Annotated in this window: 51 protein-coding genes and 1 riboswitch (2 of these 52 running past the window's edge); of the genes, 38 read left to right on the top strand and 13 right to left on the bottom strand. The window is 49.2% G+C overall.

Going from position 1 to position 57,671, the window contains the following annotated elements; translation table 11 throughout:
• Nucleotides 1–230: the final stretch of a 5'-3' exonuclease gene (locus AC1VOR_RS05570; RefSeq protein ID WP_089153480.1), read on the top strand. 628 nt of this gene lie to the left of the window's left edge; the window shows 230 of its 858 coding nt (coding positions 629–858); its start codon lies off the left edge, out of view; it ends in the stop codon at nucleotides 228–230.
• Between the two features lie 4 nt (nucleotides 231–234).
• Here the strand turns inward: AC1VOR_RS05570 and AC1VOR_RS05565 are convergent, their stop codons facing one another.
• Entirely contained in the window at nucleotides 235–537 is a 303-nt protein-coding gene (locus AC1VOR_RS05565) for a DUF3055 domain-containing protein (protein WP_059051678.1), read from the bottom strand.
• 319 nt (nucleotides 538–856) lie between these two features.
• Between AC1VOR_RS05565 and AC1VOR_RS05560 the strand changes: the two genes are divergently transcribed.
• The gene (locus tag AC1VOR_RS05560; RefSeq protein WP_482616301.1) at nucleotides 857–1,861 is read left to right on the top strand and encodes an HRDC domain-containing protein; all 1,005 of its coding nucleotides are present in this window, start codon (nucleotides 857–859) and stop codon (nucleotides 1,859–1,861) included.
• 65 nt (nucleotides 1,862–1,926) lie between these two features.
• On the opposite strand, the gene corA is transcribed toward AC1VOR_RS05560, so the two are convergent.
• Nucleotides 1,927–2,862: a magnesium/cobalt transporter CorA gene (gene corA, locus AC1VOR_RS05555; RefSeq protein WP_059051682.1), complete on the bottom strand. Its 936-nt coding sequence runs from the start codon at nucleotides 2,860–2,862 to the stop codon at nucleotides 1,927–1,929.
• A gap of 454 nt (nucleotides 2,863–3,316) precedes the next feature.
• A riboswitch (SAM riboswitch) is annotated at nucleotides 3,317–3,447 on the top strand.
• Nucleotides 3,448–3,571: 124 nt separating this feature from the next.
• Here corA and metA point away from each other — a divergent pair.
• The 18 genes from metA to glnA all read left to right on the top strand — a co-directional run bounded on the left by metA (nucleotide 3,572) and on the right by glnA (nucleotide 24,217).
• Complete coding sequence (gene metA, locus AC1VOR_RS05550; RefSeq protein WP_059051684.1) at nucleotides 3,572–4,507, top strand: homoserine O-acetyltransferase MetA; 936 nt, start codon at nucleotides 3,572–3,574, stop codon at nucleotides 4,505–4,507.
• Between the two features lie 17 nt (nucleotides 4,508–4,524).
• A complete protein-coding gene (locus tag AC1VOR_RS05545) occupies nucleotides 4,525–5,712 on the top strand; it encodes an aminotransferase class I/II-fold pyridoxal phosphate-dependent enzyme (protein WP_059051686.1) in 1,188 nt (395 codons plus the stop codon).
• A complete protein-coding gene (locus AC1VOR_RS05540; RefSeq protein ID WP_482616299.1) occupies nucleotides 5,712–6,881 on the top strand; it encodes a trans-sulfuration enzyme family protein in 1,170 nt (389 codons plus the stop codon). Before AC1VOR_RS05545 ends, AC1VOR_RS05540 begins: the two co-directional genes overlap by 1 nt.
• A gap of 145 nt (nucleotides 6,882–7,026) precedes the next feature.
• Nucleotides 7,027–8,163 carry a cyclic dehypoxanthinyl futalosine synthase gene (gene mqnC / locus AC1VOR_RS05535; RefSeq protein ID WP_059051690.1) on the top strand — a complete coding sequence of 379 codons (1,137 nt, stop codon included), beginning with the start codon at nucleotides 7,027–7,029 and terminating at the stop codon, nucleotides 8,161–8,163.
• Between the two features lie 115 nt (nucleotides 8,164–8,278).
• Nucleotides 8,279–9,211, top strand: coding sequence for a putative sporulation protein YtxC (locus AC1VOR_RS05530; protein ID WP_482616298.1), 933 nt, complete (start codon nucleotides 8,279–8,281; stop codon nucleotides 9,209–9,211).
• Nucleotides 9,212–9,593: 382 nt separating this feature from the next.
• Nucleotides 9,594–11,531 (top strand): threonine--tRNA ligase, encoded by a 1,938-nt coding sequence (gene thrS, locus AC1VOR_RS05525; RefSeq protein WP_482616297.1) that lies wholly within the window; start codon nucleotides 9,594–9,596, stop codon nucleotides 11,529–11,531.
• A gap of 72 nt (nucleotides 11,532–11,603) precedes the next feature.
• Nucleotides 11,604–12,257: a 3D domain-containing protein gene (locus AC1VOR_RS05520; RefSeq protein WP_482616296.1), complete on the top strand. Its 654-nt coding sequence runs from the start codon at nucleotides 11,604–11,606 to the stop codon at nucleotides 12,255–12,257.
• Between the two features lie 133 nt (nucleotides 12,258–12,390).
• The gene (locus tag AC1VOR_RS05515; protein ID WP_187377795.1) at nucleotides 12,391–12,540 is read left to right on the top strand and encodes a hypothetical protein; all 150 of its coding nucleotides are present in this window, start codon (nucleotides 12,391–12,393) and stop codon (nucleotides 12,538–12,540) included.
• A 166-nt stretch (nucleotides 12,541–12,706) separates the two neighbouring features.
• Nucleotides 12,707–13,645: a cell wall-active antibiotics response protein LiaF gene (gene liaF, locus AC1VOR_RS05510; RefSeq protein ID WP_482616295.1), complete on the top strand. Its 939-nt coding sequence runs from the start codon at nucleotides 12,707–12,709 to the stop codon at nucleotides 13,643–13,645.
• 3 nt (nucleotides 13,646–13,648) lie between these two features.
• The gene (locus AC1VOR_RS05505; protein WP_482616293.1) at nucleotides 13,649–14,701 is read left to right on the top strand and encodes a histidine kinase; all 1,053 of its coding nucleotides are present in this window, start codon (nucleotides 13,649–13,651) and stop codon (nucleotides 14,699–14,701) included.
• A complete protein-coding gene (locus AC1VOR_RS05500) occupies nucleotides 14,688–15,341 on the top strand; it encodes a response regulator (protein WP_059051700.1) in 654 nt (217 codons plus the stop codon). Before AC1VOR_RS05505 ends, AC1VOR_RS05500 begins: the two co-directional genes overlap by 14 nt.
• Nucleotides 15,342–15,483: 142 nt before the next feature.
• Nucleotides 15,484–17,127 (top strand): S1C family serine protease, encoded by a 1,644-nt coding sequence (locus AC1VOR_RS05495; RefSeq protein WP_482616291.1) that lies wholly within the window; start codon nucleotides 15,484–15,486, stop codon nucleotides 17,125–17,127.
• A 147-nt stretch (nucleotides 17,128–17,274) separates the two neighbouring features.
• A complete protein-coding gene (locus AC1VOR_RS05490; protein ID WP_059051704.1) occupies nucleotides 17,275–17,964 on the top strand; it encodes a response regulator transcription factor in 690 nt (229 codons plus the stop codon).
• Between the two features lies 1 nt (nucleotide 17,965).
• Nucleotides 17,966–19,423: a sensor histidine kinase gene (locus AC1VOR_RS05485; RefSeq protein WP_482616288.1), complete on the top strand. Its 1,458-nt coding sequence runs from the start codon at nucleotides 17,966–17,968 to the stop codon at nucleotides 19,421–19,423.
• A 64-nt stretch (nucleotides 19,424–19,487) separates the two neighbouring features.
• Entirely contained in the window at nucleotides 19,488–20,447 is a 960-nt protein-coding gene (locus AC1VOR_RS05480; RefSeq protein WP_059051837.1) for a 4-hydroxy-3-methylbut-2-enyl diphosphate reductase, read from the top strand.
• A gap of 108 nt (nucleotides 20,448–20,555) precedes the next feature.
• Nucleotides 20,556–21,278, top strand: a complete 723-nt coding sequence (locus tag AC1VOR_RS05475; protein WP_482616286.1) for a CAP domain-containing protein — start codon at nucleotides 20,556–20,558, stop codon at nucleotides 21,276–21,278.
• A 209-nt stretch (nucleotides 21,279–21,487) separates the two neighbouring features.
• A complete protein-coding gene (gene aroF, locus AC1VOR_RS05470; RefSeq protein ID WP_482616285.1) occupies nucleotides 21,488–22,531 on the top strand; it encodes a 3-deoxy-7-phosphoheptulonate synthase in 1,044 nt (347 codons plus the stop codon).
• Between the two features lie 261 nt (nucleotides 22,532–22,792).
• Complete coding sequence (glnA, locus tag AC1VOR_RS05465) at nucleotides 22,793–24,217, top strand: type I glutamate--ammonia ligase (RefSeq protein ID WP_482616284.1); 1,425 nt, start codon at nucleotides 22,793–22,795, stop codon at nucleotides 24,215–24,217.
• A 99-nt stretch (nucleotides 24,218–24,316) separates the two neighbouring features.
• Here the strand turns inward: glnA and AC1VOR_RS05460 are convergent, their stop codons facing one another.
• On the bottom strand, nucleotides 24,317–25,330 hold the full coding sequence (locus tag AC1VOR_RS05460; RefSeq protein ID WP_482616282.1) for a LacI family DNA-binding transcriptional regulator: 1,014 nt from the start codon (nucleotides 25,328–25,330) through the stop codon (nucleotides 24,317–24,319).
• 394 nt (nucleotides 25,331–25,724) lie between these two features.
• Between AC1VOR_RS05460 and AC1VOR_RS05455 the strand changes: the two genes are divergently transcribed.
• From AC1VOR_RS05455 to AC1VOR_RS05390, 14 genes are all read left to right on the top strand, one after another.
• Nucleotides 25,725–27,086, top strand: a complete 1,362-nt coding sequence (locus AC1VOR_RS05455) for an ABC transporter substrate-binding protein (RefSeq protein ID WP_059051839.1) — start codon at nucleotides 25,725–25,727, stop codon at nucleotides 27,084–27,086.
• Between the two features lie 89 nt (nucleotides 27,087–27,175).
• Nucleotides 27,176–28,069: a carbohydrate ABC transporter permease gene (locus AC1VOR_RS05450; protein WP_482616280.1), complete on the top strand. Its 894-nt coding sequence runs from the start codon at nucleotides 27,176–27,178 to the stop codon at nucleotides 28,067–28,069.
• Nucleotide 28,070: 1 nt separating this feature from the next.
• A complete protein-coding gene (locus AC1VOR_RS05445; RefSeq protein WP_482616278.1) occupies nucleotides 28,071–28,907 on the top strand; it encodes a carbohydrate ABC transporter permease in 837 nt (278 codons plus the stop codon).
• 35 nt (nucleotides 28,908–28,942) lie between these two features.
• A complete protein-coding gene (locus tag AC1VOR_RS05440; protein ID WP_482616276.1) occupies nucleotides 28,943–31,669 on the top strand; it encodes a GH36-type glycosyl hydrolase domain-containing protein in 2,727 nt (908 codons plus the stop codon).
• Between the two features lie 22 nt (nucleotides 31,670–31,691).
• Nucleotides 31,692–32,582 (top strand): hypothetical protein, encoded by an 891-nt coding sequence (locus tag AC1VOR_RS05435; RefSeq protein WP_482616274.1) that lies wholly within the window; start codon nucleotides 31,692–31,694, stop codon nucleotides 32,580–32,582.
• A gap of 217 nt (nucleotides 32,583–32,799) precedes the next feature.
• The gene (locus AC1VOR_RS05430; protein WP_482616273.1) at nucleotides 32,800–33,819 is read left to right on the top strand and encodes an ABC transporter substrate-binding protein; all 1,020 of its coding nucleotides are present in this window, start codon (nucleotides 32,800–32,802) and stop codon (nucleotides 33,817–33,819) included.
• Nucleotides 33,820–34,035: 216 nt separating this feature from the next.
• Entirely contained in the window at nucleotides 34,036–35,784 is a 1,749-nt protein-coding gene (locus tag AC1VOR_RS05425) for a sensor histidine kinase (RefSeq protein WP_482616271.1), read from the top strand.
• Nucleotides 35,781–37,451, top strand: a complete 1,671-nt coding sequence (locus tag AC1VOR_RS05420) for a response regulator (RefSeq protein WP_482616269.1) — start codon at nucleotides 35,781–35,783, stop codon at nucleotides 37,449–37,451. The genes AC1VOR_RS05425 and AC1VOR_RS05420 overlap by 4 nt, the downstream gene beginning before the upstream one ends.
• A 107-nt stretch (nucleotides 37,452–37,558) precedes the next feature.
• Nucleotides 37,559–38,869, top strand: a complete 1,311-nt coding sequence (locus AC1VOR_RS05415; RefSeq protein WP_482616268.1) for an ABC transporter substrate-binding protein — start codon at nucleotides 37,559–37,561, stop codon at nucleotides 38,867–38,869.
• 39 nt (nucleotides 38,870–38,908) lie between these two features.
• Nucleotides 38,909–39,787: a carbohydrate ABC transporter permease gene (locus AC1VOR_RS05410; RefSeq protein ID WP_482616266.1), complete on the top strand. Its 879-nt coding sequence runs from the start codon at nucleotides 38,909–38,911 to the stop codon at nucleotides 39,785–39,787.
• Nucleotides 39,788–40,615: a carbohydrate ABC transporter permease gene (locus AC1VOR_RS05405; protein ID WP_059051731.1), complete on the top strand. Its 828-nt coding sequence runs from the start codon at nucleotides 39,788–39,790 to the stop codon at nucleotides 40,613–40,615. It begins immediately after the preceding gene.
• A 223-nt stretch (nucleotides 40,616–40,838) separates the two neighbouring features.
• On the top strand, nucleotides 40,839–41,927 hold the full coding sequence (gene serC, locus AC1VOR_RS05400) for a 3-phosphoserine/phosphohydroxythreonine transaminase (protein ID WP_482616264.1): 1,089 nt from the start codon (nucleotides 40,839–40,841) through the stop codon (nucleotides 41,925–41,927).
• Nucleotides 41,928–42,089: 162 nt separating this feature from the next.
• Entirely contained in the window at nucleotides 42,090–42,554 is a 465-nt protein-coding gene (trmL, locus tag AC1VOR_RS05395) for a tRNA (uridine(34)/cytosine(34)/5-carboxymethylaminomethyluridine(34)-2'-O)-methyltransferase TrmL (protein WP_482616263.1), read from the top strand.
• Nucleotides 42,555–42,697: 143 nt separating this feature from the next.
• Nucleotides 42,698–42,943, top strand: coding sequence for an AbrB/MazE/SpoVT family DNA-binding domain-containing protein (locus tag AC1VOR_RS05390; protein ID WP_482616262.1), 246 nt, complete (start codon nucleotides 42,698–42,700; stop codon nucleotides 42,941–42,943).
• Between the two features lie 339 nt (nucleotides 42,944–43,282).
• On the opposite strand, the gene AC1VOR_RS05385 is transcribed toward AC1VOR_RS05390, so the two are convergent.
• On the bottom strand, nucleotides 43,283–44,350 hold the full coding sequence (locus AC1VOR_RS05385; protein WP_482616261.1) for a phosphodiester glycosidase family protein: 1,068 nt from the start codon (nucleotides 44,348–44,350) through the stop codon (nucleotides 43,283–43,285).
• Nucleotides 44,347–44,757 (bottom strand): hypothetical protein, encoded by a 411-nt coding sequence (locus AC1VOR_RS05380; protein ID WP_482616260.1) that lies wholly within the window; start codon nucleotides 44,755–44,757, stop codon nucleotides 44,347–44,349. The genes AC1VOR_RS05385 and AC1VOR_RS05380 overlap by 4 nt, the downstream gene beginning before the upstream one ends.
• Before the next feature lie 185 nt (nucleotides 44,758–44,942).
• Here AC1VOR_RS05380 and AC1VOR_RS05375 point away from each other — a divergent pair, with 185 nt between their 5' ends.
• Nucleotides 44,943–46,229: an aminotransferase class I/II-fold pyridoxal phosphate-dependent enzyme gene (locus tag AC1VOR_RS05375; RefSeq protein ID WP_482616259.1), complete on the top strand. Its 1,287-nt coding sequence runs from the start codon at nucleotides 44,943–44,945 to the stop codon at nucleotides 46,227–46,229.
• A 102-nt stretch (nucleotides 46,230–46,331) separates the two neighbouring features.
• On the opposite strand, the gene AC1VOR_RS05370 is transcribed toward AC1VOR_RS05375, so the two are convergent.
• The gene (locus AC1VOR_RS05370; RefSeq protein ID WP_482616420.1) at nucleotides 46,332–47,129 is read right to left on the bottom strand and encodes a DUF2161 family putative PD-(D/E)XK-type phosphodiesterase; all 798 of its coding nucleotides are present in this window, start codon (nucleotides 47,127–47,129) and stop codon (nucleotides 46,332–46,334) included.
• A 228-nt stretch (nucleotides 47,130–47,357) separates the two neighbouring features.
• Between AC1VOR_RS05370 and AC1VOR_RS05365 the strand changes: the two genes are divergently transcribed.
• Nucleotides 47,358–49,253, top strand: coding sequence for a PrkA family serine protein kinase (locus AC1VOR_RS05365; RefSeq protein ID WP_482616257.1), 1,896 nt, complete (start codon nucleotides 47,358–47,360; stop codon nucleotides 49,251–49,253).
• Nucleotides 49,254–49,418: 165 nt separating this feature from the next.
• Here AC1VOR_RS05365 and AC1VOR_RS05360 read toward each other — a convergent pair whose 3' ends face one another.
• The 6 genes from AC1VOR_RS05360 to AC1VOR_RS05335 all read right to left on the bottom strand — a co-directional run bounded on the left by AC1VOR_RS05360 (nucleotide 49,419) and on the right by AC1VOR_RS05335 (nucleotide 56,020).
• On the bottom strand, nucleotides 49,419–50,774 hold the full coding sequence (locus tag AC1VOR_RS05360; protein WP_482616256.1) for a helix-turn-helix domain-containing protein: 1,356 nt from the start codon (nucleotides 50,772–50,774) through the stop codon (nucleotides 49,419–49,421).
• A 136-nt stretch (nucleotides 50,775–50,910) separates the two neighbouring features.
• Nucleotides 50,911–52,305: a SpoVR family protein gene (locus AC1VOR_RS05355; RefSeq protein WP_482616419.1), complete on the bottom strand. Its 1,395-nt coding sequence runs from the start codon at nucleotides 52,303–52,305 to the stop codon at nucleotides 50,911–50,913.
• 41 nt (nucleotides 52,306–52,346) lie between these two features.
• Complete coding sequence (gene yhbH / locus AC1VOR_RS05350) at nucleotides 52,347–53,504, bottom strand: sporulation protein YhbH (RefSeq protein WP_482616255.1); 1,158 nt, start codon at nucleotides 53,502–53,504, stop codon at nucleotides 52,347–52,349.
• 205 nt (nucleotides 53,505–53,709) lie between these two features.
• Nucleotides 53,710–54,561 (bottom strand): DegV family protein, encoded by an 852-nt coding sequence (locus AC1VOR_RS05345; RefSeq protein WP_482616254.1) that lies wholly within the window; start codon nucleotides 54,559–54,561, stop codon nucleotides 53,710–53,712.
• 42 nt (nucleotides 54,562–54,603) lie between these two features.
• The gene (locus AC1VOR_RS05340; RefSeq protein ID WP_482616252.1) at nucleotides 54,604–55,461 is read right to left on the bottom strand and encodes a DegV family protein; all 858 of its coding nucleotides are present in this window, start codon (nucleotides 55,459–55,461) and stop codon (nucleotides 54,604–54,606) included.
• A gap of 142 nt (nucleotides 55,462–55,603) precedes the next feature.
• Nucleotides 55,604–56,020 carry a hypothetical protein gene (locus AC1VOR_RS05335; RefSeq protein WP_482616251.1) on the bottom strand — a complete coding sequence of 139 codons (417 nt, stop codon included), beginning with the start codon at nucleotides 56,018–56,020 and terminating at the stop codon, nucleotides 55,604–55,606.
• Nucleotides 56,021–56,191: 171 nt separating this feature from the next.
• Between AC1VOR_RS05335 and AC1VOR_RS05330 the strand changes: the two genes are divergently transcribed.
• Complete coding sequence (locus tag AC1VOR_RS05330) at nucleotides 56,192–56,578, top strand: DUF423 domain-containing protein (protein ID WP_482616250.1); 387 nt, start codon at nucleotides 56,192–56,194, stop codon at nucleotides 56,576–56,578.
• A gap of 117 nt (nucleotides 56,579–56,695) precedes the next feature.
• Here AC1VOR_RS05330 and AC1VOR_RS05325 read toward each other — a convergent pair whose 3' ends face one another.
• Nucleotides 56,696–57,238: a hypothetical protein gene (locus tag AC1VOR_RS05325; protein ID WP_482616249.1), complete on the bottom strand. Its 543-nt coding sequence runs from the start codon at nucleotides 57,236–57,238 to the stop codon at nucleotides 56,696–56,698.
• Nucleotides 57,239–57,623: 385 nt separating this feature from the next.
• Between AC1VOR_RS05325 and AC1VOR_RS05320 the strand changes: the two genes are divergently transcribed.
• Nucleotides 57,624–57,671, top strand: partial view of a Dps family protein gene (locus AC1VOR_RS05320; protein ID WP_482616247.1) — the 5' end (the start) only. The gene runs 426 nt beyond the window's last position; only the first 48 of its 474 coding nucleotides appear in the window; the start codon lies at nucleotides 57,624–57,626; the stop codon falls past the right edge of the window.

Raw genomic sequence — 57,671 nt, 5'->3', positions numbered from 1 at the left:
TTGAAGGCATCTTGGCCAGCCTGGAGCAGTTATCCAAATCGATCCGAACCAAAATTGAGACCGATTTGGATATGCTGCATTTATCCCGGCAATTGGCAACGATCCGTTGCGACGTAGAATTGAACTGTGAGGCTGGTGTCTGCCGCTTTGAGCTCAATCCTTCGCTGGTCATATCGAAATTTGAGGAGCTGGAAATGGCGAGCGTTAGTTCATGGCTTGGTGTTGTCTAGGCCATTAATCCGTAAAGTAGGGATCGCCGAGGACTTGATAGAGAAAGGTGCGAAGCTCACCAGCTTCCTCTTCGTTTAAGCTAAAGAGATGTTCGAGATAACCCTCTTCATCCAGATCATCGGTACCAAGAATAGCGGTTCGGCCATTCTGCATGTCGGCTACCAGCTTCTTGCCGTAGAAACGGCTGGTTGTAGTAACGGCCAAGTCAAACCGTTTTAACGAACCGCCGATGAAGGTAACGAATCGGGTTGAGGTACTCTCCGTGCTATCGGATAGGAAATCAAGTTCTTGACGTGGCGCATTCATCGGTTAAGCCTCCTTAGGTATGAGTGCGAGTTGAACACCCTCTATTTGAGGAAATGTTTGTCACTATTATACCGAAAAAAATAGAGATAGGTAGCATCAATAATTGTGCATTGACAGTCAAATAGAATGTGGTATTATTAGGGATATTAGGTTACGTCTGGAGGAAGCACCTCTGTTGCGCTTAGCGCACAGAGGTGCTTTTTTGCGTTTTTCTTGAGCAGACAAATGCCTATATAAGTTATTCTTGTCTGCTTTTTTGCAGATTTATTATTTTAACTTATATAGCTTCCGTAACCGAACATTTAAGGAGGCGGGATGGATGCGAATTGTATTTCTGAACAGCTTGGAGAAGAAGGCTGACGGGGTAGTGAAGAAAGGAGCCCAGGTTTGGATCGGGGAAGAAGAGGGGGTATGGCAGATGGGCTGGAACGAGTTGACGGCTGATGGACAGCAGGAGGAGCTGTGGTATGAGGGAGCCTCCTGGTCGGAGATGCTCTACATTTATCGTCACCGCCTGGCAGCCAGAATGGCGGAGGGGTTTCACCCCGTTGTAGAAGGAATCTGGAGTGAAGGACAAGCTCTCAGTAGACGTGGCTTAGCGGCGCAGAAGCTATTTTGTTATAGCGAAATTCATGAGAATGCCCCGGTGTATGACAAACTGGCAGCTTGGCGGAGAAAGAAAGCCTCCGCGGAACATAAAGCTCCCTATCTGATCGGCAGCAATCGATTGTTGCGGATGATCAGTGTGTTCCTGCCTCAGACGGAAGAGGAACTATTGCAACTGCCTGGTGTCGGACAGAACAAGGCGAGTGAATATGGTGCCGAGGTGCTGGATATCACCCGAGGAGAGCCGCAAGTAAAGGCCTTTCCTTTGGATTGGGTAGACGCGGAACTGGACGCCGAGGTGTTCCGTTCCTGGATGTACAAGCAGAAGGAGAACAAATACCGCGAGGAGATGGAGAAGTACAGTGTTCGCCGGGCTGTGCTGGAGGCATTGGCCGCCAATCTTAAGTTAGCAGACATTTGCCAAAGAACGGGGCTGGAACGCCGGGAGGCCATTGAACTGCTAGAGGATTTGGGCAAGGAGGGCTACAGTACCGAGCAGCTAGTTGGATTGGAGCTTGCAGAGATGCCTGAAGAAGAACAGCAAGCGGTCTGGCAAGCATACGAAGAACTGGGCGATGCTCTGTTGAAGCCGGTGCTACACAAGGTGTATGGTGAGCATACTGCCGATGGCGGAGGAGTTGATACGCTGTATGAGCGTTTGCGGCTCATTCGCATCCGCTACCGCAATCATCAGGAAAGCGTTCGTCAGGCAGGCTAAGGTACCACATGAATAAAGGCCAACGATAGGGCAAGTGTAATTGCCCCCGTTAGCCTTTATCAGCTTTATATCCAATCCCTTTTTCGGAAGATGAAGAACATGCCGAAGCCAAGTACAGCCATAATGCCCAGGACAATGAAATATCCGTAAGGGGAATGCAGCTCAGGCATGTTATCGAAGTTCATTCCGTAAATACCGGTAATCAGCGTAAGCGGAATGAAGATCGTCGTAATCGCCGTAAAAACACGCATGATCTCGTTGGCTCGATTGGCGATGGCGGCTTGATAAGCTTCACGTAAGTTGCCTACCAGTTCTCGAAATGTATCAAAGTTCTCCGATATTTTAACCGCATTTTCATGTATATCGCTAAAATACTTCTGCAATTGGTCATCAATAAGCCGCAAATCTTTCTTGTTGAGTATATTGATGACTTCCTTTTGAGGGCCGAGCACTTTCTTTAACCACAAAATTTCGCTTCGTAGCCCGATGATTTCGTTAAGATGAGAGCGCTTGGTGTGCATCAGAATATCCTCTTCGAGCTTCTCAATCTTGACTTCGATCCGGTCACCAACCGTGAAGTAATTATCGACGACTAAGTCGACTAACAGGTATAAAAAGCGGTCCGGTTCGCTAACCTCTTGCTCCCAGAGAATTGGTTTTACCGCCCGCAATTCGTTAATTTTTTGTTTAGTAACCGTAATAATATAGTGCCGCCCCAAGAAAATACTCAAAGCGCGCAGGAAAATTTCCTCGTCATCGTAGCGAATGCTGTTAACCACGATAAAGTAATGGTTATCATAAGTTTCAATCTTGGGACGCTGCTCCTCTTCGGTCAGGCAATCCTCTACAGCCAAATCATGCAAGGAGAATAATGGCTGTAACAATGCCAGATCACTTGCATCCGCATCAATCCAGTAGAAGCCTTCCTCCGGTGCGGTAGTCGTTAACTCCACATTCTCAACCGTAGTGAATACGCCGGCTTTGACATGACGGATTTTCATAAACTTTCACTCCCTTTCCCCCAGACACTTGTGGCCAGGGTTTGCTCTGCTTAGAGCATAGGAAAGAGAAGGCTGGTTACCTCGTAACGTCAAAAAAGGCGTTTATGCAAACACCGGGAAACGAAAGTGCCGCAAGCGTTCCGCGGGCACCCAGCGGTTCGGTTTCCTATGCAATTGTAATACCTGGGTAGTCCTCTGCGGACTCGGGTCGCCTTCCATCCTCGGTTTCACCTCACTATTGCCAGTTTTGTTCGCGTTAAGCGTTGGCCTTAAGCCTAATCGGGCTCTCAAGGCACTTGTCTAGTATAACGCCTGCCAATGCCATGTTTCAACCTAAAACATATATTGTGATTTTTCTCCCAGGTTCTTGACGGAATGCCCTCTGATACATTAAAGTGATGACAGGGAGTAGGCATTAGAGCCGCATTTCCTTAAGCCAATTAAATATAGCGAAATCTTATCAAGAGCAGGTGGAGGGACTAGCCCGATGATACCCGGCAACCGGCGATGTAACCCATCGCAGCGGTGCTAATTCTTGCAGAGCGAGCAAGCTATAATGGCTTGTCCGTTTCTGAGAGATGAGAGAGGCGCATACCGGATACGTAATGACCTTTCTCCCCCGTGAGAGAGGTCATTTCTTGTACTACTATGCCCCTTCGTTCAAACGATATGATTTGACGCTACAACAAGAAGGAGTTGATCTTAAACCATGCCGATCAAAGTACCGGATCACTTGCCGGCCAAGGAAGTGCTGACGAGCGAAAATATTTTCGTCATGGACGAGAGCCGCGCCTATCAGCAAGATATTCGTCCTCTGCGCATCGCGATTCTGAATTTGATGCCAACCAAGGAGACGACAGAGTCTCAAATTTTGCGTTTGCTCGGTAATACACCGCTTCAAGTGGAAATCGTATTGCTGCATCCTGGTTCACATACTTCAAAGAACACCCCGGCAGAACATTTGGAAATGTTCTACAAGACCTTTGAGGAAATCAAGAATCTCCGGTTCGACGGAATGATTGTGACAGGGGCTCCGGTGGAACAACTGGAATTTGAAGAGGTCAATTATTGGTCGGAATTGCAGGAGATCTTCGAGTGGACCAAAACACATGTGACTTCCACCATGCATATTTGTTGGGCGGCGCAAGCCGGCTTGTATCACCATTACGGGGTACGGAAGATACCACTGGAGAAGAAGTGCTTTGGCGTGTTCTCCCATGCGGTTACCGATCCCCATGTGAAGCTGCTGCGCGGGTTTGATGAAGCGTTTCAGGTTCCGCATTCCCGTCATACCGATGTATTGCGTTCTGATATTGAACGTCAGCCGGAGCTCAAGATATTGGCAGAATCCGAGGAGGCAGGCATTTATCTGGTGGCTGGTCAGGATGGCAAGCAAATCTTCGTGACTGGACATTCGGAATATGATCCCCATTCTCTGAAATGGGAATACGACCGGGACGTCGCCAAAGGGATGGAGATTGAATTGCCGGTGAACTATTATCCAAACGATGATCCTTCCAAGGCGCCCAGGTCTACCTGGCGTGCCCATGCCAACCTTTTGTTTTCCAATTGGCTAAACTACTATGTGTATCAAGAAACGCCATATGACATCGATCAGTTGGCGGACTTTGTATATCAAATTTAAGGCAGGAGTGATTACAGGTGGGGGAGCAACGAAAAGAGTGGCGCATTGAGAGTATATTGGCACAAATCGGTTCATTGGAAGAGCCGGTGACGGGTGCCGTTAACTATCCTATTTATCAAGCAACGGCATTCCGCCATCCTCGGCTGGGTCAAAGCACGGGGTTCGATTATGCCCGCACGAAGAGTCCAACCCGCGCCGTATTGGAGGAAGCGGCCGCAGCTTTGGAGTCCGGTGATGCCGGGTTTGCCTGTAGCTCCGGGATGGCTGCCTTGCAGACGGTCTTTATGCTGTTTGCCCAAGGGGACCATCTCATCGTGTCTTTGGACTTGTATGGAGGGACTTATCGTTTGCTGGAACGGATTATGTCCAAATATGGCGTGACGTCTTCTTATGTGGATACCAATGACCTCACAGCACTAGAAAGCGTTCGTCAACCTAATACCAAAGCAGTAATTATTGAATCACCGACAAATCCGCTGATGATGATTACGGACATTGAAGCCGTAGCTGATTGGGCTCGTAGCCACAATCTGCTGACGATTGTGGATAACACGCTGTTGACTCCTTATTTCCAGCGGCCGCTGGAACTGGGAGCCGATATCGTCGTGCACAGTGCCACTAAATATCTGGGTGGACACAATGATGTACTGGCGGGTCTTATAATAACAAAGGGGCAGGAGCTGTCCGCTGAAATTGGAATGCTGCATAACTCGATTGGGGCGGTGCTGAGTCCCTCGGATTCCTATCAGTTAATGCGCGGCATGAAGACTTTGGCGCTACGGATGGAACGACATCAGAGCAATGCATTGACCATTGCTAAATATTTGCAGACGCATCCGCAGATTGCCGAGGTATTCTATCCGGGTCTGGAGGAGCATGCGGGATATGCAATTCAACGCAAGCAATCCAGCGGTAATACCGGGATATTCTCTTTTAAAGTGACGGATGCCCGTTATGTGGAGCCCGTGTTGCGCCACCTGAAACTGATTGCTTTTGCCGAAAGTCTGGGCGGCGTGGAGTCCTTAATGACTTATCCTGCCGTGCAAACCCATGCGGATATCCCAGTGGAAATCCGTGAGGCCGTTGGCGTTGACGATCGCTTGCTGCGCTTCTCCGTCGGGATTGAACATGTAGACGATTTGATTGCTGATCTGAGCGCGGCGCTGGAAGCGGCACGTCAGGAAGTTGAAGGAGGACAAGCTTAATGAGTGAGCAAGAGCGGCAGGGGCAAGAGCCCAAATTCGGAACGAAACTGATTCATTTCGGCAATGAAGTAGATAAGGAAACGGGTGCATCCAGTGTACCTATTTATCAAGCTTCCACATTCCATCATCACGATATTTTCAATCCGCCATTGTATGATTACAGCCGTTCCGGTAATCCGACGCGTCAGGCGTTAGAGGATTATATCGCCGTGCTTGAGGGCGGGGTGCAAGGCTTTGCTTTTGCCAGCGGAATGGCTGCGATTTCTTCCACCTTCATGATCTTCTCAGCAGGAGATCATATCATCGTGACCGAAGATGTCTATGGGGGAACGTATCGGCTTCTGACGAGCATTTTAAGCCGGATGAATATTGAAGCAACCTTTGTGGATATGACCAAGCCTGAAGAAGTGAAGGCTGCGATTAAGTCCAATACCAAGGCCGTGTACATGGAGACTCCCTCCAATCCGACTCTAAAAATCACAGACATTGCGGATATTGCTGCTTGGGCGCGGGAGCACCAACTGATCAGCATCATCGATAATACGTTTATGACTCCTTATTATCAACGTCCTATCGAGCTTGGTGCGGATATCGTGTTGCATAGCGCGACCAAATTTCTTGGCGGTCACAGTGATGTGCTGGCGGGATTGGCCGTAGCGCGAACAGAAGAACTGGCCAAACAACTCAAATATGTGCAAAATGGTCTAGGAACGGTGCTGGGTCCTCAGGATTCCTGGTTACTCATGCGTGGCATGAAGACGCTAGCGACACGTATGGCGCATTGCGAGATCAGCACTCGTAAGCTTGCCGATTGGCTGAGCCGCCGCGAGGATATCGAAGCGGTCTTCTATCCAGGGTTGCCAGATCATCCGGGACGGGCTATTCAGGAGAAGCAATCCAGTGGGTATGGTGCTGTGGTTTCCTTCGATGTAGGCTCCGGCGAGCGGGCTAAGCAGTTGCTGAATTTAGTTAAGCTGCCACTGGTAGCGGTAAGCCTCGGAGCAGTGGAGAGCATCCTGTCTTATCCGGCAATGATGTCCCATGCTTCCATGCCACCAGAGGTTCGCGCAGAGCGAGGGATTACCGACGGACTGCTGCGTTTCTCGGTGGGTCTGGAGGATATCGATGATTTGATTGCCGATTTGGAGCAAGCCTTGAAAAATTGCTGATGTTACGTTAATTCTAAAGGCCGCGCGGTAGCGGCCTTTTTTTCTTTTGTTTTTCTGCCCGTGATTGTGTTACGATTGAGCTATCATTTTAAATTTTCAGCATTTATATTTCTATTTTTATAGTGTTAAGGAGGCAGTGAAGCCGATGACTGCAATTGACGATATATTGAACAAAGCGCTCCAAGGCGGACGCTTGGACCTGGAGGATACGGTCCAGTTGTTTGAATCCGATGAAGTGGAGAAGATAGGGCACACCGCTAACATTTTGATGGAACGCAGACACCCAGAACCCATTACCACCTTTGTCATTGGACGGAATGTCAACTATACGAATATTTGTGATGTTTATTGCCGTTTCTGCGCGTTTTACCGCCGTCCCGGTTCCGAAGAAGGTTACGTGCTGCCAGATGAGGCCATCTTCCAGAAGATCCAGGAGACGATCGATGTTGGCGGGACAGAAATTCTGATGCAGGGCGGAACAAATCCGAATTTGCCGTTCAGCTATTATACGAATTTACTTAAAGCCATCAAAGAACGGTTCCCGGATATTACGATGCATTCCTTCTCCCCAGCCGAAATATTGAAAATGAAGGATGTATCTGAAGGCTTGTCACTGGAGGAAGTAGTGCGCCAGATTCATGCAGCAGGCCTGGATTCGCTGCCAGGTGGTGGAGCGGAAATTCTGGATGATCGTACACGTCGCAAGATTAGCCGTTTGAAGGGCTCCTGGCGAGACTGGATGGATGTGATGCAGACGGCTCACAAAATCGGAATGAACACTACGGCAACGATGGTGATCGGGTTCGGTGAGTCGATGGAAGAGCGTGCGCTGCATCTGTTGCGGGTACGCGAAGCTCAGGATGAATGTATTGCGAACAAGTACCCATCGGAAGGATTCTTGGCCTTTATCCCATGGACCTTCCAGCCGGATAATACCAATCTGAAGGCCGAGCGCCAAACGCCGGAATCCTATTTGAAGACGGTAGCCATCAGCCGCATTGTTCTTGATAATATTAAGAATTTCCAATCCTCTTGGGTTACGATGGGACCAGAGGTCGGCAAGCTCTCCTTGCAATATGGCTGTAATGATTTTGGCAGCACGATGATCGAAGAGAATGTTGTATCATCGGCTGGTGCAACGTATAAGGTGAACATTGAGTCCATATTGTCCATCATTCGTGAAGCGGGGAAAATCCCGGCACAGCGCAATACCAGATATGATATTCTACGCAAGTTTGATGAAGAGAGCACGATTGAGCGCGACTTCATTATGCAAAACTAAATATTACTCTGGCAGCTTGATGGTAAAGTTGCCTTTCATTCCATGAACGGTTTTCTGTATATCCGTTTCCTCACCACCATATACTTGGAGGAGGAAGCGGAAGGGGGCCAGGTTCATGGATTTTTTCTCGGTACGAATCGATTGCGCCTCCGCGGAAGCGGATGAGCGATTTAAGGATACGATATATGAGGTTGTACGTAAATTGCAACATGTACACGATCTTAAGGTAAGTGTGAGCTTTGGTATGGCTCCTGGAGAATGGCTGGAAGCGGTGCTGGGAATGGAAAGCTCGATGTCGCCTCAGGGAGGACAAGATGGCAACTCCTTGATCGATGTTCTGGCGCGGGAGTTAGCGAAATATCTGGTTGAAGTAGAGGAACCGAAGCGTGTGCTACGCATGATGAAACGAGAGTACAGCTTTGCTTCGTATGAAGAGGAGCAACTCATTGGAGAGGCTGTCATGAGTATGCTGACCAATCATCCGGAGAACGGGGAGTGGGGGCGGAGGACCGCCTTAATCCATAAGGAATTGGTTCATTATCTGCTGACTAGTCCGCAGCTTCATTTAAGCGGCTTTGCTGCGTTTCGACTAAAGGCATATGATGCTTTGCTAAGCGAAGCCATTGACCTGGCAACGGATGACTATTTGCATGATCAGCAATATGAGGAGTTTATCAGCTTGCTTCAGTATTTTGTTGGCTTACAGGAGACGCTGACACCCCTGGTACACTTAATGCATAAGCAGGGTCCGGAATTTTCCATCCTGAATGAGCAATTCACATCCATTCAAGTTCCTAGCTCAGGTGGCGTGGTTGCTCGAATTGCCGATCAGGAAATTCAAATGGAGGACGTGATCGTAAGCACCTTAATCTCATTGTCCCCCGAACGTATTTTATTGCATACGCAGGAGCCCGATGCGCAGATTGTAACAACGATCAGGCGTATTTTTGGAGAACGGGTGGAATTATGCCTGTTGTGCCCGCATTGCCAATTGTTTCATCAAGAGATGCGCAAGCTTGGATCAGCGGCTCTAACCCGGGAGTTCTAAGACCCGGGCTCTTTGCCTTGACGAGTAAGGGAGAATTGGCTTATAATTACTCCGAAGTTGAAAAGCGTTGACAAAGACATGAATCAAAAGGCTTGAACAGCTCAGAGAGAGGGAACTTGGCTGAAATTCCCTTCGGTTTCAATTTTGGTTTACCCCTTTGTAGCTGCATTCCTGAACCTCTACCGTTCTTGGCAGTAGTAGGGATTGCCGGTTCATTGCCGTTACTCAATGCCGAATAAGGGTCTGTCTCGTTGGTATTAAATGCAGCGGGGAGGCCGAATGAGGGTGGAACCACGGGTATATAACGCTCGTCCCTTTCCGGGACGGGCGTTTTTTGTTTTGTCCGCCTCCGGATCTACCATATTTCAAGGAGGAGAAGACAGTGACAGTATCTATTTCATTGCCGGATGGTTCGGTCCGGGAATACGCCAAAGGCAGCAGCTTTGAGGATGTTGCGGCTTCCATCAGCAGCGGCCTGCGTAAAAGTGCATTGGCGGGTAAGTTAAACGGGGTTGCGGTGGATTTAAGTACAGAATTAGTGGATGGAGCCAAGGTGGAAATTATCACAGGTGACAGTAGCGATGGCCTGGAAATCATGCGCCACAGCAGTGCTCACTTAATGGCTCAGGCCGTGAAGCGCTTGTTCGGCAACAAAGAGGTTAAATTGGGGATTGGACCTGTAATCGAGGATGGGTTCTACTACGATATGGATTTGGAACAACCATTAAACCCTGAGGATTTGCAGAAGATCGAGAAGGAAATGGAACGCATCATCGGTGAGAATTTACCGATTACTCGCCGGGAAGTGAGCCGGGAGGAAGCGATCGCCATCTTCACGGAACTTGGTGATCCTTACAAGTTGGAATTGATTCGCGATTTGCCCGAGGATAGCGTGATCTCTATTTATGATCAAGGCGAATTCTTCGACCTGTGTCGGGGGCCTCACGTACCTTCTACTGGCAAAATTAAAGTATTCAAGCTGTTAAGCGTGGCCGGGGCTTACTGGCGCGGTAACAGCAATAATAAAATGCTGCAACGTATTTATGGCACAGCGTTCATGAAAAAGGCGGAACTGGAGCAGCATCTGCATTTCCTGGAAGAAGCGAAGAAGAGAGACCACCGCAAGCTAGGGAAGGAACTCAACTTCTTTACGTTCAATAATCTGGTCGGTCAGGGCTTGCCGATCTGGCTGCCGAAGGGTGCTACTCTGCGCCGTACGCTGGAGCGCTATATCGTGGATATTGAGGAACGGCTTGGTTACCAGCATGTGTATACTCCGGTGATGGGCAATGTTGAGCTCTACAAAACCTCCGGGCACTGGGAGCATTATCAAGAGGACATGTTCCCGAAGATGGTGCTGGATAATGAGGAATTTGTTCTACGTCCGATGAACTGTCCGCACCATATGATGGTGTATAAGAGCGAGATGCGCAGTTATCGTGACCTGCCAGTACGCGTAGGGGAACTGGGCTTGATGCATCGTTATGAGATGTCCGGGGCTCTTACCGGGCTGCACCGGGTTCGCGCCATGACGCTTAACGACGCGCATATCTTCTGTCGTCCTGATCAAATCAAGGAAGAGTTCGCCCGTGTAATCCAGTTGATCCAACAGGTATATGAGGATTTCGGCATCAAGGAATATCGCTTCCGCTTATCCTATCGTGATCCGGCGGACACCGAGAAGTATTTCCCGGATGACGAAATGTGGGAAATGTCGCAACGGATGCTACGCGAGGTTGTCGAGTCCCTGGAACTTCCATTCTATGAGGCAGAAGGGGAAGCTGCGTTCTACGGGCCAAAGCTGGACGTACAGATCAAGACAGCCCTTGGCAAGGAAGAAACATTGTCCACTTGCCAGCTAGACTTCTTGCTGCCAGAACGCTTTGAACTGGAATATGTCGGGGATGATGGACAGAAGCACCGTCCGGTTGTTATTCACCGTGGTATCATCAGCACGATGGAGCGCTTCACTGCTTTCTTGCTAGAGAACTTTGCCGGTAATTTGCCACTGTGGCTGTCTCCAGTACAGGCGAAGGTGATCCCGGTATCTGGCAATTTTGAAGCCTACGCTCGTGAAGTTGAGGATCAACTGCGTGCAGAGGGCATTCGCGTAGAAAGCGACTTGCGCAACGAGAAGTTGGGCTATAAAATACGCGAAGCTCAGTTGGAGAAGCTTCCATACATGTTCGTCGTTGGCGAAAACGAGCAAAGCAGCGGCTCATTGTCGGTTCGTAAGCGTGGCGAAGGCGACCTTGGCGCGAAGCCGGTAGCTGAAGTGATTGCAGCCTTGCAAGAAGAGATTCGTAACCACGTCATCTAATAAGAGCTACATCTTTAGTGTATAAAGTATGGCGCATGTGGAAAACCTTCGGAATAAAGGGGGAGGTTTCACATGCGTCATTTTCATTTGGGGCAAAGGTTCATCAAGCGGGGATTGCTTGGCGGCTTGCTGGTATTCGTGGTGGCTGCCGATTTGCCCGGATATACGGTTGTGCCACCGCAGCAACCGCAGGCTGATAGTCAAGCTCACATACAGAATGAGCGGCTTATCCGCGAGCTTCGGGAGCGGCGGGGGATCAGCACGGCTGAAGGTAAACAAGGAAAGCCTGAGTCGCCTGCCAAGGCGGTAGCAACGGTAAAGGTTATGGCTACGGGATATACCGCAGGCGTTGAATCCACCGGCAAGAAGCCTGATCATCCGGGGTATGGCATTACGTATTCCGGCGTGAAGGTGCGGCGGGATAAAAACACCGTATCGACCATTGCTGCTGATCTGAAGCTGTTTCCAATTGGAACGATATTGTATATTCCAGGTTATGGCTACGGCGTGGTGGCAGATAAAGGTTCAGCCATTCGTGGACATAAGATAGATCTTTACTTCGATACAACGAAGCAAGTATATAAAGAGTGGGGCAAGAAGGAAGTTGAGGTTCAGATCGTCCGTAAAGGCAGCGGCAAGCTGACTGAGGCGATGCTGAAGGAGCTTGGTCAAGCGATGGAAGTCGGTAAGGAAATCCCGGAGCACTTGTGGGAGAAGGCAATTTGACCTTCGGCCCCATTCATCGCATATTTTGACTCGCCTGTTCGCATAATAAGCTACGTGGCCCGCGTGACAGGAGCCACAAAAGCGATGAAACCTTAAGGGTTTTGCCGCGTTATGCGACAGGGAGGTGAAACTCATGAAAAACCAAAAGAAAACAGCTTCTCCAGGTTACAAAACACCTAACGAGAAGTTTAATGCGGAATTTGCTGAGGAAAGCAACGCAACTGTAACGCAAAAAGCGAAGGCTTCCCGTAATGCAACAACTCCTGAAAGTAAACAACAATAGTTATAGCGCAGAGAGCAGGAGCATCCAGATACGGGTGCTCCTTTTATTTGTTTGGGGCAGGTCCTCCGTCTGGAGACCGAGGCCCCATTCCGTCCTGCGCCGCTGTTCAGCCGTCATGGCTTCAAGTAAAATGGCATTAACGGATTGTTTACGGGAGGTTATTCTAATGAAACACGGTTTTTTTGGAAGGTTATTAACCAGCATTCTGCTGATTGGGGCAGGAGTGATTTTCTTACTGAATCTGCTCGGCGTGGTCTATCTCGACATCGGTGAGTTGGTTCGGACTTATTGGCCAGCGATCCTTATTTACTTTGGCCTTATTCAATTCGTAGGCAGTGGTGTCCGGGGAGGAAGCTTTATTGGGGCCTTGGTACTGATGTTAGTCGGGGGCTACTTACTGGCCCGTAATATGGGGTATGTGATGTTAAGCCCAAGGGAAATGTTTCCTTACTTAATCCCGGTGGTCTTGATTGCAGGCGGATTGCATTTATTATTAAAACCAAGATTACGAGGGCCACGTCAACCTAAAGTCGATATGCCGCCTCCGCCGCCCCCTAATCCTTTTGATGCTCCACCTGCGTATCATCCAGAAATGAAGTCCCCGCTGGATTCCATTTTCGACACGATGGAGCAGAAGGAAGAGGCTAAGAAGAAACAGGCTGGATCAGGTCCGAAGTTTGCAGATTCCAGTCATTATTATGAACATACCGCAGAGCATCAAGGGCCTGTAGTACAGAAGTCCGGCTTTATCGGGGATGTTCATGTAGGACAGGATTATTTCCAGCTTGCGCCGATGAATATCTCTCATTTTATCGGGGATACGGTCATTGATTTGACAAAAGCGCAAATTCCTTACGGGGAAACTCGTATTAACGTCTCGGCGTTCATTGGGGATGTGAAAATTTTTGTCCCCGATGATATGGATATCGGAGTGGTGGCCGAGTCGAGTGCCTTTATCGGCGACTTGAAGCTGTTTAACCAGAAGCAAGGCGGCTTTATGAGTAGTCTTACGGCCGAATCTTCGTATTATGGGGAAGCCAGCAAGAAGGTCAAGCTGGTCGTTAGCGTATTTATTGGTGATATCAAAGTAAATATGGTGGGTTAGCGTATGATTGTACAACGGATTTTAAAAAATACGAAATGGGAGCTGCTCTGTTACTTTCTGTTGACCAGCAGTTTGTCGGGAGTTGCCTTCTATATCGGAACCAATACCGGAATCATCGTGGTTAAGGATTCTTCGGTATGGCTCTATAATATAGCGGGCATCTTCTTTTTGTCGCTGATTATAGGTTATATTGCCGGTCGGCGTATTCAGCGGAAGATTGATGCTTTGCACTTGAGTATGCTTCAGGTGGCGAAGGGCAACTTGTCTGTACGCTTGCCGGAGATGGCTGATCAGACCTTCAGCGGCGTTTACCAGGAATTCAACAACATGAGCGAAGCGGTTGAGAAAAAGATGCAGCTTTTGCAGCAGTTAGGTGAGCAGGAGGTCGTAGAGAAGGAACAGGCAGCCGAGAAGGCGGTGTTGGAGGAACGGCGACGCCTGGCTAGGGATTTGCATGATACGGTGAGTCAGCAGTTGTTCGCCATACATATGTCGGCCTCCTCTCTACCCAAGGTACTTGAGCTTAATCGTGCACAGGCGGACATGGTTATGAGTCAGTTGATTCAGATGTCCAATACGGCTCAGAAGCAGATGCGGGCTTTGATTGCCCAGTTGCGCCCCATGGAATTGATGGGCAAGACACTCGCCGAGGCGCTTGATCAATGGTTCCCGGATTATTGTCGGCAAAATGGACTGAAGGGCGTCAAGGATGTTGATATTCAGGGGAATGTGTCAGAAGCGAAGGAACATCAATTGTTCTTGATTATTCAGGAGGCCATGGCTAATATCGTCAAGCATGCGGAAGCGGGTATGGTCAGTTTGTCCTTACGCGAGGGAACGCACCGGATCGTGCTTAGCATTAGTGATGATGGACAGGGATTTGTAAATGGGCATCCCAAGCAGGGTTCGTATGGGCTAATGACGATGAGCGAGCGTGCTGAGAAGCTGGGAGGCAATGTGGAAATTATCAGCAAGCCTGGTGCTGGCACGACGATTCGGGCTCACATTCCGAAATTTGAGGATAATCAAGGGGGAAGCCGTGATGAGCAAGATTAAGGTAATGATCGTGGATGATCATGATATGGTGCGGATGGGCTTGAAAACCTATCTGATGCTCGATGCCGGATTCGAAGTTATTGCCGAGGCCGGAGACGGACAAGCGGCAGTAGATTTACTGGAACAAGGGGTTCCGGGGGGACCTCCTGATATTATCCTCATGGATTTGATGATGCCGGTCATGAACGGAGCAGAAGCGACCAGAGAGGTGCTGCGCAGATTTCAGGATATGAAGATCGTTATCCTCACCAGCTTTCTTGAGGATGATCTGGTGGTGCAGGCGGTAGAAGCGGGTGCAATCAGCTATGTCCTTAAGACGGTGTCAGCCGAGGAGCTCATCTATGCCCTGCAAGGAGCGTATCGGGGGATGCCCGTGATGACGGGTGATGTCTCGCAGGCACTTGCAAGGGGATTGCGTCAACGTACAGTTCAGGGCGATGAGCTCGGCATGACCGAGCGTGAGAAGGAAGTGCTGTTGTTGATTGCCGAGGGGAAGAGCAATAAGGAAATTGGCGAGGAATTACATATCAGCATTAAGACGGTCAAGACGCATGTCAGTAATCTATTGATGAAGTGTGAATTGGAGGACCGGACGCAATTGGCTATCTTTGCTCATCGCCAGGGCTGGGTCCAGCTCTAGTCAAGAAATCTCGGATTGATCTATGTTTTTGCTTTTATCTCCTTTTTAATTGTTTTTAAGGTGTATTTAAGGTTTCTGGTACAGAATAAAAACAAGAAAACAAGTTGCCCCTAAGTGATACGGGGGAAGGAGGTCAAACGTCATGGACGATAATCAAAAGAACAAGTCAGGCCAATCTTTTGGAGAGAACGGGAACGAGGTGGAACCTAAATCGCAACCATCTCCGGAGTCGGGCTCTTCATACTATTATGCCTACGGTCCTTTTCAATCTTACGGCAAGTCAGATGAGGAACAACAAGAGGTGCCAGGTAGCTCCCATGAACGCAATGAGTACGGCGAAGTGGAGATTACCAGACCGCAACCGGTCAAACCGCTTCCTTCATCCTACGATATGATCCGCCGCAGTTCCGAGAATGGTGGTGCCGGTGGTGGTGACGGGTTAGGCAAGCCTGCCGCAAAGAACGGCGGGAATTGGCAGTACAACAAGCCGCCGAGAAGATCCTCGGTCCGCTCGGTAGTAGCTGGTGTCCTGGCGGGGATGCTCATCGTCACTTGTGCGATGTTCTTTGCCGATCGGCAGAATTTATTTACCCCGAACCAAGCCGCTACGACAACGGCACCGGCAGCAAGCACTTCGTCGGCAGCGAACTCGTCTTCAGCGAACAGAGCGTCCACTGCGGTATACCCAATGACGAATTCAGGGGATGTCACCAATGTGGTCAATCAGGCCGGTCCGGCAGTGGTCAAGATTGAAACGCTTGCCGAAGCCGGCAAGCAAAGCAGCAGTACCAGCCCTTACGGCAGCGATCCGTTCTCCCGCTACTTTTTCGGCGATGATATCTTTGGCTTTGGTGGCAACGGGAATGGCAGCAATAATGACGGAGGTTCCTCTTCCGGCTCAGGGTCGGGGCAATTAGTGCCGACAGGAATTGGTTCCGGGTTTATTTTTGATAAAACAGGCTATATTCTGACAAACGAGCATGTGGTTCATAATGCTGACGTGGTTCAAGTGACAGTCCAAGGGACGGATAAGCCTTATGAAGCCAAGGTGCTGGGCAAGAGCTATGAACTTGATCTGGCTGTACTGAAGATTGAGGGCGACGATAATTTCCCATCTATTCCATTGGGGAATTCGGATGATACCCAGGTTGGAGAATGGCTGGTTGCCATCGGTAACCCGCAGGGCTTTGATCATACGGTAACGACCGGGGTGCTTAGCGCGAGAGAACGGGATATTACGATTCCTGGGGATAACGGAGAGAAGGACCGTGAGTACGAGCATTTATTGCAAACGGATGCTTCGATTAATCCGGGGAACTCCGGTGGCCCGTTGCTGAACTTGAACGGAGAAGTTATCGGCATCAATGTGGCGGTTAGCTCTGACGCTCAGGGGATTGGCTTTGCGATTCCTACCAGCACGGTTACTGAAGTGATTGAACAGTTGAAGAATAATGAGGAAATTCCACAAAAGCCGGTTCCGTTCATTGGGGCCACCCTGATGACGATGACGGATGAGGTTGCCAAGCAAATGGAGACCGATGTGAAGGAAGGCTCGATTGTGACGGATATCGTCTTCAAGTCACCAGCTTATAATGCTGATCTTCGCCCTTACGATATTATTACTGGAGCCAACGGAACAAAATTTGCTACGAAAGAAAAATTGATTGAGTTCATTCAACAGCAGCAGGTTGGTCAGAAGGTGACGCTGAACGTGGTACGTGATGGAAGAACCATCGATCTTGACGTGACGATCGGCGATAGAAATCAATTCTCCAACGTGCAATAAGTGACGCCAATCGGTAAATGGCGGCGAGCAAAGGCGGCAGGCACTTAAAGCCTGCTGTCTTTTTGCATCCGATGGGACGAAGCGTTTTCTTTTGGTACAATGGGATTAGCAGGAAGAGATTGAGCGGTCAAAAAAGGAGAGATTTGGGTGAGATCGGGAATTCTAGTAATTGATGATGATGAGAAAATCACGTCCATGCTGCGTCGTGGCTTGGCGTTTGAAGGATATGATGTGTCTACGGCCCGCAACGGGGCTGAAGGCCTGTCCATGATATTGAGTGAGGACCCGGACTTGATTATTCTGGACGTCATGATGCCTCAGGTGGACGGCTTTGAGGTGTGTCGCCGTCTGCGCGAGGGGGGGAGCACCGTTCCTGTTCTCATGTTGACAGCCAAGGATGAGGTAGAGAACCGGGTCAAGGGCCTGGATACGGGAGCGGATGACTATCTCGTTAAGCCTTTTGCTCTGGAGGAGCTGCTGGCTCGGGTGCGAGCCTTGCTGCGCCGGAAGGAAGGGAATGGCGAGAACAGTAGCCAGAGGCTGATTTTTGAAGACATCGTAATGGATCTGGACTCCCGCGAAGTCGTGCGTGGTGGACAACGACTGGAGCTGACGGCTAAAGAGTTTGAGTTGCTTCATTTATTTATGCAGAATCCGAAGCGGCTGTTAACCCGTGACTTAATTATGGACAAAATATGGGGTTATGATTATAGCGGAGAATCAAATGTGCTGGAGGTCTACATCGCCATGCTACGCCAAAAAACGGAGGAATCGGGTGGTAAACGCATCATTCAAACGATTCGCGGCGCTGGCTACATCTTGAGAGGAGACGCTTGACATGTCGATTCGGCTGCGGCTGACAGCATGGTATACGGGAATATTAGCGGTCACGCTGATTCTATTTGGCGCTTCTCTGTATGCGCTAGTGTGGTTCAACACGTACCAAGAGGTGAAAAAGCGGGTCGTAGAGCAGGCTGAGCAAATACTCAGCACACAGAACATTACGCTAACCCAGGGCTGGGATATGCAATTGGAGCCTGAGCAGATCATCCGCTTGGAGGATGCCCGAATTTTCTGGCAACTCAACAATTATGTCAAAAGCAACATTCGGCGTTCTCCAGCATTAACCGAGAGAGAGATCAGATTTCCCGTGCCTGAGATGAAGGATATTATTAACGGAAAATTCCAGAGAATTTCGATTAACGGAAATTCCTACCTATTATATGAGCGGGCCTTGGCGCTGGATTCGCATACGATTGTGGGGCTGCTCCAACTGGCCGCAGATACCAATGCAGAGGATCGGCTGATGAAGCAGATGCAAACGATGCTGCTATTCGGTTCGCTAATTACGATTGTGTTCGCCAGCTCACTGGGGCTGTTCCTTGCCCGAAAATCGATGGCGCCTATTGGCAAGATTATCGAAGCGGCAAATGGGATTCAGACAGGCAATGATCTGAGCGTGCGTATTGACTACGACGGACCCAATGATGAGATTGGTCGAATGATTGGCACAATTAATCATATGTTGGAACGTACCGATGGCTTCTATCGGGAGCTGGATGAGGCTTATTCAACGCAACGTCGCTTTGTATCAGATGCTTCTCATGAGTTGAGAACGCCGCTTACAACCATCCGGGGCAATGTTGACTTGCTCAAACGAATGTGGAACCGGGATATAGACAGCCTGGAGCCTGCCGAGGACGAACAGGTAAGGAACTTCTCGCTGGAGGCCGTTGATGATATCGCCGCCGAATCCGAGCGGATGAGTCGACTGATCAATGATATGCTGTCTCTGGCCCGGGCTGATGCCGGACAGACGCTGAACAAGGAGCAACTCCTGTTCCGTCCTGTGGTAGAAGAGGTTGTTCGGCGGGCTCAGTTCCTGCCGAGGAAGGCGGAGTGGGTACCGGGTGATCTGAGCGCTCTTGATGGAGCCGTGATTCATGGCAGCAAGGACTACTTGCAACAGATGTTGTTCATTTTCATTGAAAATGCGTTCAAGTATACGGAGGCTGGCAGCGTAGGGCTGGATGCGGTCCGAGTAGATAATCAGGTGGGGATTCGCGTGGCAGATACGGGAATCGGTATGGACCGCAGTGAGGTGCCCCACATCTTCGAGCGCTTCTACCGGGCAGACCCGTCTCGGGGAATCATTCAGGGAACCGGTCTGGGTTTGTCAATTGCCAAGTGGATTATTGACGAGCATGATGGCTCGGTGGAGGTAATGACCAAGCGGGGGGAAGGCACGACCTTCCTGATTTGGTTGCCCGTGTCCTTTAATGCCCTGCCGGAATGAGCTATAATAGAAGGGTCCTCTCCGTCAGGAAATTCAGGGGATGAGAAAGCAGGGATATGACAGTATGGAAGTCTTGAAAATTTCGCCCCGTGGTTATTGTTATGGTGTTGTGGATGCGATGGTTCTGGCCAGGCAAGCCGCCAAAAATCTTGATCTGCCGCGGCCAATTTATATATTGGGCATGATTGTGCATAACAGTCATGTTACCACTTCGTTTGAGGATGAGGGAATCATCACGCTGGATGGTCCTAACCGGGTGGAAATATTGAGCCAGGTGGAGAAGGGAACGGTCATATTTACCGCCCATGGTGTCTCGCCAGAGGTTCGCAAGCTGGCCCGGGAGAAGGGACTCACCACTGTGGACGCGACTTGCCCGGACGTAACGAAGACGCATGTGTTGATCAAAGAGAAGGTGGCTGAAGGCTACGAGGTCATCTATATCGGCAAGAAGGGCCACCCTGAACCGGAAGGTGCGGTGGGCGTGGCTCCGGACAAGGTCCATCTGATTGAGAAGGAAGAGGACATTGATGAATTGCAGCTTGCGACTAGCAAGCTTGTCATTACGAACCAGACGACGATGAGCCAGTGGGATATCAAGCACATTATGAAGAAGCTGCTGGAGAAATATCCAGGTGCTGAGGTTCATAATGAAATATGCCTGGCTACACAGGTGCGCCAGCAGGCTGTTGCTGAGCAAGCGGGAGAGGCCGATTTGGTCATCGTGGTGGGAGATCCCCGGAGCAATAACTCCAATCGCTTGGCTCAAGTGTCGGAGGAAATTGCTGGAGTGACGGCATACCGGATTGCTGACTTGGGGGAATTGAAGCGGGAATGGCTGGAAGGAGTACACAAGGTAGCTGTCACTTCTGGTGCTTCTACGCCTACGCCGATTACCAAGGAAGTGATTCAGTATCTGGAGCAATATAATCCTGAAGATGCGTCAACCTGGGAAATTGTACGTACGGTAAATATGCAAAAGCTGTTGCCTCCGGTGAAGGTAGGCGCCAAGAGTAAGGAAAGCTGATTTCCAACATTTGCGGGGCTCCATCTCGTGGCCATTCATGTTATGCTTTCTGAGGAAAGGTTACAAAAGTGTAACCATCCCAGAAATTATAATCAAGGAGATGACCACATGAATCAATCCCCACGATGGAAAAGATGGATGATGGGCGGAACGACAGCTTTATTGGCAGCAGCCATTCTATTGCCGGCATCGGCTTCAGCGACGGCTAAGGACGATACACAGACGGTAAAAACATATAGCACTTATAAGGTATACACAAGCTTTGGCTCCAATCCTTGGGCTAATGTCGACTACTGGATGCCCTGGATATCTTATGGACAGCCGCAAGCACCTGAGAACAACGTAGACGATGCTGAGCCGATCGATGGCGATACGCAGAATGGCCATGTTCCCGGGCAAGTACCTGATCAGCCTGCGCCTGCTCCGGTAGACAATACGCAAGGGACAGAGGCTGAAGAGAAATCGCAATTTGCTACTGAGGTTATCTCGCTTGTTAATCAAGAGCGGGCCAAGCAAGGGCTTGCTCCATTGTCGGGCGATACGGCCCTCAACGGAATGGCACTGGCCAAAGCCAAGGATATGAATGACAATCAATATTTCAGCCACACTTCACCTGTGTATGGCTCCCCTTTTGACATGATGACGAGCTTCGATATTGCCTACAGCTATGCGGGCGAAAATATCGCCATGGGACAGAAGAGCCCGTCAGAGGTAGTTACGGCGTGGATGAACAGCGAAGGGCACCGTGCCAACATATTGAATGCTAATTATAACTTGATTGGTGTTGGCTATTATAATGGTTACTGGGCTCAAGAATTTGTGGGACGGTAGTATTGCAGGATTGTAGAAGAGGCGGGAGAATGATCTCCGGCCTCTTTTTTTTCGCCTGGTAAGTCGGACTTTATGTCTTGACGGAGGAGGCAAGATTCGTTATAGTTACTTTAATGAATAAAAGCTTAAAAGCGAACAAGCGTCTAAGTGAAAAAGTGATATATAAACTAGCTATTAGATGAATATTATACAGAGAGGATGAAGATGTGATGATCGTTATTACTTCCAACCAAACGCCAGAGGAGCGCGTGCAAGAAATTATCGGGGTCATTGAGAAGGAAGGTCTGCAAACCCACGTATCGCGAGGAAAGGATCATACAGTTATTGGCTTGATCGGCTCCATCGAACCGAAGCTAGCTGAGCATTTGCGACAAATGCAGGGCGTTGAAAATGTCATAAAAATTTCTAAATCTTATAAATTGGCCAGCCGAGACTTTCATCCGGAGAACACGGTCATCTCTATCGGCGATGTGAAAATTGGCGGTGGTGACCTGGTCGTGATGGGGGGACCTTGTGCGGTTGAATCTCCAGAGCAGATTGATGAGATTGCCAGGCTGGTCAAGGCGGCCGGTGGGCAAGTCTTGCGTGGAGGTGCCTTTAAGCCTCGTACCGGACCGTACAGCTTCCAGGGGGTTGGCGTAGAGGGTCTGATCATGATGGCGGAAGCAGGCAAGAAGCATGGCTTGCTGACCATTACTGAGGTCATGACACCGGAGTATGTTGATGTATGTGCAGAATACGCAGATATCCTGCAAATCGGGACGCGTAATATGCAGAACTTCGATTTGCTGCGCAAACTGGGGACTTGTGGCAAGCCTGTGCTGCTGAAACGTGGCTTCAGCGCTACCTATGACGAGTTCCTCAATGCGGCGGAGTATATTTTGGCTGGCGGGAATCCGGATGTGATGCTGTGTGAGCGCGGAATCCGTACGTTCGAGACTTATACCCGTAATACACTGGATCTATCGGCAATCCCCGTATTGCAAAGCCTCAGCCATCTGCCCGTTATCTCTGACCCAAGCCATGGCACTGGACGGCGCGAATTGGTAGAGCCTATGACGAAGGCCTCCGTAGCAGCCGGAGCGGATGGCTTGATTATAGAGATGCATACGGATCCGGACAATTCAATGACCGGAGATGGTGTGCAGTCCTTGTTCCCTGATCAGTTTGCCAATTTGCTGCAGGATTTGGAGAAGTTGGCTCCACTGGTAGGCAAAAGGTTCGATACACCAAAGACTCCGCTGGAGGTTTAAGCATAGAGATTTGGTCATGAAAATTCGGATTTTCTTCAGAGTCCGAGCGCCCACTCTCCTTAAGGGGAGTGGGCTTTTATACTTTTTGTCGTTTAATTTGTACTGAGTGTAACAATACCTTACACGAGGAATAAAAATACCTTACATAGCTATTGACGATTAACCTCCAATGGTCCTATAATGACGACAGAATAAAACAAAAGGATGAACGTTAATCGCAGCAAAGGGGTTTAATGTTCGTGATTTGGGGAGGAAAGAGTTATGTCAGCAGAGTTCGTTTTAAAAACAATCAAAGAAAAGCAAATCGAGTGGGTAGATTTCCGCTTTGTTGATCTATCGGGACGAGCGCACCATATCACTCTTCCGGCTAAAGAAGTGGATGAGGATACTTTCACAAACGGGGTTGCCTTTGACGGTTCTTCGATTCCGGGTTTCCGGGGCATTGAGGAATCTGACATGGTGATGATGCCGGATTGCGGCACAGTGTTTGTTGATGCATTTACCGCCCATCCAACGTTGAACGTGTTTTGCGATATCTATACGCCAGACGGCGACCGTTATGAGCGTGATCCGCGCAGCGTGGCTGTGCGTGCCGAAGAATACCTGAAACAAAGCGGCGTAGGCACAACTGCCTTCTTCGCACCAGAATCCGAGTTCTTCATTTTTGACGATGTTCGCTATGAGAACGGCATGAACAAGACCTTCTATTCGGTAGATTCCGAGGAAGCGATCTGGAACACGGGACGTACGGAAGAGGGAGGTAACCTGGGCTACAAGGTGCCTGTTAAAGGCGGTTATGTACCGGTTGCTCCAACGGATAAAGGACAGGACCTTCGCAGTGAAATGTGTCGTTTGCTGGATGAAGCAGGCATTCAAGTGGAACGTCATCACCATGAGGTGGCTACAGCCGGTCAAGCGGAAATCAACTTCCGTTTTGACACTCTGTTGAAAACGGCTGACAACCTGATGGTATACAAATATATCGTGCATAATACGGCTGCTCAATTTGGTAAAACAGCAACCTTCATGCCTAAACCGCTGTTCGGCGATAATGGTAGCGGGATGCACGTTCACCAATCCATCTTTGATGGCGATACTCCGTTGTTCTACGAAAAAGGTGCTTATGCTAACCTGAGTGAAACGGCGCTGCATTACATCGGTGGTATTCTCTACCATGCACCAGCTATCATCGCTTTCACAAATCCAAGTACAAATTCATTTAAACGCTTGGTACCTGGCTTCGAAGCACCAGTAAATCTGGTCTATTCCAAAGGTAATCGTTCGGCAGCGGTACGTATCCCTGTAGCTGCTGTAACTCCAAAGGGCTGTCGTATCGAATTCCGTACACCGGACTCCACAGCTAACCCTTACCTTGCTTTCTCGGCTATGCTGATGGCTGGTCTTGATGGTATCAAGAACAAAATTGATCCTAACAAATTGGGCTACGGACCATTCGATAAGAACATCTATGAATTGTCTGATGAAGAGAAAGCAGGCATTCGCAGTGTTCCAGGCTCGCTGGACGAAGCACTTACCGCTTTGGAAAGCGACTATGAGTTCTTGACTCAAGGTGGAGTATTCACGAAGGCGTTCATCGACAACTTCGTTGAAATGAAGCGTGCTGAAGCAAGAGCTGTTTCCGTAAGAGTACACCCTTATGAATTCGGACTGTACTACGACCTGTAAAACAACCCCGCTATACTACCTACCCATACATTTGCAAGCCAAGAAAACCGTCCCGCTATACCGGGACGGTTTTCTTGTACTGTCTCAAAGATGATGACCTTATCTCTTGCTTCCACAGGAATCGCGAATGACTAACTCGGGCTCCACCACCACATTGCTTGCCACAGATTGGTTATTGATCAAATCATAAAGCAGGGAGGCGGCCAAACGTCCAATCTTCTCTTTATTCTGACGAATTGTCGTAAGCGGCGGCAGTGTATATTGACAAGCTTCGATATCATCACAGCCGATGATGGCCACATCCTGGGGAATCTGCAGATGATGCTCCTTCAAAGCCCGCATGGCACCTATGGCGAGCAGATCGGAGGCGGCAAAGATGGCTGTTGGCAAGGGGCCGGCCTCAATCATCTGCTTCATGGCCTCGTATCCACTCGACTCAAAGAAATTGGTGCCATTCACGAACCAGGCATCATTTTGCGGCAGTCCAAAGCTCTCGATGGCATCCGTATACCCTCGTTCCCGTAGATTTGAAATATCAGACTCCAGTGTGCTTCCAATGTATCCTAAATCACGGTGGCCCTGCAGGTAAAAGTGCTCGACTACTTTGAAAGACATCTTATAATTGTCGGACATGACGTATCCAGACATCTGCCCACTTAATTGAATATCAACGCCAATACAGGGAATATCGCTCTGATCGAGTTCGCGAATAGATTCCTCCACCTCCTGCCCGGTGATAATTACGCAGCCATCTACCTGAAAGTGCAGGCAACGGGCCAGATAATCCCCATCCGAGGAACGGAATTTCTCATTCGAGAAGAAGAGCAAATCATAGCCCAAGAGGCCCATCTGCTTCTTGAACGAGTTAAGCACCTCTACAAAGAAAGGATGCATGAAATCTACATTCAGCTTGCCGGCAAAAATAACACCAATTAAATTCGACTTTTTGGTAGCTAGAGTTTTCGCTGAATTGGAAGGTGTATATCCTGTTTGCTTCATAATTTCGAGGACTTTCGTTCGGGTTCCTTCGGAAATATCACTGTAATTATTAATAATCTTGGAGACGGTGGATACAGATACACCCGCCATCTCTGCGATTTTCTTAATATTCATCGACAAGGTATAGCCTCCTTAACATATAACAGGCATCTCTTAAAATAGAGAAGTTGCTTATCATTTACGAAACACTTTCGTAAATAGTGTATCTATCCTGGTGGTATTCGTCAATGATTTTGATTCAAATTGCCTTGCGTCCAAGCAGCGTAAGGCGAGAGGGATTTTTTCAGGACTGGCTTGCTAAGTGGGGGTATAAAAAGAACTTTACAAACTAAAAAGATGGTGTAATAATGTGTTTGACGAAACCGCTTTCGTAAAAATGAAGATGCTATTATTGTTTATTTCATTTTTTACGAAAATTTCGGAAGCTCTATCCGTTAGATAGATTAATCTGGAGGCTGAAGGGATGAGCGGTGTCATGTCATTAAATTATGTAGGGGGTAAAAAGCAAATGACGAAGAAGATTTGGGCCTTGGTTTTGGTCAGCGCACTGACACTCAGCCTAGCGGCATGCGGGGGCGGCAATAAAGGCGGCAGCGCAGCCTCGGAAGGAGACGGGGGCAGCAAGGCAAGCGGAGACAAGAAGGTCGTTAAAATTCTTCACTGGAAGCAAGAGAATATCAATAAAGCGATGGAAGAAATTAACGCAGACTTCGAGAAGAAATATCCCGAATATAAAGTGGACTATACGACTACAGGTCCGGATGATGAATACAAGCAGGCTCAGAGAGCAAGAATCACGGCTAATGATGTAGACATTCTGGCCGATCTATCAGGCATGCGTTTGTCTCCGCAAGATTGGACGCCGGGTGCTAAGGTACCGGATTGGCAGCAATGGATCGATTCCGGTCTGATCGCTGATTTGTCTGGTCAAGATTTCCTTAAGAATTGGAATGCAAATGACATTGAGAAGGCCGGTACATATAACGGTAAAGTGTATGCGGTTCCTACAGGAAAGGTCGCGATGTCTGGTCTGTTCTACAATAAAGAAATTTTTGAGGAAAATGGACTCTCCGTGCCTACAACCTGGAGTGAGCTGATTCAGCTTGGTGAGGATTTGAAGGCGAAGGGCATTACACCGATCGGCGTGGCTGGTAAAGACGTGTGGCCGCTGAAATTGCCAGTGTTTGCTTTGCAAGCCAAGATTCTGGGTGGCGGCGACCAGCAGAAGTGGATCGAGGGCGTTTGGAAAGGCGAGACAGCTTACAATGACGCTGAGGCTGTAGAAGTATTGGATAAGATGAAAACACTGCAAGACAACTATATGATTGATGGATTTATGGGTATCGACTATGCTTCGGCCCCAGCTATCTTTGCTACAGGCAAAGTAGCCATGCTGGCTGACGGCTCTTGGGATGCACCTACCATTGCAACAGCAAATCCTGATTTGAAATTCGGGTACTTCCCGCTTCCAGCGACAGAAGACGCTGCGAAGAATGCTTCGTTCGTTGGTAAATACGACGTAACCTGGTATGTGACTGAGAAGGGTCCGAATCAGGAGGGCGCACTCAAATGGCTGGAATTCTTCTCACAACCTGAGAACTATACGAAATTTGTAAAAGCAGCCGGATTTATTCCGACCCAGGACAATATCTCCACGGACAGTGAATTTATTGATAAAGAGTTGACACCGTACCTGGGAGATTTTGAACTGGCTTATGAAATTATGATGATTAACCGTGAGAATGTTGGGGAGCATCTTGCCGCTGAAGGCGTGCACACCGAATATCTCGCTCCAGGCGGGGAGTTCAAGTCCGCAAAAGAACTGGCTGATGTACAACAAAAAGAATGGGAAGCTGCGGCTCCTAAATAAGTAAAGAAACATTCAGGCCATACTGTTATCGGGGTCCGGTACTCACGGGCCCCGATCATTTATTGATTTGGATCAGCGAGGTGAGAGACATGTATCCATTTGGAAAAGGCTTTGCTCGTTATCTTCCTTTTCTTCTATTGCTTATTCCTGTAGCATTGTACGTCATCTTTTATTTTGGTCCGTCCATGCTGACGGTTATTTATTCTTTCACGGACGTCAAGAACGTACCGGGGAGTCCTGTGCATTTTGTAGGTCTGGACAATTATTATGATTTATTCTTCTCTGGAAATTCGGGAGAGCGGTGGCGCTCCATTGCCAATACATTGATCTTTATGCTTGTCGTAACGATCGTACAGAACGGTGTGGCTTTATTCGTCGCTGTACTGATCAACCAAAGGCTGCGGGGAGATTACTTCTACCGGGCTGTGTTTTTTCTTCCAGTAGTGCTGGGTGTCGCTGTTGTTGCCCTGATTTGGGGCATGATGTTCGATCCGCTGAGCGGTCCGGTGAACATGCTGTACGGCTGGTTGTTTGGCTATAAAGATATGTTTTTCTCCAGCTTCACCCATGCGTTCGGCTATATCATTTTCGTACAAATCTGGATGTATATGGGCTATTCTATGCTGATCTTTCTGGCTGGCTTGCAAACGGTACCCAAGGATTTGTATGAAGCGGGTTATATTGACGGGACGAGCAAATGGCAATCCTTCCGCCATATTACCTTTCCGCTGATTTCGCCTTCTTTTACCGTCAATATGCTGCTCTCCATTATTGGGGCGATGTCGACCTTCGATATCATTCTGGCAACGACGGATGGTCGCTTTAACACCAGAACCATGGCCTACGACGTATACAAGGAAACCTTCCGCGGCAGCTTGGAGATGGGTCTCCCTTCGGCCTTGTCGGTCATACAGTTCTTAATGATTCTTGCTTTCGTAGTCATTGCGGTTAAGCAAATGCGTAAGAGAGAGGTGGAATATTAATATGAAAAACTCCAGATCCTTTCTGATTTTATCTTACGCTGTCATTGCGGTTTTACTGGTTCTGTATGTCGCGCCGCTTATTCTGGTGCTTAATGTCTCGCTCAAGTCCTATCCGGAGTATTTGATCAATCCGATCGGGCTCGTGAAAGAGGTGCAATGGAGCAACTATATCAGCGCTTGGACGGAAGGGAATTTTACGAACTATTTTCTGAACAGTGTGATTTATACCGGGGTTGCTACTGTACTTACCATTATCGTGTCGGTGCTGGGGGCGTTCCCGGTGGCGCGGGGGTATGTCAAATGGAGTGGCTTCATCTATTTGTTCTTCTTGCTATCCCAATTCCTGCCCAATCCGATGGTTGCCCAGTATAAGCTAATGCTGACGTTTAAGGAAAGTATGGAATTCTTCGGTTACGATACCAAGCTTGGTTATATCATTTTGAAAACAAGTGGTACTGGTGTGGTATTCATGATGTTCGTGGGTTACATCAAATCGATTAGTCGTGATCTGGATGAAGCTGCCGGAATGGACGGGTCGGGATATTTGCGTTATCTGTTCCAAATTATCCTCCCGTTAATGAAGCCAGTAATTGCGACTGGAGTTATTCTGACGGCGATCGGAATCTGGAATGATTTTGTTGGACCTATCATGTATTTGCCGAGCAAAGCCAATTATCCAATCACTTTCGGATTAAAGGAGTTCAAGGGGCAGTATGGCAATAACTGGCCGCTATTGGCCTGCGGAATTACCATTGTTGCTACGCCGCTGATTGTGCTGTATACCTTCATTCAGAAATATCTGGTGGACGGGGCATTAGCCGGAGCTGTCAAATCCTGATTGTATTTAATTAAGAGTGAGAGGGAGAAATGAATATGAAGCACCAGGGCTGGAAATTTGAGGGGAAGGAAGGGGAATTCAGGCTGGAGCAGCCCGAGCTTACCAGCTATCTGTACTTCCCATTAGTGAATGAAGCGGGGATGATGTCAGCCGTTGCCCCTAATCTGCACGGTGAGATTACAACCGGACATAATACGTTTTTGCTGGAGCCTATCTCGGTGGAAGACTTGCACAATTCCAAAGCAGCCCGGAACTTTTGGGTTTATGCCGAAGGCTTTGGCCCTTGGTCTGTAGGGGGCAACTCGGCAAAACAAAATGCAGATGTATTTTCAGAGGATAAGGATCATACCGAATTAAAAGCCGGCTTCTTATGGCATAGCGTGACGCGGGAGAACGCGAAGCTTGGAATCAAGGCAGAGACAGTCAATTTCATTCCGGTTACGGATGATAAGGTCGAATTGATGAAGGTGCAGTTGACTAACACAGGAGCTACGACTCTAAGGCTGACACCAACGGCAGCGATTCCGCTCTATGGTCGTTCAGCGGATGATCTCCGGGATCATCGACATGTTACCTCCTTGTTGCATCGGATCTATACCTCGGCTTACGGCATTGAGGTGCAGCCGGCTTTATCCTTTGACGAACGAGGACACCGGGTGAATAAAGTAACTTACGGGGTGCTGGGGGCGGAAGCCAGCGGCGCGGCGCCAATCGGTTACTTCCCTATCGTTGAGGATTTCATAGGGGAAGGTGGAGCATTGGATTGGCCGGAGTCCGTTGTGTCGAACTTGCCACCTAATGCTGCTTCTGATGTTGCCTTGGAGGGATACGAGGCAGTTGGGGCTTTGCGCTTTGCGGATGTAGAGTTACAGCCGGGCGAAACGGCCTCGTACATTATAGCCATGTTGATTGCCGATGACCGGATTGCTCAAGAGCAGGTTGTAGCCCGGTATTTGACGGAGCAGCACTTCGATGAACTGCTGGAGCAAAGCCGTAACTATTGGCGTGAGAAGTTGGAGGTAGTCTCGTTCCATTCCGGGGATACGGAGCAAGATTTATGGATGAAATGGGTTACTTTGCAGCCGGTATTGCGTCGGTTGTATGGCAACTCCTTCTTACCGTACCATGATTACGGCCGTGGAGGCCGGGGATGGCGTGATCTGTGGCAGGATTGTCTGGCCTTGATGGTAATGGAGCCGGACGAGGTGGGCTTCCTGCTGCACAACAACTATGCCGGTGTTCGAATTGACGGTACCAATGCAACGATCATCGGTAGTAAGCCAGGCGAATTTATCGCCGATCGGAACAATATCCCCCGCGTCTGGATGGACCATGGGGCATGGCCGCTGCTGACAACCCTGCTGTATATTCATCAAAGTGGGGATACCGAATTTTTGCTACAGCCTCAGACTTATTTCCGTGATGTGTTCGTCAAGCGCAGCCGGGAACGGGATGAAAGCTGGTCGTCAGAGCAAGGCAACAAGCTGCTTGCGGCTAACGGGGAAGTGTATGAAGGGACAATCCTGGAGCATATATTGCTACAAAATGTGGTGCCATTCTTTAATGTCGGGGAGCATGGAAATATTAAGCTGGAAGGGGCCGATTGGAACGATGGCCTTGATTTGGCTCCCGTTAAGGGAGAGAGCGTGGCCTTTACGGCTTTTTATGCAAGCAACCTGGCGGACTTGGCCAAACTCTTGACACATTTACAGCAGGCAACCGGAATTGGGGAGATTGAGGTTGCCGAGGAAATGGGGATCTTGCTGGACAGTCTGAATGAGCCGGTATCCTATGATAGTATTCAGGCCAAGCAGGCACGGCTGGACCGTTATTATGATTCTGTGACTCCATTGGTAAGTGGGCGCAAGCTGAAATTGCAGGTGGCTAAGGTCGCTGAGGATTTGGAGCGGAAGGCGAACTGGATGGTCAACCACTTACGTACACAAGAATGGGTTCGAAGCGAGGCTGGGCTTGAGTGGTTCAACGGTTACTACAATAACGATGGCGAGCGGGTGGAAGGGGATCACCCGCAAGGCGTACGAATGACGTTAACCGGACAGGTATTTCCGATTATGGGTCAGGTAGCAACGGACGAGCAGGTGGGGCACATTACGGCCGCGGTAGACCAGTATCTCAAGGATGAGCGGATTGGTTATCGGCTGAATTCCCGCTTTGGAGAGATTCAGCAGAATTTGGGCCGCGCCTTTGGCTTTGCCTTTGGACATAAGGAGAACGGTGCCATGTTCAGCCATATGACCGTGATGTATGCCAATGCCTTGTACAAACGGGGATTCGTCAAGGCTGGCAAGGAAGTGCTGGATTCCGTGTATCGTCTGTCTACGGACTTCGCTAATAGCCGGATGTACCCAGGGGTTCCGGAATATATTAACGAACGGGGCCGGGGCATGTATACTTATTTAACGGGGTCAGCGAGTTGGCTGCTGCTTACGCTGCTTACGGAAGTCTACGGAGTCAAGGGTCATTACGGCGATTTGTGCATTGAGCCCAAGCTGGCAAGAGAACAATTTGATACTAACGGAGAGGCCTCCGTAGTGACGAGCTTTGCCGGACGCAAGCTTCATATCGTATTCCGCAATCCCCAGGGGAAGGATTACGGAGATTACGAGCTCAAGGGAGTTGCCCTGGGTAATGCGCCATTGTCCTATAAACCTCAGGGACAAGGCTGTGTGATTCCGCGCAGCGAGCTTGCTGCATTAGCAGACGAAGCTGTTCACCGTATAGAAATCACGCTTGGCGTGTAGGAATAACAAGGTGGTAAGATAGATGGCTTATTTGCTAAAGAATGATGTATTAACGGTTGAGATTGCAGGCTTGGGTGAAGTGTACTCGGGAGTCCGCTTTGATGCATCGGGTATTATTACCGGGGTTACGCTGGCTGAAGGAGGACATCATTTCTGTGTGAAGGAGAGCTTAACCCCCGAAGGCGGAACCGGCGGGATCGGCCTATGTAGTGAATTCGGAATTCGCAAGGCGATCGGGTACGAAGAAGCCAAGGCTGGGGAAGCTTTCCCGAAGCTTGGGGTAGGACTTCTTACACGCCCCGACGACACAGGTTACTTGTTTTATAGAGACTACGCCTGCCAGCGCTTTACTACCCGAGTTGAACAGCATGGGCCAAAGCGGATCAGCTTTATTACCTTGCCGCTTGAGTACCAGGGGTATGCTGCCTATATGGAGAAGCATATTGAAATTAGCGAGGGCCGACTTACCGTGGAATATGTAATAGAGAACACGGGGACGAAGACGCTTGAGACCGACGAATACTCACATAATTTTCTTGGTATAGACGGTCATAAGGTCGGTCCGGAATATGTGCTGCGCTTCCCTGAGCCTATTCAGCCCTGGAGCGATGATCCGGCAACGCTGGAAGGCGTGCGCTTTACAGGAAATGAAGTGTCCTGGGATCGTGAGCCGACGGAGGACTTCTATTTCTGTCTACAGCCACAGGATGGGCGTGAACAGTCCTGGCTGTGGGAGCTTTCCCATCGGCCAAGTGGAGCTACGGTACGTGAACTGAGCAGGCTTCCGCTATCCGAGGCCGCGGTCTGGGGACATGGTCATGTGGTGGCTCCGGAGATGTTCGTTGAGGTGAAGCTGGCTCCTGGAGAGCGGCAAAGCTGGACGCGAATCTATGAGTTCATGAAGGTGATTTGAATCAGAAGAATGGCGACGCGAGGGAACTCGTGTCGCCATTTTTTAATGATCATAGATTTATAAGTTGATGGCGAAGGGGTGATTCCCTCTTTACAATGGCATGAATTTAAAGTATATATGATAATGATAATCATTATCATATATACTTTTGTTGAATTGGAGGTTCGTATTAATGCAGGTTTTACTGAGAAGAAAAGTTTCAATTGGGGTTATATGGATGTTATTCCTAGCGATTGTTGCCGGGTGCAGTTCGGGAGCCTCCCCGGAAGAAAGCTTGGCAGGCCAGGAGAATGCAGGGAGCAACAGCGCAAGCTCCGGCGGTGAGGAAGGAGTAAGTTCAACCAGCTATCCGCTTACGATTGTTAATCATGCCCTGTCAGGCGAAGGAGGAACATGGACAGCGAGGGAGCAGCGCTTCGAGAAGTCACCGGAGAAGGTGGTGGCCAATACGCAGCCCGCAGCGGAACTTCTTATCCGGCTTGGCTTGACGGAAAAGATGGTGGGTGTAGCGGCACTCTACGGTGAAGTGGCGCCTGATATCGCCGATGAATTTGCTAAAATCCCTGTCTTGTCCAAGGACTATGTTGGCAAGGAGTTAGTCTTGGGGGCTAACCCGGATCTGGTCTTGGGCCGTGGCGATTTGTTTGCTGATGCGGATTGGGGAGTAGGCACGGTTGATGCTTTAAATGAACTCAGCATTAAGACGTTTGTGCAGAATACCTCCGTTAAGGGGGCTGATTTGGAATCTTTATTCAAGGATATCGAGCAAATCGGACAAATCTTTGATATTCAGGAGCGAGCTACGAAGTATGCTGAGGATTTGCGGAAGCGGGTGGATACGATAAAGTCCATCGCTCCTGCTGCGGACAAGCCGGTTAGCTTCGCCTATATTTCCAGCAGCGAGAAGGGGGCTGTAGCTGTGTATAGCGGCGCTAACGATACCTTCCAGGCGGATGCCCTTCGTCTCTTGAACCTGGAAAACAGCTTTGGCGAGGCTGAGGGGGAGGTTGGTGTGGAGCAGCTTATTTCCACGAATCCGGATATCTTGCTCATCTCCTATTACAGCGGTGGCCCTGATACAGAGGAGATGGTAAATCACCTTTATGACAACCCTGCATTACAAAGCATGTCGGCCATCAAGAACAAGAAGATTTTTATTATTGATTTCAACCAATTCTGGGGTTACGGAGATCAAATCTTCGATGGCGTGGAGAAGTTGGGTGGGGAAATCTATTAATCTACGTAAAACGTTGTAGTTTCATCCTGCTTAGTGTACGAAGATGCCGGGCAGCCATATCATGGCTGTTACGGCATTTCTTTTTTTTAAATAAACATTGCAAGCGATTTCAAATGTCCGTAGACTTCAAGTGAACATAGATTCAAATACGGGGGTCAGCGCATGAGATTTATAGTTTCGTATATTGAGAAAAACAGGTGGAGTATTTCGCGGATTTTGAATACTTCTTTTTTCCTGATGATTACTATTCCGATTTTGTTGGTGACTTTATTTGCGGTACGCTCCCTGAACTCTATCATGCTGGGCAATTTGACCAACCAGGCCCTGCAAACCCTTGAGCAGCAAGCGGACAGCTTCGACGCCAAGGCCAGAATGATGATTAATACCGTATCAGCCATCGCCAACGATGATCAGATTATCTCGACCTCTGCGGCGATCCATAAGAACGAAGGCCAAGCGAGTCAATTTGAGCTGCGTAAATCGCTGGACAAGCAGTTGAATAATTATTTTCACTATACGTCCGATGTGGTCAGTGTGTTGTTCTTCTTCAAAAATCAAGGCTCCTATGCTTATAAAAGAAATATGGACCTCGATCTTTCTCACCTGCAAGTCATGGACTGGTATCGCGAAGCAGAGCAGCAGAAGAATCGGGTAAGCCTGTTCGGTGTGCAAGAGAGCGCAGTCAGTCTGGGTCAGGGGGATGGTTATTTTACGGCTGCGGTGTCGCCTAAATACAGCACATTGTTCTATAACGTGGAAATGATATATTTCGTTTTCCGGTCTTCTGACTTTCTGGAACGGCTCGATGCCAGCAGCGGGGATAGCGGGGATATCTACGTGCTTGGCTCCGGTGGTGATGTCATTGCTGCCAATGATGTAACCGCCATGCAGCAAGGGATCAGCGGGCGACTCTATTTGGGGGAGGCCTTGGAGCGCGAGCATGGTAGCTATGTCAAGAACATTGACGGTAATCAATCCTTTATCATCTATACCACGTCCGATCTGGGCTGGAAATATATCAAGGTTGTGCCTTACGGACAACTGGTCGATCAGGTCAGAACCGTGTTTCTGAGCATGATTATTTTTTCTGTTGGGGGTCTTATTGTGTTCCTGCTGGTATCCTACGGCCTGGCTCATAGCATCGTCAACCCGATCCTATCCTTATTCCGAGGAATGTCCCAGACCAAAACCGGTAATCTCAAGACAAGATTAGCTCCTTCTGGCCCGTTGGAAATTTACGCATTGGGGACAGCCTTTAACGAGATGAATACGAACATGGAACGGCTAATCGGAGAGATTAAAGATCAGGAAACGCAGAAGCGTCTGCTGGAAATCCGGGCGCTGCAATCGCAGATTAACCCGCATTTCCTATTGAATACTCTTAACACCATCAAGCTGATGGGGGCTATATCCAAGGCGGATCATATCGTCAAGATGACGGATGCGTTAACCCGACTGTTATCTTCCACGCTGAACAAAGGCGGAATGTATTCAACGGTAGGCCAGGAAATAGGCTTGCTAGGTGAATATCTGCAAATTATGAAGACACGTTATGGTGACCTGTTTGATGTGCATTATGATATCGATCCTGCTCTGGACGATGCCTATATTCTAAAGCTTCTGCTACAACCTATTATGGAAAATGCCATTCTGCACGGCTTACACGAGAAGGAGACGCGTGGCAACATCTATATATGGGGTGAGCTGCGGGGGGATGACTGCTGCTTCGTCATCGAGGACGATGGCATGGGGATAGCCCCTGATAAGCTGCCCTCATTGTTATCTTCCCATCAGCCAAGCAAAGAGAGCTTTAGCGGCTTGGGACTACGAAATGTACATGAACGCATTCGTCTGAACTATGGCGAATCCTACGGTCTTCAGATTACTAGTGTACACGGCGAGGGAACCCGTGTAGAGCTACTGTTACCTTGGCTCAAGGAAAATCCGGAGGAGGAAGAAGGATGATTCGAGTATTACTGGTTGACGACGAACCTATCGTACGCATTGCCATGCGTGAGTTGATTCCGTGGGATCGGTTTGGCTGTGAAATTGCAGGTGAAGCCGCCCATGGCCGTGAAGCTCTAAAGAGAGTAGAGGAAGGCGGCATTGACTTACTGCTGGTGGACATGCAGATGCCTCATATGAATGGCATTGAGCTGATTCGAGAGCTCCATACTCGCGGTCTTATGGAGCAGTTGGTCATTATCGTGCTTAGCGCCTATTCGGACTATGAGTATGTCAGGGAGGCCTTCCTGTACGGGGCATCCGATTATATGATCAAGAATGATCTGGAGGAGGCCAAGGCAGCTCCGGTCATCAGCAAGGCAGTGGAGATCATTCGCCAGCGAATGAATGCGTGGGAACGAAGAGATGAAGAGACGCGCTCCCAGGAGCAGAAGTTGAAGGCTACCTGGCTGATGAATGCCGTCCAAGGGAACGGAAGCGGGTTTCCTGTAGTGGGACTTGCCCGGGAGGAAGCTAGCGGGGAATACGAAGAGAACACGGAGCAAGCTGTTTTCCTTAAGTGGTGGAGCGAAGCGGGGGGACGTGACCGTCAATGCATCGCTTGCTTGCTGCTGGACCCCTCTCACCGGGCCAAGCAAGGAGAGGATCAGGAGCAGCAGGACCGCTTTGTCATGCATACTGTTCGGCAGGTCATTGAAGGCTACGGCCATCAATTGCTTATCGTTCCGCTCTCTCCCGGCGAATTTGCCATACTTCTGTGGGGGGACGAGCATGGGGAAGGACAGCATTACCGAACGAGACTGACGGAGATGTTCTATAAGACATTTTCACATTTGCAGCAATATGTCGGCGTCAGCGGGTCCATTGGCCTGACCGAGCCTTGCTCGCATTGGCAGGTCTGGCAATCTCGCTACAAGGAGGCGCATTTGCTTGCACAGCTTCGTTATTTCCGAGGTGGGGGAGAAGTATTCTTTTCGGAAGCCTTGCCTGTGCTGATGGGGAAAGAGCAACGCGCACCGGTGTGGAATATCTCCGGATTGATTCGCAGCCTTGAGCTAGGCAGTGGAGAATGGGAGAGGGAACTTCAGGAGGGGATGGTCCGTCTGGAACAGTCGGGACATGCTTCGGTTGAGGTGCTTCTTCAGCCTTATCTTGCTCTGCTATGGGAGCTTGGGTCGTTGCTGCGCGCTCGGGGTCTAGATTGGAACGATCTGGGAGCAGGAAGCCCATCCCCGGCGGCGCAGTTAAAGCAGTTGAATTTCCTGCCGGAGGTAGAGAATTACATCATGCACCTGGTCCGACAGACTGCCGAGATGGTACATCCGTTATCCCTGGTGACAGAAATGACGCCAAGGATCGCGGCCAAGGTTAAGGATTGGATTGACGAACATTATCACGAGCCGATCTCCCTGACCCTTGCCAGTGAGATGGCAGGCATCAGTGAAAGCTATCTCAGCAAGGTATTTGCCAAGGAAATGGGTGAGACCTTCGTGGAATACGTAGCACGGCGTCGTATAGAGAACGCTATAGTGATGCTGCAAAGCGGGATGAAGCTATATGAGATCGGGGAGCGGGTAGGTTATCCTAACCCCGGACATTTTACCAAGGTGTTCAAGAGAATTACGGGGAAGACGCCCTTGGAATACCGTGAACATTTAAAAGGATAAAAAGAGAGAAGAAAAGAATAAGCAGAGATAATTGAAAGCGTAATCAAAGAAAATATAATGAATTTGTAAACGGATTCATATTGCGAGTATATAAGGGAGGTCAAACGATGAACAGAGGGAAATGGGCAGGCTGGCTGCTTACCTGCATGTTGCTGGTTACGGTCATTGCCGGCTGCTCCGGTGGGAATACACCAGCAGCACAAAATGGAGGACAGGAAGGCAAGGAGACCAAGGGCAGTGGGGAGAAGGTCACTTTGAAGATGGCCATGTGGGACTCCAATAATGATTTTATTACCTTTGTCACTGAGAAGGTCAAGGAATATAGCAGTGTCAATCCCGATGTCAGCGTGGAGGTTGAATCGTTCAAGAGCGATAGCGATTATTTGCAGGCGATCAAGGTTCGGGCCGGCGGCGGGGCACTCCCCGATGTTATGGAACTGAAGCCGAACTGGCTGGCCGACTTCAAGGAACAGCTTATTCCGCTGGATGATGTAGGAGTTGTAACTACCAATAAATACGCCAAGACCTATGCTATTGACGGGAAAGTGCTGGCGATTCCTTCGGTGTCTTTCCCTGAACTAGTGTATTATCATCCGAGCATCTTTGAGGAATTGAACCTGGAGGTGCCTACGACCTGGCCTCAATTCATGGAAGTGTTGACGGCTATCAAGAAAGATGGCACGTACATCCCGTACGCCATGGGCGGTAAGGACGCCTGGCCAGACTATCCTTTCAATGAATTTCTGCCACATATCTTGTCAGACAATGAGAACTATTTGAGTGACTTGGCCAAAGAAGATACGCCGTTTGGAGAAGGCACCCCATTCTATCAGGCCTATCAGCAAATTGCTGAAATGTATAATGCCGGTGTTATGGGCCCAGACCCGCTGGGCATTGGGGCTGACCAAGCGAATGATCTGTTTATTTCCAAGCAGGCAGCCATTATGGCCTCGGGCCTGTGGTTCGTGCCCACTTATCAAGGCAAGGCTGGCAATCTGGATGATTTGGCGGCTTTCCCGATGCCGTACCGACCTAATGAGGATACCCCGCTCAAGTTAATGATGTTCACCGACCATTTTTACGGTATTAGCAGCACATCGAAGCATCCTGAGGAAGCGAAGGCATTCATGGAGTGGTTCTATTCTCCAGAGGTCTATAAGGAGTATCTCAATGCGGCTCAACTGGATAGTGCCTTTGAGGGAGTTGAATCGGAGGTACCATTCCTCAAGTCCTTCTATGGGGAGCATCAGCCTGAGAACTTCATTTATATTCCGGGTGATACAACCTACACGGAATTGTCCAATGCGATTCAACTTGACGTGAAGGCATTGGGGCAAGAGATGATGGCGGGCAAGTCGGTAGATGATATCGTTAAGGATTTGAATGCGAAGTGGACGGAAGCCAGAAAGAATAAATAGGATATATCGGGCCGCCTGATATAAAAGGAAGTGGAAGAGATGAACTATAATCTGCAAAAGAAACTGGTGATCTTCGGATTTTTGTTTATACCGGTGGGCTTGTTGATGTTATTTCTGCTGTATCCTACCTTGAAGCTGTTTCAGTTCAGTTTGACGGACTGGAACGGCATCTCGGAATCGTTCAGCTATGTAGGGCTAAAAAATTATGCAATGGCATTTCGGACAGAAGGGGTCTGGGATGCGCTTAGCAACAACTTATTGTATTTCATCATGCATTTGGTCTTCATTCCTATTGAAATTATGGTTGCTGTTTTGCTTAATCAAAAGATTCGCGCAAGCCGCTTCTTCCGTTCCATCGTGTTCATGCCTTACATCTTGAATGGAGTGGCTGTGGCTTATATTTTCAGCTATCTATATAATCCGATCAATGGTCCGCTGAATGCGCTCTTGGGAGCGGCGGGTCTGGAAGGCCTGATCCAAAGCTGGCTTAGTGATCCGAACGTGGTCAATTATTCACTGGTAGCGGTATCCCTTTGGCGTTTCAGCGGCTTTCACGTCATCTTGTTCCTCGCGGGCTTACAGTCAGTACCCCAAGACCTGTATGAGGCAGCTACGATTGACGGTGCTAACGGCTGGCACAAATTCAGATTCATTACCGTCCCGGGTATCCGCAGAGTTATTGAGATCGTGCTCTTCCTGAATGTCAGAGGGGCTCTGCAAGTATTTGATATACCATTCCTCATGACCCAGGGCGGGCCGGGAACTTCAAGTAGCACGTTCACGGTGTATACCATTCAAGCGGCATTCAAATACAACAATTATGGTCTAGCCTCTTCACTGGCTGTCATGTTGATGCTTATGATTATTGCGTTCAGCATGATACAGAGTAGGCTGCTTGGCGGGAAGGGGGACGAATAAATGATTAGACGGATGTCGTCTCGCGTCCCGGTTTATCTGTTCTTTATTCTAATCAGTGCCATCGTTCTGTTCCCGGTACTGATCAGCGTATTCACAGCGTTCAAAACTGGCCCGGAATTGATGAAATCCTCGCCGCTTGCTTTGCCGGAATCATGGCAGTTCGGCAACCTGATTACCGCTTTCAAAACGGGGAACATGCTGGTGGGATTTCGAAATACGGCCGTTCTGGTTGTGGTCAGCGTCATTCTGAACACGGTGCTCGGCTCGATGACCTCTTACATTCTGAATCGCTTTGACTTCAGGGTAAAGAAGCTAATTATGGCTATGTTCATGGTGGCGATGGTTATTCCCTTCTATACTACAGAGGTATCCCGCTTTCAGATCATTAAATCGCTGGGGCTGTATGATACGATATTTGCCCCATTGTTAATCTACGCGGGAACGGATTTGCTGCAAATCTTCATCTTCCTGCAATTCATTGAGAAGATCTCCAGCCAACTGGATGAGAGTGCAATGATCGACGGCGCATCTTACTTAACCATCTACCGGAAGATCATCTTCCCGTTGCTGCTGCCCGCCTCGGCTACGCTGGCGATTATCAAAGCCGTGGACATCATGAACGACATGTATATTCCTTATCTTTATATGCCGTCCAAGGAGTTGCACACGCTGTCTACGGCACTAATGACCTTCGTGGGTCAGCGGTCCTCGGATTTTGGTCAACTATCGGCTGCCATTGTCATAGTATTGATTCCGACAATCGTCATATATCTGCTGCTGCAAAAATATATTTTTGCCGGGATTGCCGAAGGAGCGGTCAAGGGATAATAGTCGAATAAGTTTGAAAAAAGGATAAACCTGCCGCGGTCTATAGGCCGTTTGGCGGGTTTATTTTAACTATCTTCATTTAAATAAAGCGTTAATGTGTCATTTCTGTAAACGGATGGCCTTTTTGCGAAATAACTGCTTGATGGGATAAGGATTAGTTGCTATGATAATCGATAACTATATCGAAACCATACATGAAATGTGACCGAAGGGATGGGGAGAAATGAGTAACAGAGCTTTTAACTTTAATGCTGGCCCGGCTGCGTTGCCGCTGGAGGTACTGGAGCGGGCGCAAGCAGAGTTTGTCGATTTTCACGGAACAGGCATGTCAATTATGGAGATGTCGCACCGGGGGGCCGTTTATGAGGCAGTTCATAATGAAGCGTCCAGCCGATTGCTGAAGCTGCTGGGCAATCCGTCCGGCTACAAGGTGTTATTCTTGCAAGGCGGGGCATCCACTCAATTTGCCATGCTGCCGATGAACTTGCTGACTGAAGGGAAAACAGCGGGGTACGTGAAATCAGGCAGTTGGGCCAATAAAGCGATTAAAGAAGCAAAGCTCATCGGTGATACATTTATTGCGGGCTCTTCCGAAGAGGACAAGTATATGCGTATGCCTGACTTAAGTGGCCTGAGCCTTCCAGATCATACGGCTTATCTGCATTTGACTTCCAACGAGACGATTGAGGGAACTCAGTTCCGCGAATTCCCGGATACCGGAAGTGTTCCGTTGATTGCTGACATGTCGAGTGATATTCTGTGTCGTCCGTTTGATCTGACGCAGTTCGGCATGGTGTACGCGGGAGCGCAGAAGAATCTCGGCCCGTCCGGCGTAACCGTAGTGATTGCCCGTGAGGAATTGCTGCAAAATTCTCCGAAGCATCTGCCAACGATGTTCCGGTATGATACGCACGCTGAAAACAACTCGCTATATAATACGCCGCCATCCTTCTCCATTTATATTGTTAACGAAGTGCTCAAATGGATTGAAGAGCAGGGTGCTCTTGCCGGGGTTGAACAGAAGAACCGGGAGAAGGCTGACCTGCTGTACCGCTTCATTGATGAAAGTAACGGGTTCTTCCGTGGCTGTACTGAGCCGGATAGTCGCTCGATCATGAATGTTACCTTCCGTCTCGCTTCCGAAGAGCTGGAGAAGCTGTTCATTAAGGAATCCGAAAAAGAAGGATTTATAGGACTTAAAGGCCATCGTAGTGTTGGCGGCCTTAGAGCTTCTATATATAATGCTGTTCCTTACGTAGCCGTCAAAGCGCTGGTTGACTTTATGACGCAATTCCAAAAAACGCACGGTTAATTGCAAAATAAATGTAGCAGACTCCATCATCGTGAAGTAACGCGGTGGTGGAGTTTGTTTTGCCTGGGCCCCTTTTTCCTGTTGGCTGCTAATTTGCTATAATGGGACACGTAGGGTTCAGGCAACAACAATTATAGATTCAAGATGGGGAGTTCGATCATCATGGCTTTACACATTGTATTGGTGGAGCCGGAAATTCCGGCAAATACAGGCAATATCGCAAGAACCTGCGCGGCTACCGGCATTCATTTGCATTTGGTACGTCCACTCGGCTTTCGGACAGATGATGCTACGCTCAAGCGTGCCGGGTTGGATTACTGGTATGCGGTGCATATCGAATATCATGATTCCTTCCAGGAAGTGAAGGAGCAATATCCGGAAGGGCGGTTCTTCTTCGGGACAACGAAGGCAACGAAACGCTATACGGATTTCACCTATCAGGACGGGGATTTCTTTGTCTTTGGTAAAGAAACGAAAGGGCTGGCACCGGAAATTTTGGAGGCCCATCCGGAAACGATCATGCGAATGCCTATGACGGACAAGGTACGTTCCTTAAATTTGTCGAATTCTGCGGCAATTATTGTTTACGAGGCCCTTCGGCAGCTTGATTTTCCGGGAATGTTATAAAAATTCGAGGAATTTCGTCAAAATCATTTTAAAAACGTCGAAATGTAGCAGGAATCCTGAAAATAATAGCGAAATATAATAGATTAGGTATTTGGTTCTATTTTTCTACATAACTATTCTTTTCAGGAGAGGTGTGCCATTTTATGAAACCTGCTGGTGTGGTCCGAAAAGTGGATCAACTGGGACGTATTGTGTTACCAAAGTCGCTGCGAAAGAGATATCAAATGAACGAAGGCGACCCTGTGGAAATTTTAGTGCAGGGAGACCACATCATTTTGGAGAGATACCGGCCAAAATGCGTGTTCTGCGGTTCAATGGAGAATGTCAGCGATTTTAAAGACCGTTCCATTTGTAGTCAATGCCTGGTTGAAATGAATCAATTGTCTTAGTAAGTAAAGGCAGGCGAACATGCTGATCCAGACTCGTCGTCTGCGGAAGATTCAGGGCGGCGTTAAATAGGATTAAAGGCGTATGAGTGTACCACACTAAATAAGCTTCCCCTAGGGGAAGCTTATTTAGGTTACAGGCCTTTGGTTTTATCGTCGTTGTACGAGGATGTTAAAATACCGCATATCATCATAGCCAGAACAAGGGCAATGATCCAGAACGTTATAGAGAATGACAAAACCGAACACCTCCACGTTATATGCCTCTATCTTATTATACCCGGCAACCCTCTAAAAATAAATCACAATATGACTTATTTCATAGACAAAATTAAGAAGGAGCTATTTGAAGAAGAGAAAGTGGGTAGGCACCGGGCGAAGAGCACCATCCGAGGGCTTGTTGACCACCTTGCCATTAACGACCAGAGAGGACGAACCTCCTCCATCCAGATTGTAGGCATCCTGCACACCCATCTTCCAAAGCTTCTCCTGAAGCTCGGTCAGGGTAGCGCCGGAACTGCCACTTTCATCCCGTCCATCAATGATGAGCACCACCAGTTGGTCATCCTTATAGTTGCCGATCACTGTACGCGGTGCGCGCAAGGGCGAGGTTTGCCATTTCGGTGGAATCGTGGTTTTCTTCCCGTTTTGCAGCAGGACCGGCACGAAGGAGGCGCCAAATAAAGGTTGCTCGCGATCCAGGTCCTCCTGCTTCTGGTATTTACCACCGATTAATTGTCCGGATTTGTTCAAGCCGACAAAAAACAGGTCCTTGAACGAGGCTTCAAAGCCGTTCAGGTATTTTCCATTCAGCATGGTAGTGCTTAATGGATAACGTACTCCCCGGGAATCGGCAAAGCCCCCGGCATTAATTCCGGCCACAGCCTTATAGCGCTCCACGGCTTGCTTGGTCGTCTCGGACCCGCCAAACTTATCCTTGCCCAGCGTCATCTTCATGGCATCCGGAGATTTGAGCTTAATCTTCATGGCATAACCCCGGTAGGTGCCAGGGTTAACTTTAAATAACTCAATTCGGATACGGTCGCTTTGGATCGTCTGGTAAGGCGTTCCCAGCTTGGACGTAATCCGGCGGTTATAGATCGTTTCCGGCTTCCCGGCGGCGGTTCTGGCCGTAGTCACAATGGAACTCATCGTCATCGTTGTCTTATGATACAATTCGGCTGTTTCACGAATGGAGGAAATGGTCGTTTTGGCGTTGGCCTCTGCCTGGTCCAGTCCAGCCGAGACTGTGGCAGTGGTCTCAAAGATGTCAGCTTCGTGGGCCAACTTGTTCAGGCTATTGTTCCATTCGATAGCGGCGCCTCCAATAAATAAAGCAATCAGCAGTCCGATGAGGGGGCCGGTAGCCAGCAGGAAGAAACGGTTGACTTGCTTGACAGGCGTAATCATTTTAATAATTCCATCTGCTTCTGTAGCTTGGCGAGCTGCTGTTTGACCTCGCTAAGCTGGGAATATAACTTGTTGCTGTTGTCCGTTTTTTCCGTGCTGTTATCCTTCGTGAATTCCAGCAATTCGTTAAATGTGTCCACCTTGCCCTGCAAGAGCTTCACTTCTTCGGATAAAGCTGCGAGCTGGGAGGTATAGTCCTCTTTCATTAAGGCCGTTTCGTTTTGCCATTTGGCATCCAGTTGGTCTATCATCGATTGTTTCAGATGATTGCTATAGTAATAGGCTGCGGTTGCCCCCGCGCCAATCAAGAGCACCCAGATGATAATAATGATGGCTACGGATGGCCTTTGCGATTTCCTGCTGCGCTTCATTTCATTAGCTGGTGCAGGCTCCGTAGAGTTAGACATGGTAAATCACCTCAAAACGTTTATTTGCAGTTCCCATTCTATCATGGCGACATAGTCTTCGCAAAAAGGACAGCTTTCGCTAAAATTTGCTTGCTAGATGCAAAATGAATAATAGGGGCGTAGTTGTCGGGGGAATTTGTCCCGGGGTACAATCGGCGTAACCAAGTAAAGATAAAGGGAGGGCGATGAAGATGGACCCGGGCCTAAAGCTGCTCAAGCAATCGTTGCCGCATTACTTTGCGCAGGAGCTTGAAGGGAAATTCCGAAAGGGGACATTAATTTCTCTGGCGGGGTCGCAGGGGGACGGAGGTGGCGGGGTTACAGCCAAAATACTAAAGTCTGCGGGAGAGGAGGTAGCGGAGGAAGAAGCTTGGCTGAACTGGTTGGCCGGGGCTTACAGTCAAGCGGAGGGAGGGGGGACCTCTCCCGAGCAATTGCTGCTGGCCGATCACGCAGATGAGGCCCTGAGTCTGGTGTTGAAGGCGATGGTGCCGGACGGAGGGACGGTGCTGGTAGAGACGCCAGCCAGCCCGGAGGCGCTGGAGTTGATCAGGCAGCGCGGCCTTCATGCTGTCCCGGTGGCCTGTGACCGGGACGGTATGTTGCCGGACGAATTGCGGAGCAAGTGCGGGAGGGCCGGGCAAATGCCGGACCTGATCTACATCACGCCGCACTATTCCAACCCGTCCGGGCGGGTGTGGAGCCGGGAGCGCAGGCTGGAGCTGCTTCAGCTAAGCGGGCAGCTTGGCCTGCCGGTGGTAGAGGATGACACGGTAGGGGCTGTGCTCTTCGCAGAGGACAGCGGCGAAGGAAGTGTGGGGGGGGCGAGAGCCTGCCAGAAGCGGGGGCCGGGCCAGACGACCGAGCCTAGCGAGGCTGGGCGGGCGGTGCCCTCGCTGTACCGGCTGCGGCAGCAGGAGGGCTTGTCCGATGCCGTGGTGATCGGCATCGGCTCTTGGGACCGCACGCTGGGGCTGCCATGGCCCTTGGCCTGGCTGCGCAGCGAAGCGGAGGTGCTGGAACGGCTGCGCCGCGTTCCAGCACCGGGCAGCGCAAGCGCCCGCGCCGCGGAGCTTGCCGCGCGCGGGCGGCGGCTGCACGCTTGGCTGGCGCAGCCGCCGGGGCACGGCCGCGCCGCCTTGGCCGCGGCAGCGGCGGCATACGCCGCGCGGCGCGCGCAGGCGCTTGCGCTGCTGCAGGCGCCAGCATGGCGCGGCGCCTGCGTGGAAGATCCTGGCGGCGGGCTATTCCTGTGGCTGCGCCTGCCCGCCGGGATCACCAGCGAAGCGCTGCTGCGTGCTTCGCTGCTGGAAGGCACAGCGTTCCTGCCGGGGACGCTGTGCTACGTGAACGAGCCGGATGAGCGCTTCATCCGGCTGAACATCGCCGCGCACGAGCCGGCGATACTTCGCGAAGGGCTGGCGCGCATCGCCGCCGCCCTCGCGGAGTTCACGGCGCGCGGCACAGACTAGCCGCCTAGCCGCCTAGCCGCATTCACACTATTTCACGTGTCCTTCGGGTCACGGCCTCAAGCATCGATGCCTTATTCATTTCTCTGCTCTTGCTTGCAAACGTTACTTATCTGCCTTTGCCGCCATTTTCCCCTCCAGCGCTGCTACGTCAGGCACCACATCCAGGGATGTTACGGCGATTTCACGCCGCCAGGCATCTACGACATGAGCGTATTCCCGCAGGCTGTCTGCACCAGCGGGAGTCAGCACATAACGACCGTATCCGCTGCGGTGGAACCAGCCGTAGTAATCGCGCTGCAAGATGGCCGGAGCGGTGCCAACGCCGCTGCGTTCGCGCACTTGCCTCGGGGCCATTTCTCCACCCTCTTGCAGTGCCAATGCGACGCGTAGCGCCTTCTCGCGATAGGCGGTGACGAGCTTGGTGGCGTGACTTCCACCGACATTATAGTCACCGCTGCGTTCATTAAATTCATGTACCAGCCGTTCCGCCCGCCGTTTGACGACTTTCGGTCCCGGAGTGTATAAAGCTTCGTTGCCGGGGGAGCACAAAATCTCCACAAAGGCCGGCTTGGTTTTGTAGCGGGTGACGGTGATCAGCCCCAGACCCAGCCGCCGACAGAGCAGTGTAATTTCGCTCCAGCGCTGGTTGTGGGCGCCCTTCTTGGTCCGGTTGCGCTCCACAGCCAGATATACCTCTGCACTGGAACGCTGGCGTTCCAGACCTTGCAGCAACAGTGGGAGATTGAAGGTCTTCTTCATCTCCACAATTAGTGGCTGATCGCTGCCCGGCTTCAAACCAACCAGATCGCAATGTCGCACCTCGCTCTTGATACTATATCCCCGCTCCTCAAAAAAAGCCTTTAACGGAGCGTACAATTCCGTTTCATGTTGTACCGCCATCATAATCTCCTTTTTGTTCCGATAATCCGATTAGATTATAGCATAAACGGGAATTCCTACTTTTTCCATACGAATATTTTCATCGGGAAAAAGGTCAACTTCTCCCCAAAAGCCGCATAGGTATGTAATACACTTTTTATCGTGGAAGCTCCATCGGTATCAGCGTGAATGGAAGGTTGTCGGGGACGCAGGAGAACCCCCTATGCGGGAGTAGAGGAGGTACCTTACATGGACATTTTTGATCGTATAGCAGCTTACCGGGCGGAAAGCGACTCCTTATCGTGGAGCGGCACATTCAAACAATATATTGAAATGCTTGCCAAAGATCCAACGCCCGCGATGACCGCCCATGCCAGGGTCTATGAAATGATTGAATCTTTCGGTGTAGAGGAAGTGAATGGCCGAAAGAGGTATAAATTTTTTGAGCAAGAGATCTTTGGATTGGATCGCGCTATTGAGAAGCTGGTCGAGGAATACTTTCACTCGGCGGCCCGGCGGCTGGATGTACGCAAGCGGATTCTGCTGCTGATGGGTCCTGTGAGTGGTGGTAAATCCACGTTGGTCACCTTATTGAAGCGAGGGCTGGAGAAATTCTCCCGAACCGATAAGGGAGCGGTATATGCCATTGCCGGCTGCCCGATGCATGAGGACCCGCTGCACCTGGTTCCCCATGAGCTCAGGCCCGAGGTTGAGCAGGCGCTGGGCATTAGAATCGAAGGCAACCTCTGCCCGGTCTGCCAGATGCGGCTCAAGACAGAGTACGGCGGGGATATTGAACATGTGCGGGTAGAGCGGGTATTGCTGTCGGAGGACGAACGTGTGGGTATTGGTACATTCAGCCCCTCCGATCCGAAGTCACAGGATATTGCCGACCTTACGGGGAGTATCGATTTCTCGACCATTACGGAATATGGCTCGGAGTCCGATCCGCGGGCTTATCGCTTTGATGGGGAACTAAATAAGGCCAACCGGGGGTTAATGGAATTCCAGGAAATGCTGAAATGCGATGAGAAGTTTCTGTGGAATTTGTTGTCGCTGACCCAGGAGGGCAATTTTAAGGCCGGCAGGTTTGCGCTCATTAGTGCGGATGAGCTTATCATCGCCCATACGAACGAGGCGGAATATAGGTCCTTTATTGCCAACAAGAAGAACGAAGCTTTGCAATCCCGGATGATTGTCATGCCTATCCCCTATAACCTCAAGGTGTCTGAAGAAGAGAAGATTTACGCCAAGCTGATCGCTCAAAGTGATATGAAACATATTCATATCGCTCCACATGCACTGCGGGCCGCAGCGATTTTCTCGATTTTGACCCGATTAAAAGAATCGAAGAAGCAGGGAATTGATCTGTTGAAGAAAATGCGCCTATATGATGGGGAAGAAGTGGAAGGCTTTAAGGATGCGGACTTGAAGGAACTGCAAAATGAGCATTTGGACGAAGGGATGTCCGGCGTCGATCCTCGTTATGTGATCAACCGCATTTCCAGCGCCCTGATCAAGCAGGATATGCACTGCATGGGGGCACTGGATATTCTGCGGGCCATCAAGGACGGACTGGATCAGCATGCATCGATTACGAAGGAGGAGCGAGAACGGTATCTGAATTTTATCGGTATTGCCCGCCGGGAATACGATGAATTGGCCAAGAAGGAAGTACAAAAAGCATTTGTCTATTCCTTTGAGGAATCGGCCCGAACCTTGTTCGAGAATTATCTCGATAATATTGAGGCTTTCTGTAACTGGACTAAAATTCGAGATCCGCTGACGGATGAAGAGCTGGAGCCTGACGAGCGGCTGATGCGTTCCATTGAGGAGCAAATCGGTATTTCTGAAAATGCGAAAAAGGCTTTCCGCGAAGAAATTCTGATCCGTATTTCCGCTTATTCGCGAAAAGGCCGGAAATTTGAGTACAATCACCATGATCGGCTGAGAGAAGCGATTGAGAAGAAGCTGTTCGCCGATCTGAAGGATATCGTCAAGATTACCACTTCGACGAAAACACCGGATGAAAATCAGTTGAAGCGTATCAACGAGGTCAGCAAACGGTTGATCGACGAGCATGGATATTGCCCGGTATGCGCCAATGAATTGCTCCGTTATGTGGGCAGCTTGCTGAATCGTTAATCTGGATTAAGACATAAATAAGACCAGTCTTGGACTGGTCTTATTTGTATTTGTGTATGTTCATGTTGCCTTACTTACATTCCTCCATGATGATCCATGAGACGAAGGATGTAGGGGGTAGAAATCACAATTAGAGAAAAAACCGTTAATAAGAGAGCGCTTAACTTACCTTTCATTCCTATACACCTCTCGAATAAGTTTTTTGTAGGTCTCTATTATGCTCCCATTGCTGTCGTCTCTGAAGTTCTCAAATAAGCCTACACACTTAATTATACAGCTCTTTTCGTTAATTGAAGATGCTTTTTCCAAAGCTTTTATTAAATGGTTAAATCCCTGATCTGTTGCACCACGATGGAGGTAATAGGCGGCAAGTTCGTAGTAGCACCGGGCTATACGTTCATCAATGGTTTGCTTCGTATAGATATCTGTTTCATACTCTGGCTGATGGAGCAGCGAAGCATATTCAATTCGTTCCAGAATATCATCAATGGTGTAGTTGTGACGATTGGCAGCCGTGACAATATTGAGCAGGCATAGCCATATTTCATCCTCATGAGATTCCATGTACGAGACGTAACCGGGAAGCACGCTTGGATCGCCTGCGGCCAATTTGGTCACCATCGTGTTCATCTTGGCCCAGGCTTGGAATTTATCCTTCCATAGGAGTGCAGTCTCATCATTTTCCCTTACCCAGTTCAGGTTCTCATATAGCTTGATAAATTGCAGGGCCTGATCGTAATCCTGTCTGGATTCACTTACACTGCCAAGAAGGAGATAAGCATAAGCCACATAGGTGAACAGCGGCTTTACAGATAAGGCCTCCTGCTTCAGGCGGGCGCCCCTCTGATATTGATGTTTGGCTTTCCTGAGAAGTTGCTCGGCCACTTCTTCCACCTTGTCCCATCGACGTAGTGAGCGATACGTATTGGCTAAATCCTTGAGAGCTTCAAGTTGGTCAAATTCACTTAATCGTTCGACGAAGAGCTCAAACTGTACGGCAGCCTGGTAGTTCATTTCCTGATCATGCGCAAGCTTACAGAGGAACAAGCGGTATTGGCACAGGGCAAGTCGCTCGGAATGCTGATTCTTCTCCCCAAAGGCAATTTCATCATAAATAATTGCAGCAAATTTCTTGTTATTGTTGTGGTAGAGATCCTCAGCTACTTCAAAGAGCACTTGAGAGTACATCAAGTTCTCCAGCAGCAATCCGATGGATTTGCGGAAATACTCCGCATTGTCTACCTCCGCGCAGGCGATCAGAAAAGGCTTGATCCGTCGCCAATTAGGCGTCGACTCAGCAATGAGCTCTTCAAAATACCGGCTATAAAAAAAGCCCCGATGGAGCCCGAAGCTTTCCGTCATCATGTCCAGTTGCTCAATCGTCAAATTTCTATGCCCGTTCAGAATGGAGCTGAGTGAGCCCGCATTCAGTCCCACCCGTTGAGCGAACTGGTTCAGGTTGAGACCTTCCTGCTTCATATGGTCATTCAGGATTGAACGTATCGTGGTTGTAGAGTTCAAATACACCACCAACCTCTGCGCATTTCTATTATTTCAATAATATCCATTTTCTGATTGATGGTCAATTTCTGCGATTGTCTGATCCTCGTCATAAAAAAACAGGCAAGTGCATTTCTGCAATTGCCTGTACCTGCGGCTACGATAATATTTTGCGTTGATGCTTCTGTCCGTCATAGGAGAAGAGTGCCCGTTTGTCCTCAACCACGGTCTCTAGATGAACGGGGCGCCCCCACAAATGATAGACATGAGGAAGGGTGTGTTCCAGATATTTCAGATCAAGCTCCAGTCCTTCGTATTGATGCTTGAGCAGCAATTCTCCTGAGCGAAGGTAGTCGCCGTCCTGAACTACGATATACGGTGAACCTCCATTTACGCGCGAAGCGACAAGTTGATCGCGAATATGCTCCCAGGTTTTATCGGTGATTTTCCATTCGGGGCCCTGCTTTTCGAAGATATATAAATCCAGATCCTGTACCAGCTCCTTGCTCAGGTAGCTACGCAGGAAGGAAATGTCCGAATCCAGTTCCCGCACCTCGAACATTTTCTCCCGTCCTTGCCCTGGGACACGTCCGAAGCGGTGCTGCTGTTCCTCTGTTGGATGGTCCCAGCGGCGTTCGATGTCTTCAAAGATTTTAAGCCCCAGGTAATAGGGATTGAGACTTTGCTGGGAGGGCTGCACCACGGAGGAATTGAGCTTGGCAAATTCAATCGTCTCTTCACTGGTCAAGTCGAGCTCCCGGATAATACGTTGATGCCAGTAGGAGGCCCAGCCCTCGTTCATAATCTTGGTCTCCATCTGTGGCCAGAAATATAGCATTTCTTCACGTAACATGCTTAATATATCCCGTTGCCAGTCCTCCAGCGATTCGGAATATTCCTGGATGAACCATACCAAGTCCTTCTCTGGCTCAGAAGGAAATGTGGTTAAGGAGGATGTATCGGCGGAAGCCGCTTCTGCAGACGTATCCAGGGACCATAGATCATCGTAAATTCCTGGCTTCGCCGGATGCTTGCGTTCCTCGCGTGCTCTACGCCGTTTCTCTTCTAGCTGCTGCCGCTTATCGTAACGCATCGGCCTAATCAACTGGGGGTCAACATGTTCCTGAATCGCCAGTACGTGGTCGATGAAGGCTTCGACGGTATCCGCGCCATAGGCCAGCTCATAGCTGTTGATCCGCTCAGCGGTCGCAGACATACTCTCGATCATATCGCGGTTGGTGGCGGAGAAGCGGAAGTTATTCTTGAAGAAATCGCAGTGTGCCAGCACATGGGCGACGATCAGCTTGTTCTGGATCAGCGAGTTGCCCTCCAGTAGAAAGGCATAGCAGGGATTGGAATTGATAACAAGCTCATAAATTTTACTTAATCCGAAGTCATACTGCATCTTCATCTTGTTGAAGGTCTTTCCAAAGCTCCAATGAGAGAAGCGGGTGGGCATTCCGTAAGCGCCAAAGGTATAAATGATGTCGGCGGGACAGATTTCGTAGCGCATCGGATAATAATCCAGTCCAAAGCTATCGGCAATTTCCATAATTTCCGAGATAGCGAATTCCAGCTCGGCATGAGTATAATTCAACTGGCTGCACCTCCCTCACGCTTGTGGAAGAATCGCTTCAGCGCATGGTACACTTCGCCTTTTTCCTTAATCACATAATGGATGAATTTCTCTTGCTTAATATTCCGATAGGCAGACATCAGTGTGCTTCCACGATTATACTGGTTGACCTCCCCATAACCAAACATGTTGCAGCGCTTCAGTAGCTCACCAATCAGTCTGAGGCAACGCTCGTTATCCGAGGTCAGGTTATCTCCATCCGAGAAATGGAAGGGATAAATATTGTAGCTGGATGGGGGATACCGGGAGTCGATAATGTCCAGTGCTTTCTGATAGACCGAGGAGCAAATGGTGCCGCCACTTTCCCCGCGAGTGAAAAATTCTTCCTCGGTCACTTCCTTTGCCTCGGTATGATGGGCCAGAAATACGATATCTACTTTCTCATATTGATGGCGGAGGAAGCGGGTCATCCAGAAGAAAAAGCTGCGTGCACAGTATTTCTCGAAGGCACCCATAGAGCCCGAGGTATCCATCATGGCGAGGATTACAGCGTTAGACCGAGGCACAACAATCTCCTCCCAGGTCTTATAGCGAAGATCATCGGGTGAAATGCCGTGAATGCCTGGTTGACCGGAGGTGGCATTGCGTCGCAAATTTTCCAGAATGGTACGTTTTTTGTCGATGTTAGACATGAGGCCTTTCTTGCGAATATCGTTAAAGCGGATGGCTTCGCTCTCCAGTTCTTCCTTATCTTTATCTTGAATGAAGGGAAGCTCCAACTCGTCGAACAGCATCTCTTCCAGGTCTTCCATGCTGATCTCAGTCTCAACGTAGTCCTGGCCGGGCTGGTCCCCCGCTTTGCCGCCTTTGCTGCTCTTGGGGCTATCCTGTCCTAGCACGTCGCCAACCTGGCTGTCGCCATCTCCTTGCCCTACGTGCTGTTGCTTCTGATAATTATGGATGAACCGGTATTCCTCCAGATTGCGCAGAGGGACTTTAATGATTTGTTTACCGTCCGACATGATGATGTTCTCTTCGGTGACCAGATCAGGGAGGTTCTGCCGAATCACTTCCCGTACTTTTTCCTGGTGGCGCTGCTGGTCCTGATACCCTTTGCGGTGCAGCGACCAATCCTCCTTGGAGACGACAAAGTTATACCGCTTAGATGAAGACATGAGGAACACCTCCATATGGGGATTTGCAGAATTGTGATTTTACTGTTTAGTGGATGTAACTAAAGTATATTCAGGGAGAGGAACGATATGTGAAGGATAGGGATTTGGAAGGGCGGAAATAGAAAGAGCCGCCTCGAACACGCTAGCCATTGGCCGCACGTCATTCAAGACAGCTTATCCAAATAAGTCAGGTCATTTTGTTGATTCAAGCAAGTTTTTTGGTATAAAGGATACCAATCGTTTTGGCACCACAGTGGCTGGAGATAACACAGCCAGCATCGGAGATGGCAACCGTTGCCTGCGTGCTCTCCTCCAGTGCTTGCTTAAGCAGCTTAGCATCCGCATCAGCCAAGGAATGGGTAATGAAGATCAGGTCTTGATCCATGTCCTCCAATTGGCTTAGCGCATTGCTTAATAATTGATCCAGCGCCTTATCCCTGCTACCGCGGATTTTGTAAGCAGGGGTCATTTTCCCATCTATCACTTTGATGACTGGCCTGATCTTGAGCAGACTGCCTACGATATTTTGCATTCCGGAGCAGCGCCCACCTTTATACAAGTAATCCAGCGAATCGATGATAAACTCGGTTTCGACCTGGGGCCGTATGGCGGTTAGCAGCTCAACAATTTCGATGATGTCTTTGCCTTGGTCTGCCGCATGTACAGCCTTCATCACCTGAAGACCGATACCGCTGGACAGGTTCAGGGAATCGAAGACAGTCACAGCGCCTTCGGCGAACTCCTGCGCTGCCAGTAATGCATTCTGGTAGGTCGAGGACAGCTCCGAGGACAAGCTGATGTACAGAATCTGTCGTCCTTCCTGTAGGAATGGAGCAAAGGATTGAATAAAATCGGCCGGCGAAGGGGCGGCGGTCTTGGGCAATTTGCCCGATGCGGCCACTTTACCGTATAGCTCGGGAACGGTGAGATCTACGCCATCCTTGTAGATTTGATCCGTGAACGTCACATAAAGAGGCACAATACCGATATCATATTGCTGAATATACTCTGGAGGCAGGTCGCAGGTGCTGTCCGCAAAAATCTTAATCGAGCCCATGGTCACCCTCCTGTTCAGGGTATGATATAGCTGTTACTTGGATTAAACCGGTAACTTCCGGGTGTACATAATACCAACAGTATGTGGTCCGCAGTGACTGGAAATTACGCAGCCAGCTTCGGATACAGCGACTTTGCGTGCTCCAGTCTGTTCTCGCAAGATGGCCGCAAGCTTCAACGCTTCTTGCTCCGCTTCCGTATGGACTACCAGAATCAAGTCCTTATCCATGTTGTCTTTATCGGCAAGGGCGTTATCCAGCATTTGCTGTACCGCCTTCTCTTTGCGGCCGCGCACCTTATAAGCCGGTATAATACTGCCGTCAACCAGTTTGAGCACCGGACGAATTTGCAGCAGACTACCGATAAAATGTTGCATTCCGGAGCAGCGTCCGCCCTTATGTAAATACTCCAGTGTATCAATAACAAATTGAGTCTCTACTTGAGGCCGGATAGCGCTGACTTGTACAGCAATCTCTTCAGAAGAGAGGCCTTGCTCTGCCAGCATGACCGCCTTCATTACCAGAAGTCCAATGCCGCTACACAAGGTGAGGGAATCAATGACATGAATACGGCCTGCGGGAAATTCATCCGCGGCAATCTTCGCATTTTGATAAGTGGACGATAGCTTGGAGGACAAGCTGATGTATACGATATCTTGTCCACGTTCAATATACGGTCCAAAGGCACTAACGAAATCTCCCGGGGAGGGAGCCGTCGTCTTCGGCAAGGTTCCTTCTTTCTCTACACGCTGGTAAATATCGCGTGGGGTAATATCAAGGCCGTCCCGGAAGGTTTCACTTCCGAACACGACATAGAGTGGAACAAGACTGATATCATGGCGCTGAATCCATTCGCCAGGCAAGTCTGAGGTGCTATCTGAAAATATTTTAACATTAGGCATACGTAGTCTCCTTGTTCCAAATCATACTAATTCGTTACATAAGTGCAGCATATCAAAAGAAAAACTTATTCCATTTTAGCAAAAATGGCGGAAAGAAGGAACGTATGGCTTAAGAAGAGCCAGCACGAGTTATATGTTTTATTTAAATAGTAGCCATGCTCCCTGTTACGAGCAGCCCGATAAAGCCCAATCCAGGCAGCAATGAGAAGATTAAGCCCAGGATGGCAAATACTTTCCGGCGGTTCTTGAGCGCAAGCCCGACAATAGCCAGGACTAGCCCAACTAGATTGAGAAATAGCGAGGCAAGGAAGAGAAAGACACCTGACATGGCGTCTGCCCGCTGCATAATATCATCAGGAGTTGGCATGATGGATTGATCCATGATATTAACAACTGCTGCAGCAATGAGCACAATGGACGATACATACCCGACTAGCGCTAGCAAGCTAACAATAAAAGAGGCGATGCCCGGTCCTGAAAATTTAGCTTTTGCCATAGGTGGAATGTCTGTGCCGGATTGTGGTGAATAAGATGGGGACTCTGTTGGATTGTAGTTCATATAAATCTCCTTATAAATTGATCTTTTATGATTAATCTTTCATATCTAAATGGAAAATGCAAGGTTATTTTTAGATGCCAAAATGCGGTATGAATGGTAATCCGGGTGGCCGTTGGGTTATTATACTTTTATGAAGAAGGCTGAAATCATACGTGGGAGGTTAGGTTAAGGATGCGGAACTATGCGGGAATTGGAGCTGTTATCATGCTGCTGGCAGTAGCTCTGGGGGCCTTTGGAGCCCATATTCTTAAAGAAAAAATCGGGGCATCGGCGATTGAGACCTATGAGACCGGAGTCCATTATCAAATGATCCACGGACTTGCTATTTTGGCAGGGGCCTTGTTTGCAGAGAAATGGGGAACGTCCAGACGGCTTCGCTGGGCTAACCGCTTGTTTGTCATCGGCATCATTTTATTTTCAGGCAGCCTTTATGGCCTTGCCATCATGGAGTGGAGATGGCTGGGACCCGTTACTCCACTAGGGGGCGTATCATTCCTGGCAGGTTGGCTGCTGCTGGCTCTGGAAGCCTGGAGAGGCAACTCTTGGCGTTTAGGGTAGAGACTTGATCATCCTCTAGATGGAGCATCGTGGTAATGAATAGAACGGTGGGTCACTTCCCTGGCGCGGAAGCACCCATCGTTCTTTTGCATGGATTTAGAAGCGAGTGGACAAGTATTAAGTATCAAGAAGGTCAATGACTTCACTTAGCTTTAAAGTGTAGACTTGTTTCTCGTCAACATGATAGACGCTGAGTGTATAGGTTTCGGGTTGGAAATTCAGAATACGGCAAGGCATGTTCACTCGCTTTCCATTGCGGTTAATGTAGAGACGGACGAGTTGATTACCTTTGATATAATTCTGAATCCAGGTTTGAAATTCATCGCTGGCAGCGATATCCTTAAAGCTTCCTGAAATCGTTGTTTCGGAAATGGGCGGTTTACTGGATTTGGCAGGCAACTCCTTGGTGACTTCTGTTTTCTCTGGGTGTTTGTGCGATGCGGTGATATGTGCCTGCTTGGAGTTCGCCAGCATGGATTCAATAACCTTGCCAAGCTCGGAGCCCGAATTGATTCGATAATCTATAATCTTGTCGCTGCTATTGAGCAACTCCAGTAACGTCTGCAACGCGAGTGCATTGGAATTGTTCTTGACCAGAATCTCGATGTTGAACAAATAGCCCAACTCTTCCTTGTGATGTTGTCCAGTCTGCTTGTTCATAACTCCCCCAAAAAAATTCATTCTTAAAGAGGTAGTTCAAAAAGTCGTCTTCCCAAAACGAAGCTGATTTTTTGAACATGTCCTTAAGCTAAAAATTAAATTAGTCACAAAAAATACCCAATTAATAATAGCACCGCTAGCGAAACAATCATAGTCCAAATTCTGAGAATTTCTGCAAATTTACTGAAAATTTAAATGGTATTCATGTGATTAGGGCGTTTTAGGCCTGTTCACGGTTTGTTCGCAAAGAATGAGTAAAGCTTGTTTCGCAAATACTGAACAAGGGTAAGTATGAGGTATGCACGTCAGGGCTTTTGAGATCATTCCTCAGGTCTTTGGCTTGAGGATTGAATACACTAAATTTTTATAGAAAGCAGGGACTAGCATGGCTAAATCAGATGCAAAATCAACAGGAAAAACAAACACATCCAGT

The sequence above is a fragment of the Paenibacillus sp. 1SOY10 genome, assembly GCF_056836745.1.
Note: the sequence above shows the minus strand (reverse complement) of the source record. Positions and strands in the feature narration are given on the sequence as shown.

Excerpts from the sequence above, each read along its gene's own strand:
- AC1VOR_RS05565 (WP_059051678.1), bottom strand. The coding sequence starts at position 537 with ATGAATGCGCCACGTCAAGAACTTGATTTCCTATCCGATAGCACGGAG.
- AC1VOR_RS05560 (WP_482616301.1), top strand. The coding sequence starts at position 857 with ATGCGAATTGTATTTCTGAACAGCTTGGAGAAGAAGGCTGACGGGGTA.
- corA (WP_059051682.1), bottom strand. The coding sequence starts at position 2,862 with ATGAAAATCCGTCATGTCAAAGCCGGCGTATTCACTACGGTTGAGAAT.
- metA (WP_059051684.1), top strand. The coding sequence starts at position 3,572 with ATGCCGATCAAAGTACCGGATCACTTGCCGGCCAAGGAAGTGCTGACG.
- AC1VOR_RS05540 (WP_482616299.1), top strand. The coding sequence starts at position 5,712 with ATGAGTGAGCAAGAGCGGCAGGGGCAAGAGCCCAAATTCGGAACGAAA.
- mqnC (WP_059051690.1), top strand. The coding sequence starts at position 7,027 with ATGACTGCAATTGACGATATATTGAACAAAGCGCTCCAAGGCGGACGC.
- AC1VOR_RS05530 (WP_482616298.1), top strand. The coding sequence starts at position 8,279 with ATGGATTTTTTCTCGGTACGAATCGATTGCGCCTCCGCGGAAGCGGAT.
- AC1VOR_RS05520 (WP_482616296.1), top strand. The coding sequence starts at position 11,604 with ATGCGTCATTTTCATTTGGGGCAAAGGTTCATCAAGCGGGGATTGCTT.
- AC1VOR_RS05515 (WP_187377795.1), top strand. The coding sequence starts at position 12,391 with ATGAAAAACCAAAAGAAAACAGCTTCTCCAGGTTACAAAACACCTAAC.
- liaF (WP_482616295.1), top strand. The coding sequence starts at position 12,707 with ATGAAACACGGTTTTTTTGGAAGGTTATTAACCAGCATTCTGCTGATT.
- AC1VOR_RS05505 (WP_482616293.1), top strand. The coding sequence starts at position 13,649 with ATGATTGTACAACGGATTTTAAAAAATACGAAATGGGAGCTGCTCTGT.
- AC1VOR_RS05500 (WP_059051700.1), top strand. The coding sequence starts at position 14,688 with ATGAGCAAGATTAAGGTAATGATCGTGGATGATCATGATATGGTGCGG.
- AC1VOR_RS05495 (WP_482616291.1), top strand. The coding sequence starts at position 15,484 with ATGGACGATAATCAAAAGAACAAGTCAGGCCAATCTTTTGGAGAGAAC.
- AC1VOR_RS05485 (WP_482616288.1), top strand. The coding sequence starts at position 17,966 with ATGTCGATTCGGCTGCGGCTGACAGCATGGTATACGGGAATATTAGCG.
- AC1VOR_RS05480 (WP_059051837.1), top strand. The coding sequence starts at position 19,488 with ATGGAAGTCTTGAAAATTTCGCCCCGTGGTTATTGTTATGGTGTTGTG.
- AC1VOR_RS05475 (WP_482616286.1), top strand. The coding sequence starts at position 20,556 with ATGAATCAATCCCCACGATGGAAAAGATGGATGATGGGCGGAACGACA.
- aroF (WP_482616285.1), top strand. The coding sequence starts at position 21,488 with ATGATCGTTATTACTTCCAACCAAACGCCAGAGGAGCGCGTGCAAGAA.
- glnA (WP_482616284.1), top strand. The coding sequence starts at position 22,793 with ATGTCAGCAGAGTTCGTTTTAAAAACAATCAAAGAAAAGCAAATCGAG.
- AC1VOR_RS05460 (WP_482616282.1), bottom strand. The coding sequence starts at position 25,330 with ATGAATATTAAGAAAATCGCAGAGATGGCGGGTGTATCTGTATCCACC.
- AC1VOR_RS05455 (WP_059051839.1), top strand. The coding sequence starts at position 25,725 with ATGACGAAGAAGATTTGGGCCTTGGTTTTGGTCAGCGCACTGACACTC.
- AC1VOR_RS05450 (WP_482616280.1), top strand. The coding sequence starts at position 27,176 with ATGTATCCATTTGGAAAAGGCTTTGCTCGTTATCTTCCTTTTCTTCTA.
- AC1VOR_RS05445 (WP_482616278.1), top strand. The coding sequence starts at position 28,071 with ATGAAAAACTCCAGATCCTTTCTGATTTTATCTTACGCTGTCATTGCG.
- AC1VOR_RS05440 (WP_482616276.1), top strand. The coding sequence starts at position 28,943 with ATGAAGCACCAGGGCTGGAAATTTGAGGGGAAGGAAGGGGAATTCAGG.
- AC1VOR_RS05435 (WP_482616274.1), top strand. The coding sequence starts at position 31,692 with ATGGCTTATTTGCTAAAGAATGATGTATTAACGGTTGAGATTGCAGGC.
- AC1VOR_RS05430 (WP_482616273.1), top strand. The coding sequence starts at position 32,800 with ATGTTATTCCTAGCGATTGTTGCCGGGTGCAGTTCGGGAGCCTCCCCG.
- AC1VOR_RS05420 (WP_482616269.1), top strand. The coding sequence starts at position 35,781 with ATGATTCGAGTATTACTGGTTGACGACGAACCTATCGTACGCATTGCC.
- AC1VOR_RS05415 (WP_482616268.1), top strand. The coding sequence starts at position 37,559 with ATGAACAGAGGGAAATGGGCAGGCTGGCTGCTTACCTGCATGTTGCTG.
- AC1VOR_RS05410 (WP_482616266.1), top strand. The coding sequence starts at position 38,909 with ATGAACTATAATCTGCAAAAGAAACTGGTGATCTTCGGATTTTTGTTT.
- AC1VOR_RS05405 (WP_059051731.1), top strand. The coding sequence starts at position 39,788 with ATGATTAGACGGATGTCGTCTCGCGTCCCGGTTTATCTGTTCTTTATT.
- serC (WP_482616264.1), top strand. The coding sequence starts at position 40,839 with ATGAGTAACAGAGCTTTTAACTTTAATGCTGGCCCGGCTGCGTTGCCG.
- trmL (WP_482616263.1), top strand. The coding sequence starts at position 42,090 with ATGGCTTTACACATTGTATTGGTGGAGCCGGAAATTCCGGCAAATACA.
- AC1VOR_RS05390 (WP_482616262.1), top strand. The coding sequence starts at position 42,698 with ATGAAACCTGCTGGTGTGGTCCGAAAAGTGGATCAACTGGGACGTATT.
- AC1VOR_RS05385 (WP_482616261.1), bottom strand. The coding sequence starts at position 44,350 with ATGATTACGCCTGTCAAGCAAGTCAACCGTTTCTTCCTGCTGGCTACC.
- AC1VOR_RS05380 (WP_482616260.1), bottom strand. The coding sequence starts at position 44,757 with ATGTCTAACTCTACGGAGCCTGCACCAGCTAATGAAATGAAGCGCAGC.
- AC1VOR_RS05375 (WP_482616259.1), top strand. The coding sequence starts at position 44,943 with ATGAAGATGGACCCGGGCCTAAAGCTGCTCAAGCAATCGTTGCCGCAT.
- AC1VOR_RS05370 (WP_482616420.1), bottom strand. The coding sequence starts at position 47,129 with ATGGCGGTACAACATGAAACGGAATTGTACGCTCCGTTAAAGGCTTTT.
- AC1VOR_RS05365 (WP_482616257.1), top strand. The coding sequence starts at position 47,358 with ATGGACATTTTTGATCGTATAGCAGCTTACCGGGCGGAAAGCGACTCC.
- AC1VOR_RS05355 (WP_482616419.1), bottom strand. The coding sequence starts at position 52,305 with ATGGAAATTGCCGATAGCTTTGGACTGGATTATTATCCGATGCGCTAC.
- yhbH (WP_482616255.1), bottom strand. The coding sequence starts at position 53,504 with ATGTCTTCATCTAAGCGGTATAACTTTGTCGTCTCCAAGGAGGATTGG.
- AC1VOR_RS05345 (WP_482616254.1), bottom strand. The coding sequence starts at position 54,561 with ATGGGCTCGATTAAGATTTTTGCGGACAGCACCTGCGACCTGCCTCCA.
- AC1VOR_RS05340 (WP_482616252.1), bottom strand. The coding sequence starts at position 55,461 with ATGCCTAATGTTAAAATATTTTCAGATAGCACCTCAGACTTGCCTGGC.
- AC1VOR_RS05335 (WP_482616251.1), bottom strand. The coding sequence starts at position 56,020 with ATGAACTACAATCCAACAGAGTCCCCATCTTATTCACCACAATCCGGC.
- AC1VOR_RS05330 (WP_482616250.1), top strand. The coding sequence starts at position 56,192 with ATGCGGAACTATGCGGGAATTGGAGCTGTTATCATGCTGCTGGCAGTA.
- AC1VOR_RS05325 (WP_482616249.1), bottom strand. The coding sequence starts at position 57,238 with ATGAACAAGCAGACTGGACAACATCACAAGGAAGAGTTGGGCTATTTG.